At 35.6% G+C, this 40,589-nt stretch carries 45 protein-coding genes and 9 pseudogenes; 17 read left to right on the forward strand and 37 right to left on the reverse strand.

All coding sequences use genetic code 11. The features are described from left to right. Positions 1 to 97 precede the first annotated feature (97 nt). The 4 genes from JCM21714_RS14395 to JCM21714_RS20215 all read left to right on the forward strand — a co-directional run bounded on the left by JCM21714_RS14395 (position 98) and on the right by JCM21714_RS20215 (position 2,554). Positions 98 to 439, forward strand: coding sequence for a winged helix-turn-helix transcriptional regulator (locus JCM21714_RS14395; RefSeq protein ID WP_035725446.1), 342 nt, complete (start codon positions 98 to 100; stop codon positions 437 to 439). A gap of 145 nt (positions 440 to 584) precedes the next feature. Continuing rightward, positions 585 to 1,472: an ImmA/IrrE family metallo-endopeptidase gene (locus tag JCM21714_RS14400; RefSeq protein WP_035725402.1), complete on the forward strand. Its 888-nt coding sequence runs from the start codon at positions 585 to 587 to the stop codon at positions 1,470 to 1,472. Then, positions 1,462 to 1,983 (forward strand): hypothetical protein, encoded by a 522-nt coding sequence (locus tag JCM21714_RS14405; RefSeq protein ID WP_035725404.1) that lies wholly within the window; start codon positions 1,462 to 1,464, stop codon positions 1,981 to 1,983. The genes JCM21714_RS14400 and JCM21714_RS14405 overlap by 11 nt, the downstream gene beginning before the upstream one ends. 367 nt (positions 1,984 to 2,350) lie before the next feature. Then, a complete protein-coding gene (locus JCM21714_RS20215) occupies positions 2,351 to 2,554 on the forward strand; it encodes a hypothetical protein (protein WP_235182906.1) in 204 nt (67 codons plus the stop codon). An 894-nt stretch (positions 2,555 to 3,448) separates the two neighbouring features. On the opposite strand, the pseudogene JCM21714_RS14415 reads toward JCM21714_RS20215, so the two are convergent. From JCM21714_RS14415 to JCM21714_RS14450, 11 genes and pseudogenes are all read right to left on the reverse strand, one after another. Continuing rightward, a pseudogene (locus tag JCM21714_RS14415) lies at positions 3,449 to 4,769 on the reverse strand (IS1380 family transposase). A 165-nt stretch (positions 4,770 to 4,934) separates the two neighbouring features. Further along, on the reverse strand, positions 4,935 to 5,993 hold the full coding sequence (locus tag JCM21714_RS14420) for an acyltransferase family protein (protein WP_035725409.1): 1,059 nt from the start codon (positions 5,991 to 5,993) through the stop codon (positions 4,935 to 4,937). Between the two features lie 22 nt (positions 5,994 to 6,015). Beyond that, positions 6,016 to 6,522, reverse strand: coding sequence for a hypothetical protein (locus tag JCM21714_RS24850; protein WP_439644479.1), 507 nt, complete (start codon positions 6,520 to 6,522; stop codon positions 6,016 to 6,018). Then, positions 6,519 to 7,643, reverse strand: coding sequence for a glycoside hydrolase family 2 protein (locus JCM21714_RS24855; RefSeq protein WP_439644480.1), 1,125 nt, complete (start codon positions 7,641 to 7,643; stop codon positions 6,519 to 6,521). Before JCM21714_RS24855 ends, JCM21714_RS24850 begins: the two co-directional genes overlap by 4 nt. 147 nt (positions 7,644 to 7,790) lie before the next feature. Next, positions 7,791 to 8,651: a carbohydrate ABC transporter permease gene (locus JCM21714_RS14430; RefSeq protein ID WP_235182907.1), complete on the reverse strand. Its 861-nt coding sequence runs from the start codon at positions 8,649 to 8,651 to the stop codon at positions 7,791 to 7,793. Further along, positions 8,651 to 8,965, reverse strand: a complete 315-nt coding sequence (locus JCM21714_RS22050; RefSeq protein ID WP_369403612.1) for a carbohydrate ABC transporter permease — start codon at positions 8,963 to 8,965, stop codon at positions 8,651 to 8,653. The genes JCM21714_RS14430 and JCM21714_RS22050 overlap by 1 nt, the downstream gene beginning before the upstream one ends. Further along, positions 8,847 to 9,527 (reverse strand): carbohydrate ABC transporter permease, encoded by a 681-nt coding sequence (locus JCM21714_RS14435; protein WP_235182909.1) that lies wholly within the window; start codon positions 9,525 to 9,527, stop codon positions 8,847 to 8,849. Before JCM21714_RS14435 ends, JCM21714_RS22050 begins: the two co-directional genes overlap by 119 nt. Before the next feature lie 86 nt (positions 9,528 to 9,613). Beyond that, positions 9,614 to 9,892, reverse strand: a complete 279-nt coding sequence (locus JCM21714_RS22055; protein WP_235182910.1) for a hypothetical protein — start codon at positions 9,890 to 9,892, stop codon at positions 9,614 to 9,616. A 39-nt stretch (positions 9,893 to 9,931) separates the two neighbouring features. Beyond that, entirely contained in the window at positions 9,932 to 10,936 is a 1,005-nt protein-coding gene (locus JCM21714_RS14440; RefSeq protein ID WP_235182911.1) for an ABC transporter substrate-binding protein, read from the reverse strand. A gap of 225 nt (positions 10,937 to 11,161) precedes the next feature. Next, positions 11,162 to 12,088, reverse strand: coding sequence for an ArsR/SmtB family transcription factor (locus tag JCM21714_RS14445; RefSeq protein WP_035725413.1), 927 nt, complete (start codon positions 12,086 to 12,088; stop codon positions 11,162 to 11,164). Between the two features lie 193 nt (positions 12,089 to 12,281). Continuing rightward, positions 12,282 to 13,461 (reverse strand): annotated as a pseudogene (locus JCM21714_RS14450) (IS256 family transposase). A 337-nt stretch (positions 13,462 to 13,798) separates the two neighbouring features. Here JCM21714_RS14450 and JCM21714_RS14455 point away from each other — a divergent pair. Both JCM21714_RS14455 and JCM21714_RS19495 read left to right on the forward strand, forming a co-directional pair. Then, complete coding sequence (locus JCM21714_RS14455; protein ID WP_084040849.1) at positions 13,799 to 14,098, forward strand: hypothetical protein; 300 nt, start codon at positions 13,799 to 13,801, stop codon at positions 14,096 to 14,098. 66 nt (positions 14,099 to 14,164) lie between these two features. Beyond that, positions 14,165 to 15,647, forward strand: a pseudogene (locus tag JCM21714_RS19495) (transposase). A 39-nt stretch (positions 15,648 to 15,686) separates the two neighbouring features. Here JCM21714_RS19495 and JCM21714_RS14470 read toward each other — a convergent pair. The 3 genes and pseudogenes from JCM21714_RS14470 to JCM21714_RS14480 form a co-directional block, all read right to left on the reverse strand. After that, positions 15,687 to 16,133 (reverse strand): annotated as a pseudogene (locus JCM21714_RS14470) (SMI1/KNR4 family protein). Continuing rightward, a pseudogene (locus JCM21714_RS14475) lies at positions 16,133 to 16,573 on the reverse strand (T7SS effector LXG polymorphic toxin); the annotation flags it as partial. The pseudogenes JCM21714_RS14470 and JCM21714_RS14475, both read right to left, overlap by 1 nt. A 7-nt stretch (positions 16,574 to 16,580) precedes the next feature. Further along, entirely contained in the window at positions 16,581 to 17,279 is a 699-nt protein-coding gene (locus JCM21714_RS14480; RefSeq protein ID WP_235182912.1) for a hypothetical protein, read from the reverse strand. Positions 17,280 to 17,391: 112 nt separating this feature from the next. Here JCM21714_RS14480 and JCM21714_RS22060 point away from each other — a divergent pair, with 112 nt between their 5' ends. Continuing rightward, positions 17,392 to 17,556 carry a hypothetical protein gene (locus tag JCM21714_RS22060; protein WP_235182913.1) on the forward strand — a complete coding sequence of 55 codons (165 nt, stop codon included), beginning with the start codon at positions 17,392 to 17,394 and terminating at the stop codon, positions 17,554 to 17,556. 14 nt (positions 17,557 to 17,570) lie between these two features. Here the strand turns inward: JCM21714_RS22060 and JCM21714_RS22065 are convergent, their stop codons facing one another. The 11 genes and pseudogenes from JCM21714_RS22065 to JCM21714_RS22080 all read right to left on the reverse strand — a co-directional run bounded on the left by JCM21714_RS22065 (position 17,571) and on the right by JCM21714_RS22080 (position 23,127). After that, positions 17,571 to 17,687 carry a T6SS immunity protein Tdi1 domain-containing protein gene (locus JCM21714_RS22065; protein WP_235182914.1) on the reverse strand — a complete coding sequence of 39 codons (117 nt, stop codon included), beginning with the start codon at positions 17,685 to 17,687 and terminating at the stop codon, positions 17,571 to 17,573. Between the two features lie 14 nt (positions 17,688 to 17,701). Next, complete coding sequence (locus JCM21714_RS22070; RefSeq protein ID WP_235182915.1) at positions 17,702 to 17,890, reverse strand: hypothetical protein; 189 nt, start codon at positions 17,888 to 17,890, stop codon at positions 17,702 to 17,704. 27 nt (positions 17,891 to 17,917) lie between these two features. Further along, positions 17,918 to 18,028, reverse strand: a pseudogene (locus tag JCM21714_RS22075) (T6SS immunity protein Tdi1 domain-containing protein); the annotation flags it as partial. Positions 18,029 to 18,471: 443 nt separating this feature from the next. After that, positions 18,472 to 18,957: a DUF6985 domain-containing protein gene (locus JCM21714_RS14490; protein ID WP_035725421.1), complete on the reverse strand. Its 486-nt coding sequence runs from the start codon at positions 18,955 to 18,957 to the stop codon at positions 18,472 to 18,474. A 5-nt stretch (positions 18,958 to 18,962) separates the two neighbouring features. Then, positions 18,963 to 19,760, reverse strand: a complete 798-nt coding sequence (locus JCM21714_RS18715; RefSeq protein WP_052000759.1) for an HNH endonuclease — start codon at positions 19,758 to 19,760, stop codon at positions 18,963 to 18,965. Between the two features lie 233 nt (positions 19,761 to 19,993). Continuing rightward, positions 19,994 to 20,449: a DUF4274 domain-containing protein gene (locus JCM21714_RS14500; protein ID WP_035725424.1), complete on the reverse strand. Its 456-nt coding sequence runs from the start codon at positions 20,447 to 20,449 to the stop codon at positions 19,994 to 19,996. Positions 20,450 to 20,484: 35 nt separating this feature from the next. Then, complete coding sequence (locus JCM21714_RS14505) at positions 20,485 to 20,799, reverse strand: AHH domain-containing protein (RefSeq protein ID WP_235182916.1); 315 nt, start codon at positions 20,797 to 20,799, stop codon at positions 20,485 to 20,487. Beyond that, a pseudogene (locus JCM21714_RS14510) lies at positions 20,763 to 21,032 on the reverse strand (hypothetical protein); the annotation flags it as partial. The pseudogene JCM21714_RS14510 and the gene JCM21714_RS14505, both read right to left, overlap by 37 nt. Positions 21,033 to 21,184: 152 nt before the next feature. Next, positions 21,185 to 21,538, reverse strand: coding sequence for an SMI1/KNR4 family protein (locus JCM21714_RS14515; RefSeq protein WP_268748363.1), 354 nt, complete (start codon positions 21,536 to 21,538; stop codon positions 21,185 to 21,187). Positions 21,539 to 21,570: 32 nt separating this feature from the next. After that, positions 21,571 to 21,717 (reverse strand): SMI1/KNR4 family protein, encoded by a 147-nt coding sequence (locus JCM21714_RS23190; RefSeq protein ID WP_268748364.1) that lies wholly within the window; start codon positions 21,715 to 21,717, stop codon positions 21,571 to 21,573. Positions 21,718 to 21,741: 24 nt separating this feature from the next. Continuing rightward, on the reverse strand, positions 21,742 to 23,127 hold the full coding sequence (locus JCM21714_RS22080) for an HNH endonuclease (RefSeq protein WP_084040855.1): 1,386 nt from the start codon (positions 23,125 to 23,127) through the stop codon (positions 21,742 to 21,744). 351 nt (positions 23,128 to 23,478) lie between these two features. Between JCM21714_RS22080 and JCM21714_RS18725 the strand changes: the two genes are divergently transcribed. The 9 genes and pseudogenes from JCM21714_RS18725 to JCM21714_RS18730 all read left to right on the forward strand — a co-directional run bounded on the left by JCM21714_RS18725 (position 23,479) and on the right by JCM21714_RS18730 (position 27,822). Then, entirely contained in the window at positions 23,479 to 23,799 is a 321-nt protein-coding gene (locus JCM21714_RS18725; RefSeq protein WP_052000762.1) for a YolD-like family protein, read from the forward strand. Positions 23,800 to 24,152: 353 nt separating this feature from the next. Further along, positions 24,153 to 24,482 (forward strand): hypothetical protein, encoded by a 330-nt coding sequence (locus tag JCM21714_RS22085; protein WP_235182917.1) that lies wholly within the window; start codon positions 24,153 to 24,155, stop codon positions 24,480 to 24,482. Between the two features lie 26 nt (positions 24,483 to 24,508). Continuing rightward, positions 24,509 to 24,718, forward strand: coding sequence for a VanZ family protein (locus JCM21714_RS22090; protein WP_235182918.1), 210 nt, complete (start codon positions 24,509 to 24,511; stop codon positions 24,716 to 24,718). 15 nt (positions 24,719 to 24,733) lie between these two features. Then, positions 24,734 to 25,414 (forward strand): annotated as a pseudogene (locus JCM21714_RS14535) (response regulator transcription factor). After that, entirely contained in the window at positions 25,404 to 26,093 is a 690-nt protein-coding gene (locus JCM21714_RS22095; RefSeq protein ID WP_235182919.1) for a histidine kinase dimerization/phospho-acceptor domain-containing protein, read from the forward strand. Before JCM21714_RS14535 ends, JCM21714_RS22095 begins: the two are co-directional and overlap by 11 nt. After that, positions 26,027 to 26,533 (forward strand): sensor histidine kinase, encoded by a 507-nt coding sequence (locus JCM21714_RS22100; RefSeq protein WP_235182920.1) that lies wholly within the window; start codon positions 26,027 to 26,029, stop codon positions 26,531 to 26,533. The genes JCM21714_RS22095 and JCM21714_RS22100 overlap by 67 nt, the downstream gene beginning before the upstream one ends. Before the next feature lie 221 nt (positions 26,534 to 26,754). Then, entirely contained in the window at positions 26,755 to 27,357 is a 603-nt protein-coding gene (locus JCM21714_RS14545) for a MerR family transcriptional regulator (protein WP_052000763.1), read from the forward strand. Beyond that, positions 27,342 to 27,506 (forward strand): hypothetical protein, encoded by a 165-nt coding sequence (locus JCM21714_RS20220; protein WP_158413532.1) that lies wholly within the window; start codon positions 27,342 to 27,344, stop codon positions 27,504 to 27,506. Before JCM21714_RS14545 ends, JCM21714_RS20220 begins: the two co-directional genes overlap by 16 nt. A 4-nt stretch (positions 27,507 to 27,510) precedes the next feature. Continuing rightward, positions 27,511 to 27,822: a hypothetical protein gene (locus tag JCM21714_RS18730; protein ID WP_052000764.1), complete on the forward strand. Its 312-nt coding sequence runs from the start codon at positions 27,511 to 27,513 to the stop codon at positions 27,820 to 27,822. A 753-nt stretch (positions 27,823 to 28,575) separates the two neighbouring features. Here JCM21714_RS18730 and JCM21714_RS14555 read toward each other — a convergent pair. Together JCM21714_RS14555 and JCM21714_RS14560 are read right to left on the reverse strand one after the other, a co-directional pair. Continuing rightward, positions 28,576 to 28,776, reverse strand: coding sequence for a hypothetical protein (locus JCM21714_RS14555; protein ID WP_148295052.1), 201 nt, complete (start codon positions 28,774 to 28,776; stop codon positions 28,576 to 28,578). Positions 28,777 to 28,807: 31 nt separating this feature from the next. Continuing rightward, positions 28,808 to 30,166, reverse strand: a complete 1,359-nt coding sequence (locus JCM21714_RS14560) for an SIR2 family protein (RefSeq protein ID WP_035725429.1) — start codon at positions 30,164 to 30,166, stop codon at positions 28,808 to 28,810. Between the two features lie 518 nt (positions 30,167 to 30,684). Here JCM21714_RS14560 and JCM21714_RS14565 point away from each other — a divergent pair. After that, positions 30,685 to 30,873, forward strand: coding sequence for a competence protein ComK (locus tag JCM21714_RS14565; protein WP_052000765.1), 189 nt, complete (start codon positions 30,685 to 30,687; stop codon positions 30,871 to 30,873). A 643-nt stretch (positions 30,874 to 31,516) separates the two neighbouring features. Here the strand turns inward: JCM21714_RS14565 and galU are convergent. The 10 genes and pseudogenes from galU to JCM21714_RS14610 all read right to left on the reverse strand — a co-directional run. Further along, positions 31,517 to 32,395, reverse strand: a complete 879-nt coding sequence (gene galU, locus JCM21714_RS14570) for a UTP--glucose-1-phosphate uridylyltransferase GalU (protein WP_035725431.1) — start codon at positions 32,393 to 32,395, stop codon at positions 31,517 to 31,519. A gap of 198 nt (positions 32,396 to 32,593) precedes the next feature. Then, a complete protein-coding gene (locus JCM21714_RS14575) occupies positions 32,594 to 34,393 on the reverse strand; it encodes an ABC transporter ATP-binding protein (protein ID WP_035725433.1) in 1,800 nt (599 codons plus the stop codon). Between the two features lie 32 nt (positions 34,394 to 34,425). Beyond that, on the reverse strand, positions 34,426 to 34,716 hold the full coding sequence (locus tag JCM21714_RS14580) for a lasso peptide biosynthesis PqqD family chaperone (protein ID WP_035725435.1): 291 nt from the start codon (positions 34,714 to 34,716) through the stop codon (positions 34,426 to 34,428). After that, entirely contained in the window at positions 34,688 to 35,506 is an 819-nt protein-coding gene (locus JCM21714_RS14585; RefSeq protein WP_235182921.1) for an HPr kinase/phosphorylase, read from the reverse strand. The genes JCM21714_RS14580 and JCM21714_RS14585 overlap by 29 nt, the downstream gene beginning before the upstream one ends. Beyond that, entirely contained in the window at positions 35,464 to 35,640 is a 177-nt protein-coding gene (locus tag JCM21714_RS22105) for a hypothetical protein (RefSeq protein ID WP_235182922.1), read from the reverse strand. The genes JCM21714_RS14585 and JCM21714_RS22105 overlap by 43 nt, the downstream gene beginning before the upstream one ends. Before the next feature lie 62 nt (positions 35,641 to 35,702). Continuing rightward, positions 35,703 to 36,107 (reverse strand): lasso peptide biosynthesis B2 protein, encoded by a 405-nt coding sequence (locus JCM21714_RS14590; protein ID WP_084040857.1) that lies wholly within the window; start codon positions 36,105 to 36,107, stop codon positions 35,703 to 35,705. A gap of 257 nt (positions 36,108 to 36,364) precedes the next feature. Beyond that, on the reverse strand, positions 36,365 to 36,496 hold the full coding sequence (locus JCM21714_RS19920) for a paeninodin family lasso peptide (protein WP_035725439.1): 132 nt from the start codon (positions 36,494 to 36,496) through the stop codon (positions 36,365 to 36,367). A 22-nt stretch (positions 36,497 to 36,518) separates the two neighbouring features. Then, positions 36,519 to 38,426 (reverse strand): annotated as a pseudogene (locus tag JCM21714_RS14600) (asparagine synthase-related protein); the annotation flags it as partial. A 40-nt stretch (positions 38,427 to 38,466) separates the two neighbouring features. Continuing rightward, positions 38,467 to 39,651, reverse strand: a complete 1,185-nt coding sequence (locus JCM21714_RS14605; protein WP_035725441.1) for a nucleotidyltransferase domain-containing protein — start codon at positions 39,649 to 39,651, stop codon at positions 38,467 to 38,469. 505 nt (positions 39,652 to 40,156) lie between these two features. Continuing rightward, a partial coding sequence (locus JCM21714_RS14610; protein WP_200868461.1) for a UPF0236 family transposase-like protein occupies positions 40,157 to 40,589 on the reverse strand: 433 nt, incomplete at its 5' end.

A 40,589-nucleotide genomic window follows, 5' to 3' on the forward strand; every position in this document is an offset into this window, starting at 1 on the left:
CTCCTTTATTTGAAAGTAAAGTAAGTATATAATGAGTGAAAGGAAAAAAATAGTACGCACTTTATTGATTGCTACTATCAGAAAGGATAGTGTTCATATGAGTATGGCTGATTATAAAGAAAAGGGTAATATCCAAGAGACACCTTTTGGCTATACATTGAAAGTAATAGGAGGTAAATGGAAAATGCTTATAATTTACCTTTTAGCGGAAAATCAACCCGTTCGTTTTAATGATATGAAAAGAAGAATAGGAACTATAACCTTTAAAATATTAAGTTCTCAACTTAAAGAATTGGAAGCAGATGGAATAGTTCGAAGGAAAGAATATCCTCAAATTCCACCAAAAGTGGAGTACAGCCTCACACAAAAAGCAGAATCTTTATTACCCATTTTAGAACAGTTATGTGAATGGGGAGAAAAAAACCGCAATAGTTTGTGAAAAGACAACTTAAACAGCTCTTCTTACCACATTGATCAAATCAGCTTTACTCAAATATGTACGTGCCTATTCAACACGATTGTTTAATACCGATTGTTTCCCAACACTCTTAGACAGCAAATACTATTAAGGAAAACATTCGAAAATGAATAATAAGATTGTACTTAACGAACTAAAAATTGAAAATATTCATAAACTAGCCAGGCATAAACGTCAAACCTTGGGCTTTGTAGGGGGGGAAACTCCAATTGCTAATAATATTTTTACAATAATTGAAAACTTAGACATTAAACTGCTGGAGTACCCAATCAAATCAGAGGACGGGAATCCAGCTTTTTCAGCTGCACTCATGTATTCCGAAGAAGGTGGCGAAGAACTTGTTTTTATTGGTTTGAATACTGCCGATTATTTTGATAAACAGGTTTTTGCTCTTGCTCATGAGCTATATCATTTTTATACGAAAACTGGATCTCACTTGAGTCGATTAGAAGATGAAGAACACAACTTAATTGAAGCACAGGCCAACCGATTTACAGCTGAATTCTTGTTACCAGAAAGCATCCTGGAAAGCATCGTTCTTAGAGAATTCAAAACATCTTCGCTTCAAAAAGTGCACACCAAGACCATACTTCGTTTCATTGCAAGGCTTCAATGTACATGGTGGCTACCCTTTCGTTCATTGGTTAAGAGATTAAAGAAGATCAATGCAATTTCAGAGGAACAGTATACTGAACTTTATGCTACTGACGAACGTAATCTTAATAGCGAATATGGTCGATTAGGCCAAGCCATTAACAAAGATATCTTTTCTAAGCTTAACACTACTACTTCAACAACTGATATCTCTCCAAAAGACATCGAGGTCATTATTCGTAACTTTGAAGATAATATTATAGAGGAAGATAAATTTACTGAGACATTAATCTTGTTTCATAAAAACCCTGATGACTTAGGATATGAGTTTACAATTTCGGATGAAGATATGGATGAATTTGAAGCCTTCTTTAAAGAGGAGAGAGACAATGATAGTTAACGTAACTTCCTCTAACCCTGGTTTAAAAAGTATCTTTAAGCATCCTGATCAAATGATAACAATGGATGCTAATTTTCTTATTCCTCCAGATAGAAGTAAACACGCAAAGTATAGTTTTCGTTTCCCTAAATTTAAAGAAGTGTGGCTAGACCCAATCTTTGAAGCATTCCCTAACTTAGCGATACACGAGGCCGTCTATGATGAGTTGGTTATACCGTCCGTTCAGTTTTATATTGATAGTCAAATTAATAGTACTCCACGTCGCTTAGTTGTTCATCAAGATGCGGCTTTAACTCCTGAAGAAAAAGTGTTAAGAGATTCCATTGAAGAGAAAATTTGTCCATTAACCAAGTATGAGCCACTACTAGATAATAAAGAGGATCGTGGTGAAGTAAAGTCCCTAGCTTTCATTGCTATAAAAGAATTACTGTACTTTGCTGCTAATGATTCGAATGCTATTCAATTGGTTGAAAAGGCTGAAGAGTGGACTACGGGACTAGATAATGTATAAGCTATCAAAATGTATGAGCTTATTTATTATTTACACAAAATGGATTTCGGTGATAGAAAATCCTTGAGAATACTTTACAAATATCAATATTATCTAACTCCTTATGAAAAAAAGAATAATCCAGAATGGGGACAATTTGTTGAGGGAATGAATATCCTCTATTCCTCTGTTTTGGATGAAGATTAACGAACCCACCAAGAAACCATCCAAAACCTAGATGCTAACTCGGTGGGTTGCTAGTTTTCCGCTATTTTCTTTTCTTCCTATTTCTCGGACGTTTTGATATAGGTGCCAGTCCTCCAAAAACATTATTGCACGACACAGTATATGCGATTAACATACAAATGATGTATCAACAAAAAAAGCTATGGAATCAAGAAGCGAAAGAACGCCTAAAGGAAGTTTGGAAGAATTTTTAGAATTCCAAATGAAATATAAAGCAGACACAGTAAAAGAAGCTTTCCCCCCCACAGTAGATGGTAATGAAAAGGATGCTTTGTCAGACTATTACGAGTGGGAAAGTTTAGAAGAAGAAATTCAAGACTTAAAAGAAAAAGTGTATGGAGATTGAAAGAAGGGAAAACACAAACAACACCTATCTGCATGGGGGGGAAACAACCCTCACGATTCAGCAAACACGCCACCTGAAATACGAATCAAATCCGAACCACATCATCATCACTACATTCTAGGCGATTGGAATAAAAGGGAAGCTAATTGTATGTATAACATTAGATGATGCATTTCAATTTGTTGCCTATTATATTCGAAGTGGGGGGGAAGAATATATACAAAAGAGAAGTAGAGTATTAGATTGCCAAGCGATTCGATGCTCTATTTTTAAATGCAAGCAAACACTCATTACAAAAGCAACATGATCTAGCAGGATTTTGTAAAACAATGATCACCAATACATTACATAATACATGATCATGTATTCATATATATAAATCGAAAACTTCCCCCCCGATTCTTGTTTTCATTTAACTAAAAACAGAAAGTGGAAGACAACAAGGGTCATCTACTCATCTGTCATCCCAGCGAAGACAATTGTATTTTCGGAGGGTCTTGCACCTATAACTGGCGCCTATAACTCATAAGTTTGATATATGCTCAAGTTCTCACATAAATACACCCAAAAAATAAAGCGCATGTATCATACTTCAATCAACAATACACACGCAATGCTTTCCTATACTTCTATCTGAATCCATCACCGTACTTAATACGTACATGATTGTATATTTTGACTTCAATGATATTAGAACCTGAATTATTCATACTTCAAATTTAAGTCGTAGATAAAACCAAAATCTAATGTTTTTCTATATCATCGAAAAAATTCATAGTAAATTAGAACACTTCGATGTGATTTTCAAGCAAGTGCTTGAGGAAAGTCAGTTTTTGGACAGACCGCTCCCTCGGTCTGACATTAACTTTTAAAAAAACAGGTATTAAGAGATGTCTACTCTAGCTTTAGGTTCTGAATTCGCTGAAGCACTTTCCAAAAGAGTTCTTGGTACACGAAACTTGAAGATAGTTTAAAGTAAAGGGATCTTCCTGACTTTACTAATTTACTAGCAACTTTAATAATCCGTGTCCGTATTGTTTCGATTTGCATAGTCTTTTTGTTCTTCAGGAAAACAAAGCGTACGCAGCCAATTCGTTAGGTTATAAGCTAGCAGACTCAACATCATCTTTCCTTCATTCACTTGGAAGGAATGACTATTCATTTTATCTAAATAGAAGCCATTCTTGGCTTCCTTGATGTAGTTCTCCATTGTCCCTCTTTTTTGGTAAGCAAGGACGATGTCCTTGGGAGAAAAGGCATCCACTAAATTAGTCACAATGAACGAATGGTTAAAAAATAATTCACCTGCAGGGCGTACCGATTTTATAATCACTTTTCTAGGTTTAGACCATGATTTCGCTTGATAAAGGGTTTCTTCATAATAACATTCCGTTTTCGTTACATCGGAAGTCATTAATGATGGATGAAGTTCATCCGCAATTCGTTGTAGATTCGCATTTGCTTTGAGTCGAATAACGTAATAAACGGATTCTCTTTCGCACAAATCGTACAGAGCTGGGACGGCAAAGCCACTATCCCCCCCACGAACAAATGGTGTCGTTTCTGGGAATTTATTATTGTAATGTTCAACCAACGGTTGAATAAAATCAACAACACCGTTAGAAGTATAGACATTCCCAGGACGAAGCTTAGCTTTGATAAAGTCACCGGTTACTCCATCGAATACAACTAATGGGTGGAAACCAACTGTTCCGTAATGGGCATTGTAAGCCGCGGATTCTTGATTTCCATAGGTATCTGAATGCGTAGAATCCAAATCAAATATGAGTGCCTTTGACTCTCTGAATTGATGTGCTTTGTCAATAAGTTCTTGGTTAGCTTGATTTAATTCCTCTATGGATTGGCTATCAAACCGTTTAAAAAAACGTGACAAACTAGGTTGGGAAGCTAACACATCCGTTCCAATGATTTGAGTAAATACAGGGTCTTTCGTTAGTTGATCAGCAGCGTCATCTTCGGAATAGCCAGCAATAATTTGATATATCTTCTGGCGAAGCAAGTTCTCATTTGAATGAAAATAGTAAAGTCTTTCATCTTTCAAATTTAAATGTTTAGCCAATATTTCTGAAAAGCTAATTTTCTCATCGAATTCTCTAAAGAAGAATTCACCTGTATCTGACGAAAGTTCTCCTCCATCATTTGATAGTTTAATTTTACGATTGAAATCAAGCGTTAGTTGCGGTAAAGTAGCCATTATAAGAATCCTTTCTGATGGTTATTTCGTAGATGCTTTAACCTTATCAGAAACGGGTTCTTTTTTCATTTTTTAAGTGAATTACTATTTAACCAGAAAGCTTATTAGATAGACGTTAGTAGCCAATTAAAGATTTTCTATGAATAATTCAGGTAGAATTATAGCTTAAGACTCAGGTCGAGGTGAATTTTTTGTAATATTAATAAGATAGAAAACTAACGAAATGATAAAGATCGTAATTAAAAAACCGTTACTAGGGCTTACTATCCAACTTGTTAACGAACTTACCAATGCAAATATCGACAAATTGCTTAAGATAAGAAATAAAAGAGCATTTTCCCCTATTTTTCTCAGCCAAGAAATATCGTTAAAATGAAATTCCAACCATTTCACAATTAAGAAATACATATAAATAAAGAATGTGGATCCCAATATCCAATAAATAGATGGAGGGAATCTTTCAGGTAATTGAAAATGATTAATGATTAAAAAAACAAGAAATATTAGTGTCCCAATCACAGATGAAATAAGTATTTTCCAATTAAAACGGATGGAATATCTAGCAAAGTAGATTCCTATTATGTAAAAAGGAAAATATTGAATAACAGGAAAAGTCGGAAACAAATCAGTACCAATAAGCAAGCCAAGTTGAGGAGTATCAATCAAGCCATAATCCATTTTCGTGCTTATCAACAATAATCCGGTAATTATTAAGAAAATTGATGGTTTTTCGATCATCCACTTTATAAATGGAAATAGCAAGATACCCATAAATAATATCATGGAGAAAGATAATAAAAACTCTGACCACCCTGGAATTACTTCTAGCAATAAAACAGGATAAATGGTTTTCCATGTTAAACTTTCATTAGCAACAAAAATTTGAAAAGCTATACCTGAAATATAAAATGCGAGTAAAGTCTTTATACTTGCTACAAGCATTCTTCTATACACATTCGCAAATGATTTACGATAATATACAAGCTGATTGACATATCCAAAACAGAAAATAAACCCTGAAAACGTAACCAAATTAAAGAATTGCGTTATTATTTCAACTGAGTCGAAAATGGCTGGATCACTAAAGAATTGCAGAACATGGGTATAGATCATTCCTATGACTAATAATCCCTTAAAATAGTCGATTGCATAATTCCTATTAATTGATATATCCTCCCCCATTGTTATGAATATTAACGCAGGATTGTTCAGGTAACTGAACAATCCTGCGAAACTTCCCTATGCATCATTTACTTCTTTTAATTTTTCCATGGACTTTAGGTTCTCTGTTTTCATATAATAATCCATTTACTTCCTGTTGTACATCCGTTATTTGTGTGTAACAATATCCGCAAATATAAGGAATTTCTTTTATCGCATTAGTAATTTCGCGATATCGTCTGATAAATTCATCCTCTGAATTTACTTGATTACCATAACCCCCCCAACCTCTGTTATCATTAAAAGCGATCCCGCCATATTCAGTTAGAATTACTGGCTGGCCTTTATACTCATATCCTTGTGCGAATGCATATTTAGATTTGTTATGTGGATGGAGATTATTTAGTATTCTATCTTTATCCTGATAACGTGCTATAAATGCATCAGCAAATTCTTCATAATCATGCAGCGAAATAATATCGGATACCGTATGCTCCCAACCATCATTTACAATAATCGGTCTTTGCGAATCTATTGCTTTTGATAAATGATAAATAGCTTCAGTAAATGCTTGCTGTTTATTGTCTGTCAAAATCCTCGGCACACCCCCCACGATTCATTAAATGGGACCCAAGTAATAAGTGATGGATGATTATAACGTTGTCTCATAATATCTAACCATTCTTTCGTGAAGTTTTCTATTGCTTCATCCGAAAACTCATAGGTTGCTGCCATTTCTGACCAAACGAGTAATCCCTTTTTATCACACCAATACATAAATCGATCATCTTCAATTTTTTGATGTTTACGAACACCGTTGAATCCCATTGCTAATGTTTTATCGATATCCGATAATATAGCTTCATCTGACGGCGGAGTTAACATCGTGTCTTGCCAATATCCTTGATCTAACAATAATTTTTGATAAATCGGTGAATTATTAAGCAACACTTGCCCATTTTTAATAGATATTTTACGCATACCAAAATACGACTTAACTTCGTCTTTTAAACGATCATTGACATACAGTTGAAAGGTAACATCGTATAGATTAGGATGTTTCGGTGACCATAATTTAAGTTTCCATTCATGAATTTCTGCTAATAAATCTATATTTAGCTTCAATAAATTACGATCCGGATAAATAGAAGTCTTCTTTACAGAACTACCATCAAACGTAATAATGGTATCAAGCCGCCAGTTTTTATCAACATCACCTGCTAAGCTATATTCAAACGAAACGGAATTTGTATCAACATCTGGATCTATCTTCACAGAATCTATAAACTCCGCAGGAAGAAATTCCAACCAAATTGTCTGCCAGATTCCAGTATTTTGTACATACCAGCAACCATAATTTTCTTCCCGCCACCTTTGTTTTCCACGAGGCTGATAACAACTATTACTATCCTCGATTTTTATAACAATTTCGTTTTGTTTATCTACATCCACAGCATTGGTAATTTCAAACGAAAAAGCAGCATTTCCTCCGCGATGTTCACCAATATAGGAACCATTAATCCATACCTGTGTTAGATAATCAGCTGCTTGAAATCTTAATATAACCTTTTTATTACGTGACCGTCTTGGAATCTCAAATGTTCTTTTATACCATATATGAGGATGAAATATTTCATCTCCAATCCCACTTGCCTTTGTTTCATAAGTAAAGGGAACTTGAATTTTTTGATCGAAGGAGGCTGATAAAACCATCCTTGAGTCTGTCCTATATTTTTATCATCAAAAGCAAATTCCCATATGCCGTTCAAATTAATCCAATCTTCCCTCTGATATTGAGGGCGTGGATATTCAGTGCGCTGATAGTTCGTCATGTTTTCTGTCATTTCAGTCCATCCTTTCCTATCCTTTTATTCCGGTAAAACTTATACCTCTTACAATTTGTTTTTCAAAAATAAAGAATGCAATAATAACTGGAATTGAAGCTACAGCATTTGCTGTCATTGGTAACACATATGCTTGAGTATATGCTGAATTAAAAACCGGAATTCCGACTGGTAGCGTATATAGTGTTTCTGATAAAGTAGATAAATATGGCCAAAGAAAGTTATTCCATGAACCGATAAATGTGAAAATACAAATTGCAGCCATTGCTGGTTTAGCTAACGGTAATACAATTTTGTAATATAATTTAAAATAGGAGCAACCATCCATTATTGCACTTTCAATAAGTTCCTTTGGAACACCATCATAAAAGCTCTTTAAGATAATTACTCCTAGTGGTGAAGCGATCATTGGCAATATTAAACCTGCATAAGTATCAATCATATCCATGCTTTTAACAATTTGATATAATGGAATTATGGTAGCCTCACCAGGAATCATTAATCCTATCAAAAAGAAAAGAAAAATGGACTTTCTAAAGCGGAATTTCATCTTCGAAATCGCAAAAGCTGCCAGAGAGGTAATGATCAATGTCAAAATTGTCGTAATTACTGCTACAATAAAACTATTAAACAACCATCTTATTATCAGACTTTCCGCTATTAAATTCCAATAATTAAACAACGTAAATGGCGGGATAAACCATTCCAATGGCTGATTAGTGGTAAAACCATTGGGCTTGACCGAAACAAATAACATCCAAATAATCGGGACAATAAAAACGATGGACATGAAAAATCCTATGAATACTTTGATTCCATGATAGGGATCTCGATTTCTTTCCAACAATTTTGTTTTATTTACCTTTTTGTTTGCCACTATTCTCCCCCCATTCTCTGATGCTTAAGCTGAATTATAGAAAGCGCTAACAATATGACGAATAATGCGTATGACATTGTTGCAGCGTATCCTAAATTATTTTGTGTAAAACCAACCTCATAAATATATTGAATTAATGGTCTAGTTGCCCCACTCGGACCACCGCCTGTAATCAGTAAAATCTGCGCAAACACTTTATATGATGCTAATATCTGCAGCAAAATAATCACTCGACCAATTGGTATCAGTTGTGGTAATGTAATAAAACGAAACTGATCCCAACGTGAAGCCCCCATCAATTTCACTTGCTTCATATAGTGAGTCAGGTATATCTTGTAAGCTGGCAAGAAATAAGATCATATTAAAACCAACCGTCCACCAAAGAGTAACCACAATAATCGTTACCCAAGCTAGAATATTATCTCTTAACCAAAATGGTTCAGCATCCACACCGAATGATTGAATAATTGTATTTACAAAACCGTTATACGGTTGCAACATAAATACTGCGATAAACGATATTACCGCTACTGACAGTATACTTGGAAGGAAAAATGCACTTCTAAAGAATCGCTGAAATCTTGTCTTAAGATTTGCCAAAAGTGCTAAGTATAACGCCAATAGTACCATTGATGGTGTGGTTAAAATAACAAACAATGTTGTATTCTTCAAAGTCTGCCAGAATTGTTTATCCGTAAACATTTTTTGATAATTTTCCATACCAACGAAATCTAATTTTCGAATTAACGTCCAATCAAATAAACTCATTTCTAATCCTTTGAATATTGGAAAAATAGTAAAGATAAAATAAGCAATAAAAAACGGTAGTAAAAACGGAATCGCTCTCAGCTCATTTACCCATGCATTCTTCTTCATCTCGATTCGTTAACTCCTTTCTGAAAAAGGGTAAAAAAGTGGATATCTTAATGATTAACTTAGTGACACCCACTTTTTTAGAACATCTATTCGCCAATCAAATCCTTCACTTCATTTTCTATTTCATCGAATACTTCTGCTGGCGTAACATCACCCGACCACACTGTATCTAAATGCCTATGGATAATGGATTGCACCCCTCGAGTATGAATATTTCGATCTAAGAAATTTACATAGCTAGCTACTTCTGCATATTGGCTACGATAATCCATACTTTGAAATTCATCTGATTCCACTACGGTATCCTTCGCTGGAATATGACCAGCTTGAGCCCACATAGCACCATTTTCCGCAACAAATTTCATAAATTCTGCAGAACCTTTTGTACTTCAGCATCCGCGTTATCATAGTAAGGCATAATCAAAGTATGAGAGCTTCCCCCATACACCTTTTTGTTCAAATATTCGTGGAATTGGCATAGGTGTGAAATCTAATCCATCTGTTTTCTCCCAAATACCAGTAGCCCAAACTCCGGTTGTAATAGTAGCTGCATTCCCTGATTGAAATTCTGAATAAAAATCCTCTATATTTAAAGGAATAATTTCCTCTTCATGATAGAGACTTTGTACAAATTCAGCTGCTTGAATAGCCTTTTCAGTATCCAAATCATAAGATGGATTCTCTAAATTATCCTCTGTAGTAATACCTCTTCCTCCAAGCTGACTATACAGTCCCCCCCACCAAAACCAGTAAGGATCATTTCCAGAATTTGAAAAGGCGAATGGCATGTTCCCCCCCTCTGGTAAGTTCTCTTTTAACGTATGAAAAAATTCGAGATATCCTTCCATAGAATTCTCCATTTTGATAGTTCCATCATCATTAAGCAAACCAGCATTTCCAACTAATTCATTATTGATATACATGATCTGAGCATGTGTATCAATCGGAACTGCATAGTGTTGATCATCAAAAATAGTTGCTTCTAATATATTAGAATTAAACTCATCCCATGCAATACCTACCTCAGATGCAATATCGCCTAGATCAACTGCTAAGCCTTGATTAACTAATTCTGGTAAAATATAATCATGAGATATTGCTACATCCGGTCCTTGACCTGCACCAATACTAGTAAGTAATTTCGTATAATATTCCGAGTGTTCTTGCATAATATTATTTACAAAAAATTCCGATTGATCTTCATTGAACTTATCAACCATATTTTGCATATACTCAGCATCTCCACCACTAAACAAGTTCCACATTACAATTTCTGTAGCCCCCCCCTTAGGAACTTCAACATCTGATCCCTCTTCAGATTCTGAATCTGAATTTTCAGAATTAGAACATGCTGTTACAAATAAGAATATTCCTCCAAATGCCAACAGTGTTAAAATCCATCTTTTCACTAGTAATCCCTCCTTTAATTAATACAAATAATCAGGATAATAACTGTTTATCTGTAATTTATTATATGTATGCGCTTTCGCTTTATGCTTGTCACTTAGTTTTTATAATTTATATTTGAATACATTTCTTTTGTAATTAATTGTCGTGTTAATTTTTAAAGTTTTTAAAAAAAGACTTCACCATTTAATGGCGAAAATCCTTATCAAAATAATCGATCTCATACTTTAATAAAATTCAAGCTCTAACTTAATATCCTGAGAATAATCTCCAAAATGTTTACCTAAAATATTCATTCCACCTTTGTGATTAGCGTCATCTTTGATCCCAATACGAAATGATACATATTCCTTTTCAAGTAAATTTAAATCATCAATCGTTACACTTGAAAGATAAAATTCATCAATCATAGTTTTTTCGTTTGTAACTTTCCAAGTCTTAAGTGTTCCATATTGCGTGCTCGTGGTTTCAGCCCAATATTTAGGGTTTAGTTTACCAGGACGATCTCCAAAATCCCCCCCAGGACTAGTCCAAGTACCGACATCGACACCATTGATCCAAACTGTAATGTCAGAAGGCCAATTATGATCATGATTAGGAGCCTCAGAGCAAATTTCTAATGAGAATTGAATATTGCTTATTTTTGCCTCGTTTTTAATGATAATTGGAAACTTATACTCCAAAAACCCTTTCCGTGTCCAAATAAGCTGAGCTGTACTCCGAGCTGGACTATAAAAATGAGCAGGTTCATCTTCAGGTACAATTAATTGTTGTTGATCGGCCATTCCACATGTTGGGGCAACTTCAAAATCAGTATACTGCCCAATGGGCATTTCAATTTTATAACTCTCTTTATCATGTTTAATCTTTATAACTTCATTAAGTTTGATATGAATATCATCAAAATTTCTAGTACATACTTTCATCGCACCTCTGCTAGCAGGACGCAATTCAGTATGAATGAGATTAGCTTCTTCTAAAACTTTAACATGAGATGCAGCTGTAGAAACGGGAAGACATAGTTTTTCAGAAAGCTGATGAATATTAAGATTATCTTTGTTTAAAAGAGCAATAATTTTTAATCGGTCTTGTGAAGACAACGCATGAGTAACTTTCCTTAATTTTTTTGGATGGTTTAGTGATAGTTCTAACAATGAACTTCCTCCTAGTTTCATAGTTATTTAATAAAGTTAATAATTATATTTTATGTATTCATCTATATATATTATTAATATATAGTTGTTTTATACAATATATTTGTATTATTTTAAGCACTGAAGAGTAATCTTTTGAGACCGTCAAGAATTATGTGTAAATAAGTAAATCCTTTTCTTGTATGTATGTTCATTAAGCCTGTTTGAACATCTCAGCCAGCTCTGCACGCGCTTGATCGAATCCGATATGGCATCGGGTGGAGAAGTTCTGGTTATAGATTTCGAACTGGGAAACCAGGAAGCGATCCAAGGAATCTTCGTTTGGAAATTGCTCCTTACGCTTGCTGTATTTCTTCACTTTCTTGTTGAACGACTCGATGAGATTCGTTGAATAGATGCTTCGCCAAATGGATTTTGGGAAGTCGTAGAAGGTAAAGATATAGGGATTTGCTTCCAATGATTTCGTCACTTTGGGATAGGCAGTTTTCCACTTGTCGACAAAGGCTTTCAACGCTTTTTCACCCAGTTCCCGGTTTTCTGCCCGGTAGACCGATTTGAAATCATCGAGAATCTCCTTGCGATCGGTGACGCGAACTTTGTGGCGGATACCACGCGACAGGTGGACGCAGCACGCCTGATATTTCGCATCGGGAAAGACCGCAAAGATGCGATCAGTGATGCCTTTCAAGCCGTCGGAGATAAACAGCAGCACCTCTTCGACACCACGCTCTTTCAAGTCCAATAGGACTTCTTCCCAAACGAATGCGGATTCCGTAGGTGCCACTGTATAGGCCAACACTTCTTTCGAACCGTCCTCTCGGATGCCAATAGTAATATAGACGGCTTCCTTAGAGACCGTGTCGCGCTTGAGGGAAATGTAAGTTGCATCCAGATAGACACAAGCGTAGCGCTGATCTAACGGACGAGATTTAAACGCTTCAACCTGTTCGCTCATGACTTTCGTCATATTGGAAATGGTTTGCGGCGTGTAGTGATGGCCGTACATTTTCTCGATCAGATCCGAAATCTCGGACATCGTGACGCCTTTCTGGAACATGTGAATAACGAAGGCTTCTAGCGTATCGTTTGAGCGCTTGTACGGAGCGACCGTCTGTTGGTTGAATTCGCCATTCCGGTCCCGTGGCATCGAAAGTTCTAAATCGCCATACTCCGTATGAAGAGTACGCGTGTAAGCACCGTTGCGGGAGTTACCCGAGTTGAAGCCGATGCGATCGTATTTTTCGTAATCCAGGAAAGCTGTCAGTTCGGTTTGGAGGAGCGTATTGACCGCTGTCTCCAGATGTTTACGGAACTTCGGAGATGTCTTCTTTTTTTACTAGAGCTTGCATAATATCTGTTGTAAACTGAGTCATAGGGAAGGCCTCTTTTCTGTGAATTGGTTGTGGTGACTTAATTCTACAAGAAAAGGTTTTCCTTTTTCTATTTATTCATTTACACAAGATATTTTACGCTCTCAATCTTTTTCTAACACTGTTAATTTATATGACTAAATAAATATGTTTATTTTTACTCTTGTAATGTGATTATTGCGGATGAATTGAGCCACTTATGCGGAGTTTTGAGCCAGTTAATGCGGAAAAATGAGCCACATTCTGCGGAATGGAGAGCCAGCACTATAAATAGAATAACCTCTTGTATAATTAAATGGCATGCAAACAAGCATGACACTATTATACAGGAGTTTTTTTTATGGTTAATTGTCGTAAGATTTTCGAGCTGTATTTTGATGGGGGGGTCAGTCAAAGAACCATCAGTTCTAGCACTGGTCACTCCAGGAATACAGTTTCTGAGGTCATTAAACGCGCCAAGAAACTTGGTTTAGAAAGTTTGAGCGACACCATGATCAATTCATGGCTATTGGCATTTCTCTTCCCGGAGAAACAGGCTATTGAGAAAGGTTACTTACCAGTTGATTGGGAAAAGGTGCATAAGGAACTGCAAAAGAAAAATGTTACGTTGGCCTTATTGCATCACCCCCCCCTGTGTTAGCATGGTTGTCATAAGGTTCCATAGATCGTATAGTGAGTGTAAGAAGAAATGGAAAGGAAACTTACTATGACTAAATATAGCAAAACATTTAAACAATCGATCATTACGAGAATGATGCCTCCGCATAGTGAATTGGTTAGCACTATCGCAAGGGAAACGGGTCTCTCCGAAGGAACGTTATATAATTGGAAAAAGAAAGCAAAGGCAAATGGCATTCCCTTACCTAGTGGAGAGCAGGATTCAGAACGTTGGAGCACTCAGGATAAGTTTTCTGTCGTAATGGAGACCTTTCCTTTGAGTGAAATTGAACTAGCTGACTATTGCCGTAAGAAAGGGCTTTATGTCGAGCAGGTAGAAGCTTGGCGTGATGCCTGTATGCAAGCGAATGGTGGCATCGCACAACAAGCAAGTGCCTTTCAAAAAAGTGTACGTGAAAAAGATCGTGAACTCAAAAAACTGAACCAAGAGCTTCGCAGAAAGGAAGCAGCGCTTGCAGAAACAGCAGCCTTACTTGTTTTAAGAAAAAAAGCCAACGCGATCTGGGGGGGACAACGAGGACGAATGATCAGTGCCTCCGATCGCGGTCAAGCAATAGAGCTGATTAAAGAAGCTGTTACGAATGGTGCGCGAGAAGAAAAGGCATGTGAGGAGCTGGGTATCAGCAGACTTACAATACAACGTTGGAGAAGCAATCGAACACCTGCAGATGATCAACGTCCCCCCCATGCGGAGCGTCCTACGCCTAAAAACAAGCTGAGTGAAGAAGAAAGAGAAACCATTGTGCAAACGGTCAATCAACCAGCCTACAAAAAAGTTTACCGCCTAGTCAAATCGTGCCGAGACTTGCGGATGAAGGCGTTTATTTAGCATCTGAATCGACCGTATATCGTGTGCTGAAAGAGAACGATATGCAGCATCACCGTGGAAGAAGTAAGAAGCCGAATGTGTAGCCTATATCAACGCATCGTGCAACCGGTCCAACCAATTGTGGATGTGGGATATTACCTGGCTACCTGGATCAGCAAAAGGAATATACTTTTACCTATATCTTATCCTAGATTTATATAACAGAAAGATCATCGCGCATCTTCAGCCGCTCGTGCTGCACTCCGATAATGGCAGTCCGATGAAAGGCGCATCGATATTAGAAACGCTGTACCAGCTAGGGATCACTCCATATAGAAGCAGACCTAGAGTGAGTAATGATAATCCCTATGCAGAATCGATTTTTCGAACATGTAAATATCGCCCAGACTACCCAGCAAAAGGGTTCTCCGAACTGACAGAGGCAAGAGAATGGGTATTGGCATTTGTGCATTGGTACAACAAGGATCACCGACACAGTGGCTAATTTCCTAACGCCGAACCAAAGGATGATGGATCCGCAAGCGAGATCCTCGCGCACAGGAAGCGCGTATACGAACAAGCAAAAGCACGGCATCCAGAAAGATGGTCAAGGGAAACAAGGGATTGGACTCTTGAAGAGGAAGTTTGGCTTAATCCAGAACGATCAGAAAAGAAATCCGAGGAGAATAAAAAAACTTCTTAACGCTATACAAAATTGGGATTAAAAATGACAACTAACTTGTCAAACACCGTCAGTTAGTAACTCCAAGTAATATTTTATCATTTTCTTCTATCTTTCTTAAAAATTCTTCAAGAGAAGTCGCAATTTGAATATCATAATAGTAAACTGCACTTCTATTATTTTCATTCAATTCTATTGACATTAAAGCTGATTCACTGCCTTCAAAAAATATTAGTTTGTTATTCTCAAATTCATCATAGATTTCTATGTCGGGATAAAACTCAAAATCATTAACTCTTAATCGAAAATCCCTTACTGAATATGGTCCATAATACGATTAATATTAAACTCTGAACCTTTAATAAATCCGTAGCCCACCTCTATATAAAAATTAACTAACTCCTTAGGAAATTTTAAATCGAGTTCCTTCTCAACCTCTTTTATTTCGTTTTCAGTCACTGGATAAAAACTATTTTCTTGGTTTGTCTTAATAAATTCATTGCTCATTATTTTTTATCTCCTTTAAATAGTGTATTTGCTGGTGAACCTGCTCCATGAATACCAGCTTGATGCTCATTTGGGAATTTTGCAGGGTGCATATTCCACCATTCATATTCTCCGCCAAAAGTATTTTCAATTATATGATGAGCATCATACTTATCTCCTTGTTTCCTAATTATTTTACCTGTTTTTTCTGAAATAACATTTTCATTATACGCAGGCCACTTTTGCCCAGTATTTTCTTCCCACTCTTTAATTACTTTATTTTTCACTTTATCAAATTCTGCCCTATGCTTAGCTGTTTCTATTAGTGACATTTTTTTATATTCTTTATTTCTTAAGGCTTCCTTCAACTTCTCTATTTGGTTTATAGGTAACTCTCTGCCAGTTCGCCCTTCTATTTCTCTAATATATTTTTTTATTGTATCAGAATCTATCTTGTAACCCGTACCCTTAGTATTTCCCCCCTTTTCCACCACTACCACGCCACGAAAACACATAATGATTACCACCAAGCGAATCATGCACAACATAGACCTTGGGAATGAAATCATTCAACCAATTTAGCGCAGCATTAACTGTCCATGGCTTCTGCACTTTCGGGATGATGGCAGGCGGTTTCGGACTGGAAAGAGTAGATTTCTTTACCAGGTGGCTTGAGGTTGAACCTAATCCCCCAGTAGCTAGGACACTTGCTGATCCTAGACTATTCAGCCAATGCTCTGGTGACCAAGCTTCCTCAGGAGCAACCGCATTGACAACCATTTCACTTGGACCCATCGTAGCATAATTCAAGAAACTAGCGGTAGTAGTATCATGCTTGAATGTTTGGTAACGTTGATCAAAGCTTTCCCCCCCTATACCAACCACTCCATCTGGTAAACCAAGGGTTAGATAATTTACAAAGTCATAGCCTGAGTCGAACTTCTTATCATTTCTGTCTTGAGAGGAATCGACAACAGAATCTACTGCAGACTCACCGATTACCTTGAAACTATCCCATGACTTTGTGGCAGGCTGTATGATCGCTCCATCTAAAAACTCGCTACCAGTCGTTTTTACATTGGCAATATGGTCTTGATAGGAGAGACCAGCCTTAATAGATAACATTTGGTTACGTCTACCTGATGGGTGTATGTCTGTTGCCATCATCGGTTAGCTTGAAAAAATTTATTTATAGCCTGACTACTATCATCTAGATCATTAGTAAATTCTTGAAGATGCCTAGCTATGTTAGTATCTAATTGTTCATATACAACTGTAAATGCTTGAAGCAATATCTGGTGTAATTCTTGAAAATACATTTTTGCCACATCTGCAGCTTCTACTTGAAATAGTTACATATGTATTATCTGCTCCACGTCATGAATTTCTCATAAAAAAAGCACCTATTGCCTATTCTATTAGACAATCAAGTGCTTATAGTTAACATAGTATTTAACATTACTGAACTGATACCATAAATTCAGTAATAATAAGAATATGTTCCTTCAATTTTACTTTCTTTAGATTCTCAACTTTTTCTGCGCCACCTAAACCTAATAGAGGGGGTGTATCCAAAACACTCCTCATAGTTAGGGGGCACTGTATTTTTTAATCGCGTCAGAATAAGGCTGCCACATTAATTCATCGTTCATAAAATCATTATCTTTTAAGTCATCAAAAAAGAATTCAAATCCGGATGAAACAACATTAACATATCTTTTCCTAAAGTTTAATAAATTTACATACTTATCTTTTTCCCATACTATAATATCACCCATTGCGGTTGTAAAAATAGGAATGGCCTGCTCATACCTTAGATAACTTCTCTCTAAAATATCTAAATAATCGTCTGGATTAATAACTTTTAAAAAGTCATTTACGAAAGTACCAAAACCATATTTTTTCCATGTTTCTATTAATTCTTCAGGAAGTTTATCCTTAGATGGTAGATTTCGTTACCAGGTGATTTGAGGTTGTACTTAATCTCTAGTAAACAGAACACTTACTGTTCCACGGCTATTCAGTCAATGATATGGTAAAAAGGCTAAGGGATAGGATAAACTTAATAAGTAAAAAACCTTTAAAGCTTAGACACGCCACGAGTTTTGTCATTCTTGTTAATTTATAAGCTATTCCATGTCATAACTACCACTGCCATGCAAAATGTCATCTCGCCTAATTAACGTATTATTTTTACAAAACAAGTATTAAAACATAATACCTTGATGGTACAACTATCATGAATTATAAATTTCATACAGTCTTTTTTATCTTCTTTCATCTATTAATTATGAGAAATAACCTTGAATGAACTTATATCCATTCAATGTCAATTTTAACATTAATAATATTTTGTAAGTTATAATACAATATCTTGATAACCTACTTCTTCTACCATTTCATCTTCAATTTTTATTCCCAATCCATTATCAATATCCCAGGAGACATCACAAAGTAAACCTAATCTTCTTTTCCCATTCTTTCTTACTCTTCTTACAATTAATTCAACCGGTTTCACTATTCTCTTTAAATCTGAAATAGAATCAATCTTTGGTGCAAACTTATCTGCTTCTGATTCATTACCTAACATCTCTCTATACTCTTCATAGTTCTCATTATAGTAATCGTAAACTTGCTTTTCAGCCTCATTTATTATGTTTTTCATATCTTGTATAAAGTTAATAAATGCTTCTCTCTGCACATTTGAAAAATCAGCTTTTTCATGTGCATCTACACTTAAAAGTATTTCTTCATCCAAATCAAACATCCTTATAGTTGTTTTTCCTCTCCAAAAATTGTTTTTATATTCAAGCTTTCCAAATAAATCATCATTAATCATTGCCATCCTAATTACTCTCCTAACTTAACCTTTATATTATATTCCCCCCCAACTCCACCCATATGTCTAAAAACACTATTGATTTTACTTGGCACCAATTGTATCGTTTCCAAGTCGTTAAGTTCATGCCAAGTATATTTATTATCTTCTCGCCAATCAGCTATATCTTCTGCTGTCCATTTTTGTTCTGGTGTACTCCACTTTTTAGCCATTTCTTCATCAGCAGTTGAAAAGTTTAATTTTCTATCATTAGTCATATTTTCTAATTTAATTTCATCTTTGGAAAATGGAGAAAAGTCTGGCATTCCGTTTTTATACTCAACTCCATCAACCCCCCCTGCTTCATCAAGATATTTTTTTGTTTCACCGGTCTTATCTGAGATAAATAACGATTCTGCTCGATCGTTCTTCCATTCACCTTTATTAACAGGTGTAGTTTTTACTCTTTGTTCATAAGAGCTATATTTAGGCTCTACGTCAAATCCTCTTGTAAAGTCTATCTGCCTATTATTACCCGTACCCTTAGTACTTCTCCCTTCTCCACCACCACGCTTCGAAAACACATAATGACTACCACCAAGGGAATCATTTACAACGTAGACGTTTGGAAGGGGATCCTTCAACCAATCTAACGCAGCATTAGCTGTCCATGGATCTTGCACTTTCGGGACAGTGACAGACGGTTTCGGACTGGATATGGTAGATTTCGTTACCATATGGCTTGAGGTTGCACTTACTCCTCTGGTAAAAAGGACACTTGCTATCCCCCCCAGGCTATTCAGCCAATGTTCTGGTGAATAGGCTTCCACCGAGTTTACCGCATTTACGCCATTTCACTTGTTCCCATCGTAGCATAGTTCTAGTACCATTACCTATACCCTATGTTGTAATCTTAAAAGCTCTAAATAAAAAACAACTAATACCACTTACAAAGAATATCTATTTTCTATTAATAACTAGCGGTTCATTCGGCACTAAGTAGCCCCCTCAAAAAATAAACCTTGAAAGGCAATTTACCAATCAAGGTTTCAAATACAACACATTATATCTTAGGTATATCAATCTCTTTGCCTGGTGACTTATTAATTAGAACGTCAGGAACTTCTGGATTATTCTTTTTTAACTTATACTTTTGAATTTTTGTTAATTCAGGGTCAAAGGAGATATCTTGTGATTTAAAGTCTAGGCTAAGTAGTTTACTATAAATCTTTCTTAAAAAATTTTTCCATTCCTCTAATGAAGAACTTGAAAATTCCTCTGAATTCTCTAACAAACGATAACCATCTGCATAATGAAACATTAATAAACCTGTTCCTAAATCACAAGCTTCATTTTCTAAAATAACTGTTGGTACATCAAATCCGCTATTCCAATTATAATTGGCAGCAAAGTAATGAAGTAATAAAGGGTTGTCTATATTCTTTAACTGGGTTACTACATAGCCTTTATCTGTATTATAAAGTAGCTGTTCAATGAAAATAATATCTTTTTCATCCATAAATACTTACCTCCTTACCTTATTTCAACATATAATTATTTACCAAACTGTTTAAGTTTCCTTTCCCAAAGTTCAACTGTTGCACCTTGACTTGGGTACAAAGGTAAACCTTTCTCTTGTAATTTCCTTAGTTTACTTTGTAAATCGTATACTTGCCTTTGCAAATTACCAACGCTTTGATTAATATCCATTTTGTTCAATGCTCTTTCAACTACTTCATTATAAACAGAATGGTACCCCCTGTGCCTAGACATAGGACTTATATCATTATCAGGCACTCTTAGAAAAACTCTATTCGTTGAGTCATCAAAATTCATTCCAACCTTTTGAATAACAGGATTATTTGCCATTTCAGATGGAATAATATGTTGTGCTTGATATCCACTCCACTTTCATTCAATTTTATTGATATTAAAGCAGATTCACTGCCTTCAAAAAAAATTAATTTGTTATCCTCAAATTCATCATAGATTTCTATATCGGGATAAAACTCAAACTCATTAACTCTCAATCGAAAATCTTTTACTGCATAGGGATCCATAAAACGATTAATATTAAACTCTGAACCTTTAATAAATTCGTATATGGCAAAACTATCATGAGTGATGAATTGCATAAGTAATATTACTCACATTGTCCCCATTATTTATCACTAAATTACCATATGTAAAATTAGATAACATCTAAAAAGAACGATTATCTCGAAAGATAACCGTTTATTAAGTATTTTTCACTTTATTTATCTGAGTTATTTTCTAACTCTTTTAAAAAATCTGGGTCAACCCATACTTTTTTCACATTGTATCCTTCTTTTGATGCCTTTAGGTCATCTCTCTCAATAGAACTTAAAAATCCATTAAATGTTTCTGCAATCAAATATAAATCATCAATAGTTATTTTCCCTTCTTCATAGTTAAGTTCTTCTTCATGATCCCAAAAGTAAACAAATCCATATCTATCTTTTGATAAATTTAAACATACCAAATTCCCCCCTGCATCTCTTCCAATTGGAATGCAAGTATTAGGAATTCTCTTTTTATATATGTCAAATTGGCTTAATAAATCATCACCTGCTCCTAATCCAAACATATATGTTAAAATAAACTTTTGTATTCCATTCTTTAAATAACTACTAATGTTATTTTTACATAGCCACCATTATGGTGTCGTAAAAATTCAATGTAATCGTTTGGTAACTCATAACCAATTTTCTCAGAGAATTTAATTAAGTCCTCTTTATTGAATCCTTCATTTGAAGCTATATTCATTATAAAACACCTCCACAATTTCTTTTAAGGTCTAATACCTTTATTTATCAGAGAAGCACCACCAGTATGCCTTACGGCTCCATGAATATCACTTGGAACCAACATCATTGTTTTTCCATCTTCAACGTGATGCCACGTGTATCCTGATGGAATATTTTTGAGACCAATTGCCTCATTTGCTTTTTTAAAATCAAAATAGTGATCACCGATTAATCCCTCTATTTCTATATTTGCTTTTGAATATGGACTAAAGTCAGGAAAGCCTTCTTTTGAAAATTTGACACCTTTAGGATATTTTTTACCTAAATCATCACTAAGTTTATAAACTTCTCTTGCATATTTCTTATTTATTATTCTAACTCCATCCAAAACATTGTCCGTACTCTTACTACTTCCCCCTTCTCCACCACCAAGACGCTTCGAAAACACATAATGATTACCACCAAGGGAATCATGTACAACGTAGACGTTTGGAAGGGGGGGATCCTTCAACCATTCTAGCGCAGCATTAGCTGTCCATGGCTCTTGCACTTTCGGGACAGTGACAGACGGTTTCGGACTGGAAAGAGTAGATTTCGTTACCATATGGCTTGAGGTTGCACTTATTCCTCCGGTAAAAAGGACACTTGCTGTTCCCAGGCTATTCAGCCAATGTTCTGGTGAATAGGCTTCCTCCGGGTTTACTGCATTTACGGCCATTTCACTTGTCCCCCCCATCGTAGCATAGTTCAGAAAATGAGGGTGAGATGGATCATTTTTCAATGTTTGATAACGCTCATCTAACCCTTTTCCCACACCTACCACTGCATCTGGAATCCCTACTGTGAGATAATTCGCAAAATCATAGAAGGAATCAAGCTTCTTTTCATTTCGTTCTTGAAAGGAATCTGCGACCGAATCACCGATGACCGTAAAACTGTCCCATGACTTGGTGGCAGGCTTTACGAAAGCTCCATTTAAAAATTCGCTAGCCGATGTTTTTACATTGGCAATATGGTCTTGGTAGGATAAACCAGCCTTATAGAGATAACGTTTGGTTACGTCTACCTGATGGGTAAACGTCTGCTGCCACCATCGGTTAGCCTGAAAAAGATGTTGATGAAGGCGAGCTTTGAAAAAGTGCTGGATACGTGCATCTAATAGCCTTCCTGCAACCGATGTCCTTTCAAATTGCCGCAATCCAACGGTCTGTCTGCTTTCTCGAGTATTCCTTAACGCTAAAAGAGATTGTCTTTCTCTTGCTTCTTTCGTCAGCAGCATTCGGTTAAAAGAAGACTGTTCTTTTGCTTTCGCTACCAAAGACATAATAAAAGGTAATTGCGCTTGAAAGCTATGGGCCACCTCTTTTTTGACGGAATGCTTGGTCACTTTCTCCATTAATACTTTAATTTCGTGTAAGGAGTTTTCCATCTGTTCCTTATCCCTACTGAAACCATGGGAATAGGCATTCAATTTACTTGAAGTGCTGCTGTTACAGAAGCTGTATCACGACTCATTTCTTGATAAAAAGCACTTACTTCCTCCATATCCACTCTCTGATTCGACATCTCACACCCCCCCACTTTTTTAAAGGAAATATCATCCATTACATATTTTAACATATAAAAGGTTTTCGCTTGTATAGGATAATAATCTCATTTTATGGGAGAGAGTCAGAATCAGTTATTTCACCAACTATAAAATTCAATTTATTTTATCGAACGAATGTTCTTGATTAAACTGATTAACTCTTGTATACTCCTTAATAAAGAGGTGATCCGTTTGGTTAACGATAGAGGGAATAAGAAATGGACTGCCCTAATGCTTCCCGAACACGTAGAGATATTGAGAAGCCTTGATGAAATGGAAAAGGATATGGAAAAGCCCATTTTATCCGTTGATCAATTAGAGGAAATGGAAACAACATTAAATGAAGCATTGGAGAACTCTCTGCCTGTAACTATAAAGTACCATAAAAATAAACGTATACATCAAGTAACAGGTAGTATTAAGACTCCGAAGAATGGTAAAATAACAATAGTTACAAGTGATGATATACTGTTCATTAACATTGGGGAAATAATAGGTGTAAATACTCTATAGGAGGCTTTTCATATGAGTTTAAAAGCAAATATCTATAAAATATTAAGAATTTGGAATGATGTTAATTCTGTCAGAAAAGGAAGAGTTGGAAAGAGGATTGGAAGACGTGCTTCGGGGGAAAATTGCAGGTAAAGCTATAAGGAAATTGTTCAAGTAGTCCTTGGTCCAAGGGGCTACTTTTTTTATGATATTTTTTGAATCCGCACACCGTCCTCTATACGTAAACAATTGTATTTTTGAGGGGGGGTATGACCCATATTATAGGAACCTTTTAGTAATTCTTTATAAAAACTTTAGAATTAACGCCTATACTGAATCTTGTCTAAATAAAATGTTATTCAGGAGGGATTTTGTTGGAAGAGTCCATTATTTTTACAATAGAGTCATGGTATGTGTTAGTTCCGGTTTTACTATTAGGAATGGTTTGGTTGATCATTTGGGCAAAGAGGCAAAACGGCAACATAAGCTTAGCTCAATTTGTTATTCTTATCTCGTTTGGGATATACTTACTTTGTGTTATTCACCTCGTATTTTTTCCAATTGATGTGAATATTGGCCAGTTTGCCAATCAAACACCGTGGTATAATACGATCAACTTCATTCCTATTTTAACCATTGATGTTGAGTCGTTTTTATTAAATATCATTATGTTTATCCCTTTGGGCTGTATATCCCATTTCTAAACAAAGCTGTAGCTTCTGTAAAACAGATGGCAACACTAGCGTTTTGTTTCAGTCTCTCCATTGAATTAGTGCAGCTAATTATTCGAGAGACGTTAGGAAGCGGGAGAAGTACTGATATTAATGACATATTAGCAAATACAGCTGGTGCTGTTTTTGGTTTCTTAATTGTAAAGAAATTGTTTAAGCTAAGCCTATTAAGAAATCTTCTTCAGAGATTTCAGCTCCAGCTAAAATAAGGGGGTCAAATACAGATGACTAAAGTCTTAATCGTAGATGACGATCAACAAATTGCTGATTTAATAGAGTTTTATTTGAAAAATGAAGGTTATATAACTGATAAAGCCATAGATGGGATGGCGGCTTACCAACTCTTGCAGCACACCACTCCAGATCTCATTATTTTAGATATAATGATGCCAAATATGGATGGGCTTGAGTTTTGCAAAAGAGTACGTGAAGATAGTCAGTTGCCTATTTTAATGGTTAGTGCAAAGGTTGCGGATATGGAAATCATTGGCTTAATGACAGGTGCAGATGATTATATGATTAAACCATTTAATCCTTTGGAGTAAACCGCAAGAGTAAAAGCATTGCTTCGTAGGTCTAATTATAAGCAAAATGAAAAAAGTGAGAATGTAATTCATGTTGGATTATTAGACATAGATCGGCAGAGTCATACCGTTACTGCAGATGGACATGTGATTAAGCTTACGGCACGAGAATTTGAGATTTTATATCTACTCGCTAAGCATCGAGGACGTGTGTACTCATCGGAGGAGATTTTTGAGAGGGTGTGGAATGAGCCTGGAGAAGGATCAAATCAAACCGTGATGGTCCATATTAGCAGCCTTAGGGATAAACTTGAAATGGCAATGCCAGGTGAGAAGGTCATTCAAACCGTCTGGGGAGTTGGGTATAAAATTGAAAAATAATGTGATGAATTTATTGAGCTTTCTGCCAAAATGGAAGATTTCTATGTATGTTCTCTGTTCTTTTATTTTAGCAGGTCTGACAGGAATTGTTCTCATGCCAGGTTTATGGTATTTAGAGGAAAACTCAAGGTTTTTTGAGAGTTTATTATTTATATTATCCTATTTTAGAGTATTAATTTTAGTCACTTTTTATATCATTACTTCCATTTTATACCTGTTACTCTTTTATCAATACGAGCGAAAACGATATCTTACTTTTATGATAACTAAAATAACAGAAGATATTCAACGGTTAGATAGTGAAGAACAACTGTCTACTGATTTGTTCATTCAATCTGAATTCAAAGAACTTGCTGAAGGGATTAAAAGAATCATTACTAATTCCCAGATAGCAATCGATGAGGTGAAACAGGCAGAGCAATTAAAAAATGATCTTGTTACAAATGTAGCTCATGATCTACGCTCACCACTTACCTCTATCATTGGTTACCTGGAATTAATTAACGATGATCAGTATCGAGATGAAGTGGAGCTTCGTAATTTTGTTCAAGTCATTCACGATAAGGCCTCAAGCTTGAATACGTTAATCAATGATATTTTGAATATACGTATATGCAAAATCAGCAGATTAAACTTCAAGAGGAATCGATTCATATTGAAGAAATGCTTAATCAATTAGCTGTTCAATCAAGAGTCCAGTTAGAAGAAGCAGACATGGAATTCCGCTTGTTTTCTTTTGTAGCAAACCCCCCCATTGTTGTTGGAGAGGGTGGAAAGCTGGCGAGGGTATTCGAAAACCTCATTCAAAATGCGATTCGCTATGGCAATGATGGTAAATATCTAGATGTAAAGCTACACGAAACAGAAAAAACAATCGAGATTGAAATCATCAACTACGGTCGACAAGCTATTCCTCCTTTAGAGCTTCCACATATATTTGAACGATTTTACCGTGTGGAAAAGTCACGTTCCCATTTCACAGGCGGTTCAGGCTTAGGATTAACCATCTCCAAAAGCATCATTGAACTTCATGGTGGTAAAATTGATGCTATGAGTATACCAGGGAGAACGGTTTTTATGATAACTCTTTTAAAACCAGTTCATCGACATAATTCATAATTAGGGATCTGACTCCTATACAAATACATATCTATAGTTCTTCTTGCATACAAATAACAGTAAGAAATTCATAGACTATGATCGGTTCGGGGCAGTAATTTGTAGTTTAAAACAAAGAAAAATGGACAGAATAATTAGCGAACCATTAATTTCATTAACTTAATAAAATTGACGTATTGCTAATGAACAAGCTATAATGGAGGTGTGGAGGTGTGTTTATTATGAGTTTAGCTGTTTATGAAGAGACTGGAAAAGACATTGCTCAGGCCTATAAAGAGCAGAACAAGCCAAAGATAGAAAAAGAAACCAGCTATATTCTTAGTCAGCTTGTTATGATGTTCATGAGTGTGTTTAGTGACCGAATTAAAAGCGTATATGTGAACATGCAGCAGCTTCATTTTAATGAAATATTTATTACATCGGAAGAAAACCGGACAGCCTTACTAAAATGGTTGGAGCAATTGGTTAAGATCGACCACCCCTACACCGATAATTATGAATTTGGCAAGTTAAAGGTTGATTTTGAACAATGGTATTATCAGATTGGTGGACGAGAGATTACTTTTGACTATCATCAATCCTATCTATTGAAACCATCAGAGGCGGCAGAGCAGCTTGAAGTTTCAACTGTAACATTAAATAAATATGTAAAACAGGGATTTGAATATATTAACAATAGTTCTCACCACCGAATTCCAAAACATATGATTCCGTTATGGCACGACACGTATATGCCATTAAAATACAAAAGATGTATCAACAAAAGAAGTTATGGAATCAAGAACCGAAAGAGCGCTTGCAGGAAGTTGTGGAAGAACTATTAGAATTTCAAATGAAATATAAAGCAGACACAGTCAAAGAAGCCTTCCCCACAGTAGATGGTAATGAAAAGGATGCTTTGTCAGACTATTACGAATGGGAAAGCTTAGAAGAAGAAGTTCGGGATTTAAAAGAAAAAGTATATGGAGATTGAAAGAATGAAGAGTAGAACATATACTGACGTTCACAAACTACTTCTTCCTGCTAACATCCCTGTTATATTAGAAGAATACAAGGATATTTTCGCAACCTATTCTTACGTACCTGGTAGAGAAAAGGTATACCCTAAAATAAAATTAACATCAAATGTATTATCGGTGTTATTTCCATTAATCGAACACCCGGTTTATGGAAAGACAGGATTACATGCCATTGAGAAGTATAAAGATGGCAGAGTAACAAAGTATATGTATCATTGGAAAATTATTATTCCAAGAAGAGGAAAACATAAACAGCACCTATCTGCATAGGGAAACGACCCACATGATTCAGAAAACACGCCACCTGAATTACGATTCAAATCCGAACCACATCATCATCACTACATTCCAGGTGATTGGAATAAAAGGCAAGATAATTGGAATGTATGGACATTAGATGATGCATTTCAGTTTGTTGCCTATTATATTCGAAGTGGGGAAGAATATATACCATAGAGAAGTAGAGTATTAGATTGCCAAGCGATTTCATGCTCTTTTTTTGAAATCCAATCAAACACTACTTACAAAAGCAACACGATTTAGCAGGATGTTGTAAAACAATGTTCACTAATACACTAAATACATGAACATGTATTCACATATGAATCAAAAACTCCCCCCCCGATTTTTGTTTTCATTTAACAAAAAACAGGAAGTGGAAGACAACTAGGGTCATCTATTCAACTGTACTCCCAGCGAAGACAATGGTATTTTCGGAGGGTCTGGCACCTATAACTTGATATCATGTAACATGACTGTTTTTATTATATCCATCCATACTTTTCACCTCGTAGTTTAACTATGGACATGAAAAGATAAGGCTAAAAGCGAATACCGTCTAAAGACGGCGGAGTTAGACCACGCATTTGGAAATTAAAAGAACAATAATTTCTAACCAAAAAAATTTATAATTAATTGACGAATTGGTCATAATTGAATATAATAAAAGCATAATAATTATTGAAGAACAATAATCGCATGGAATTCATATTTTAAAAATATGAACACTTCATGCGATTATTTTTATTTATACATAAATAAATCATATAATGATACTAACCTTCTATAACTACTCTGTTGATTATTGTCAAATTGGGCATAATGTTCAAATTCATTTTGCAAGAAGTCTCTAATTTCTTCAAGTGGCAACAATTCAAAGTTTTTTATAATCCACAAATAGGTTCTATATGAGTTCCCTTTATTACCAGCTGGCATATCTGCCATACTATGGCCGACTAATATATTTTTCAGTGATCTAATAATGCCAGAATTTAAATAATCCATTTTCTTCGAATGTGAAGAAACATAACTTGCAACATTGGGGGCTTTCTTCAATCTCTTCGCGAGATAACTTATTAAGATATTTATAAATCGGGATGATACGCTTTATCTTAAGATAAGATTCTTCATATGTTTCTTTAATTAACTTTTTTGAATTAAAATCTTTATTATCATACAATACATCCTCCAGAACTTCCTCAAGTGGCCTAAGATTATACCCGTAATTACTGTTAATGTCTTTTATATTCCCAATTGCAATAGCAAATTTTTGATCAGTTTGTTTCAACTTACTTATATCATCCATAAATATCGTCATCACATCTGTTTTCGCCTTAGATTCTACAGATTCAATCACAATATCTTTCACAATACGTTTTACTTGCTTGACTGTATTTAAATTCATTGCTGGAGTTAATTCATTAAGCTTTTGATATATCTCCAGATAATTATCCGTGCTAATAACAGTTAATGGAAAGGTAGTGGTTTCACCTTGATAAGATTTTGCATGAAACAGTAATTCTTTTTCCTGTATTTCTTGAACGCCTTTATTATATTCAAGAACATAAAAATGATTTTTCAGATTATCAATTTGATCTTTGGATAAACAACGAATTAAATCACTCAACGTTTGTTGCATATTAGGATCATTTATTGAATACCCTATAAAGATTACTGGATTTTCAGATATTAATGTAAGCAATTTTGCACTAAATAATTTTGCGTTTTCTCTAAAATTACTATAATCACTTTTTGTAATTACAATGTTATCCGGTTCAGTCACACAACCATGTATTTTATATAGTTCACCAAGTTCCATTGAATTAGGACTGAAAAGCTGTGGTTGACCAATAAATGTGCTATCTTTTGATAAATCAAATAAGTTTTCTATAAGATTATCATAATTGGTAGTGATGACAGACATTATCTTATTTTTCAACTCTTTAAATGCTTGTATTTCTTCTTCCTTTTCTTGAAGCAATTTCAACTCACTTAAAATCGTTGCTATACATTGTCTAAACGGATTTACTTCTTCTTCAATCCATCTGGGATATTGCTGTGCTAGTTCACTTTCATAATAATAATCATTGAATTCCATTTCCATCTCTTCAGCTATAATTGCGTTTATTTCTCCGTCACCTAATTTTCTGTGTTCCCTCTTATTTTTAATTTTTAATTTTAAAGTTTTATAATCTATTTCACGCTTACCCATGAATTGATAAACATTTATTAACAATGACTCCCAATCCGGTGAGTTTAAATAGCGTCGACTAAAACCTGAACCTATAAACAATACCGGCAGTTTGTTACCATTTACTAAATCATCAAAAGACAAATCTACTCAACCCCCCCTTTTAGCCCGTAATCTATAAGAATAGAACCAATCAAAGAACAGAATAATCCAAATCTAACATATCCAAGAACTAGTTTTTACTTCTAGTAAAATTTTAAGATTTTTCCCATACTTGTGCTAAAATATCGGATCATATAAGAAAGAAGAATTAGCATAAAAATGATCGTAACTTTCTATTTGAAAATTCCACCTCCTCAAAAATTTATATTTTAACTACACATTATAATAATAGTATTATTTTACCATATTTTCGAATTGAAGGTAGGATTTCCCAAATAAAAAGGCATCATACTTCTGGTCCTCACAATATTTTCACATAAATCTATTACCAAGTTTCATACCCTAATCACTTTTTAATGAAAGTTCCCTGTACAATTCTAACTAAAAAAAGATTGCACAAGTGCAACAAACTTTTCTTCATAGCAGTTAAACTCAATTTCAGCATATATAGGAATGAATAATTAGGGGGGGACAGAGAGCCTGCCTATCCTCTCGTCCCATTGCCCGCATCAGTTCATTGTATCTGGCTGTTTTTTCACGCCATTCAATCGATACATTCTACGAGCAGTGGAACACAAGTCATTCTCGCTAATAATAAAACACTTCTAATAGATCAATCCATTCACACCATTAAAAAACAATACAATCGTAAAGGCATGTGTAAGGTAGTGTTTGATCAAATGAAGTGAGTGAACCAAAAACATACCTCAGTGTAGATAAAAGCAAATAAAAATGCCTACCAACTTCCAAAAGAAATGAGCTGTAATTAACTTATATATTTATGCCCAATGATCCCAAATAATTCATACGCAATGCATTCGACTTAAAATCACATAAAAGTAACAATCCTGTCAAACAGGTTCGAATCCGCACACTGTCCTCCATATGTGAACAATTGTATTTTTGAGGGGGTCTGCACCTTTGAAATAATCTCCGCTTCACGGGATATCGTTTGCTCTTGACGGGAAATATCTTCTTCTTCACTGGAAAAGTAGCTCGCTTCACTGGAATTAATGTTATTTCCAGTGAAGCGAGCTACTTTTCCCGTCTACAGCACTACATTTCCAGTGAAGAGAATGTAATATTATACTAAATTAGATATGAGATGTTTATTTTCCAACATTTGGGGGGGCCAATGATAAATGCATGGATGGAACCCTTACCTGAAGTAGCATCAGAATGCATTAAGTCGACTTATATCAGATATTAAGGCAAGAGATTTTCAAAATAATACACGCTGCTTATAAAAATTTAAAAAACGGGACAGATAACCTATCCCAGCGGCTCAAAATGAAACACCGAGATACGTCCCCCCCTATGTTTCACCGCGGCTCACTTATTAGCTTTTTCTTGCAGGAGTTCTTGGATTATTTCTTTTACTTGGTCGCCGATTTCTTCATTTTCCAGGGCGAATTCTATGGTGGTTTTGATAAAGCCTAGTTTCTCTCCGACGTCATATCGTCTTCCTTCAAAATCGTAGGCAAAAACACGTTGATTTTTATTCAATTGCTGAATGGCGTCTGTTAGCTGGATCTCACCACCAGCGCCGATTTTTTGCAGATCTAAATAGTCAAAAATTTCAGGTGATAGTATATATCGTCCCATAATGGCTAGATTGGATGGCGCGGTGCCCTGTTTTGGTTTTTCGACTAAGTTCCTAATGGAGTACAGATCACCATTTTTTTCGGAGGCATCGACAATACCATAGCGATGCGTTTCATTTTCTGGCACTTGCTGTACACCAAGAATCGATCCACCTGAGCTTTCATATTGTTCGATTAATTGTTTCAAACATGGCTTTTCAGCTTTGACAATATCATCACCTAATAAAACAGCAAATGGTTCGTCACCGATAAATTTACGGGCACACCAGACAGCATGGCCTAATCCCAATGGCTCCTTCTGTCGAATATAATGTAAATCAACCTCGGAGGGTTGTTTTGTTTTTTCAAGTAATTCGAACTTTCCTTTTTTTATAAGATTATCTTCCAACTCAAAATTGTGATCGAAATGGTCTTCGATGGCACGCTTCCCTTTACCCGTTACGATGATGATATCTTCAATTCCAGATGCCACTGCTTCTTCCACAATATATTGAATAGTAGGTTTATCTACAATCGGCAGCATCTCTTTAGGCATCGCTTTTGTGGCTGGTAAAAAGCGCGTTCCTAGACCGGCAGCAGGAATAATCGCTTTTGTGATCTTTTTCATTGGAATACCTCCACTACCAAATTTTCGCACGGCTTATCTCCACTCCATTTTAGCATGATCATTATCCTTATTCCATGTTTAAGAATCCACTAACTCAACATGCCAGTCGTTCCTGTTCATTCATCGACAGGACAACCATTGGATATATCCGATCTCTCCTGATTATCTAAAGGATCTGGGTTGATCTCTTCCTTGTCTTCAACTTCCTACCAGTTGCCGATGAAGCATTTTTTGAAATACTCCTTTTGTGGTAGATAGTTGATGGTATTTTCCTTGTTGAATAATTTCACCATTTTCCAGCACAACGACCTGGTCTGCATCACGAATCGTTGATAACCGATGAGCGATGACAATAATCGTCAGCTTTCCTTTTATGCGTTCGATTGCTTCTAGAATATTGGTTTCGTTCTCCGTATCCAAGGAACTTGTTGCTTCATCTAATACCAATACAGAAGGTTTACGTAATATGGCTCGTGCTAACACAATTCTTTGGCGCTCACCACCTGATAGTTTTATACCCCCCCTATCCCCCCCAATAATCGTATCAAGACCGTCTGGAAGCTTGTTAACAAATTCGGCTGCAGAGGCAAATTCTAATGCCTCCATTAATGCTTCATCTCTAGCATTTGGTGCCACGATTAATAGATTCTCCCGAATCGTAGTATTAAATAAGAAAGGATCCTGCGAAACATAACTTAGCGAGCTTCGCAAAGCTATGATTCGGGTAGATGATAGTGATTGACCATCAACTTTGATTTCTCCGTCTTCAGGAAGATTAAGCCCCCCCATCAGCAAATCAATCAGTGTACTTTTCCCAGCTCCAGATTTACCGACAATCGCAGTGATTTTGTTAGCGGGAATAAACAAATTAATGTTCTTTAATGCAAACTCCGGCTTTTCTCTATCATAACGAAACGAAGCATTTTCACACGTGATACCTTCGACAATTTCTAAAGGTGCAACAGATGGATTAAAGTCTTCTTGGAACTCCTTTGTTTCACTTGTTTGCTTTTGTAATCCTTGGACTATTTGTAAAGAGGGAAGCGACATAGCGATTTGTTCCATTGAATTTTGCATACCAGCAACTCTTGGCCACAAACGTGAAAAAATAAGCAGAATTAACATTAATTGTGCTGCCTGTGCTGCAAACAGTTGGATAGCCACATACACAAACACCGCAATAAATACTGCTGAGGCAATTTTATAGTAGGCTTGTGACGTCGTCTTCACCCTGGTGAAATCGACATGTCGGTCTTGCATCTGTTTGGTAATGGAACGATACCATTCCATTCTTGGCTCTTCTAACGAATTACTCTTAATATCCTTCATTCCGTTAATTTGGTCTGTTATACCTGCTAAGTAACTTTTCCCTAACTCGACATTCTTCTTACCTAAGTGAAGAGATCGTCTTAAGAATTTAAAATTAATTAACATAAGGAATAACCCACATATTAAAACAAATGAGGTGATGGCAGGTGATAACCAAAAAGCCAATCCAATTTGCATCAATGTTATAATAAAGGAAGCAATTAAATTCAGAAACGATTGCGTACCGGCATTCGTTTTCGATATTTCCATCGTTAATATATGTATCAGATCAGATTTTCGGTTTTTCAAAAAAAAGCCCCAGTTTGATTTCAATAAAGACTGATACGTATTGATTTGCAAATAGCGCAAAAAGCCTTGCTGAATCTCCGAATTACGAATCGTGATATGGCGCTGTAGCAGATTCTGGCCGATCACAATTGCCACAAAAATGCTTAAAATGATGACTAATCCCATCGAAACGGAGAAGGAATCCAGGAATTGAAATACTTCCATGAAAGGTATTTCTTTCGCATTGATCTCAATAATTCCGCTCATACTAATCATCGGGATAAGAAGTAATATACCAATTCCGTTCAGCAGTCCTATGCCCATCATTGCTAATATATTAAAATATAACACGGCACCTGAGTATTCATGAATTTGTTTCAGAAAATAGACAACATGCTGCACCACGTTCACCCCCCACGTTCTATAATAACTACTTACTCTGCTTCCACTAAACCTTCATCCATCAACTGGCGAAGAAAAGCAATTGTTTGTTCCTCACATTGCTGTTGTTCTACTTCATATTTGGTCCGTAGAGTTGTAATGAGGTCTTCGATAGTGATGGGTTCCTTGATTTGATCCCAGATTTCTCCACCGAGCGCTCCTAAATTATAGTATTTGCCATTTTGAACACTCAGCATCACTTTTTCGCCATTCATATCACTGACAATGTTTCCTTCCATTTGTTTGACTGTCTGCTTAATTGAGAATTTCTCTACTTTGTTCATCGATCCATTCCTCCTTGTTAATCGTCGTTAATAGTACGTCCGTTAATTCTTCTGCGGTAAATCGGTTACTTGGTCGTTCCAATTGATAGAAATCAATACTGTTAGAAATTTTGGTTACGGTCTGAAAATGCCATTCCATAAGTCCAGCTCGTTTAATAAGGAAATTTCGGTAGGTATGTTTATAAAGAAGATAAAATTGCTGTAATTTTTCGACTGGATTTATTTGAATGTGATCATCTAACGTCTTTGTAACTTCAAAAACTCCTGCAAGTGGTAATTTTTCAAAACAAAACTGATTAGTAACTGGTACCCCAAACTTAGTATCACGAAAAATAATTGGCTTCAACCCACTTGTATCTCTGCCGAAATGTTCAAGCGTTTGGGTCCATAGTTTCTGATGTGGATAAGATGGAGTAACGATTGGTTTATCTTCATCGGAAAAGGTAATTGGAATCACATCATCACTTAAAAGTCGATAGCCTCTTTCCATAAATGCCGAAGCAAGAGTGGACTTTCCTGCTCCTGAATGACCAACAATAGCATAAGCTCGTCCTTCAATTTCAATCGCACTCCCATGTAATGGAATAATTCTTCGTTGCATGAGCAGTACACCCATACATGTGCCAAGCAGATAAAGGCGTAAATTGTCAGCTTTGTTATCATCTATAGGTGACACCGTAATCTTTGAGCCATGTTCCATCATAAATATGGCGGTATCTGGTACATGAAACAATACTCTTTGTTCTTTCACAACAAAATGACTGGTAGTTTCTTCGAATTCATCCCACACATCGAGTTCTCTTCTTTCAATAATGACATCGATTTATCTCCGGTATCTCTGATTACCGTTAACTCAGGTAAGATAAAATCACTCTTAATGTTGAAGCCAAATGCATGATAAAAATTTGTTTCATCCTTATACATTGTGAAAGTCACTCCTTTGGAAGTAGTATACTTGCATTTGAAAGTCGAGATTTATCAGGTAATTAATGGTGCACTTCCTTATCCAAAAAATTTGCAAACACTCCAACTACAGTAAAACTTTTCATCCCTGTAACCCCCCCTGTAACATAATATGGCCCACTTCTCACCCATGCGTGTGCAACCATTTTTTGCTTATTATCCTTTGCAGTACCGAGATAAATAGTACTTTCTATTCCCCTTCGCTCAAGCATTTTCATGGCAGCAATTGCTTGCACGAGGCATGCACTTTGCCATATCGTATATTTACTCATAATCTGAATGGCTGTGGATACATCTTTTAGATCAGACAGGTTACAGTTGGTATCCCTATCAGTCTCTATCGCTTGTTTTCCTAACCCTTTCGCCACTTGACTAAAAGGTAGTGATTTTAATACTCTTGCTCTTCCTAAATGTATATAAGCTTCCATATATAAGAGCTTTCTATTTAGTGGTAAAGATAGAAATCGAACAAATCTTTTCACTATTATTTCACCCTTATCGAATATATTTATCTTTCATTATTTAACGTAATTTTTAACAATTTTATTCTTTATTAAGAACAATTAGTGTAAAAAATACAAAAGTATACCTTTTAGAAACTAAATAATGAAATATTTTTTAGATAAAGAAACCCTTCACACTTACCATTAGAAGGGTTTCTTATATAATTGCTTGGTATTACTTATTAACTAGCATGAATTTCTCCTACTTCATCAATATCACTGAAAGTAAAATCAACAAATTTATATCCTGGTCCCAACATTGTCTCCTTTACATCAAGTACTTCCAACTGTGGCGCATTCCATTCTTGTTTCATGTATATCACCTCCTTTAGCTTCAAATCTATTCAAAAATCTGTATACAATTAACGCCCGCATCATTATCCTGTATTCAGGATCAAATGCTTTATCTGCAGACGGTGTTGCTTCCATTTTTGCAAGTATCTTATTCAGCAAGTCCATATTAAAATAGGTAGCACAGATTGGGTCACGAACTAACCGTTTAAACTCTGCAACTAATTCTCCCATACTGGTTGCATTCGGTAGAGCCAATCTGCCGCTTGTATCCCACGGACTCGCTGATTTAGCCTGATCTTATCTGGTAAATATCCCTTCGTTGCATTCCTGATCAATGCACGGTCTAATCCATTATTAACAAATTGATCATCAGGTAAAGACAGACAAAATTGGATTACACGCAAGTCGTTTGTCGGATCTCGATCCCACATTCCATATTTAAGTGATTGCTTCGTAGCAGAAGTTCCTGTAACATTCCACATGCATGATTGTGTAAAATGCATCTGTCGAATCTCATCATTTTTTAAACCATCTGTGTTTATATCACTTATTCTCTCAAAAGCATCTGTCTCTGCAGCAAAGCTCTTATTGATTAATTCTGGAAATGTGAATAGATTCTTAGTTGGTTCTAGAAATGGAGCCACTCTTTTTCCAATTGAAAATAATACTCGCTTCTGACTAACCGAATTATTTCCACTATATAACTTTACTTCTTTAGAAAGTTTCATCCATTTAAACTGACGAATCAAATTACTATAATAGTCCAATGCTTTTCCCCACGATATGGTGAAGTTTCCTCTAGCTCCATTCAATAATACCTTCACGCCATGATCTTGCGCTTGCTCATGGATTCCCTTTAACCAGAAAGAGTTTTCAAAGAACTTATACGGCATCTCCATGATGTCAAGCCATTCATCAAGTTCTGATAAAGGACTTTTCTCATCAAATGAATAGTAATTCGAATTTATTCCTCCTAGATAATCAACGGTGTTTTTATATAGTCACTTTCATTTGCTAACATATAAGAGGGTGTCCAATCTTCGAATTTCTCGCCAGGAATATAACTATAGGTATTCAATGGCCTATTTTCTTTCTTTAGTGTTCTACTAGCAAAGCCTATAACCGAACCAGAGTCTAATCCGCCACTTAATTGAGCACCAACAGGACCTATCGAACGGAGACGGGCATCCACTGCTTCTTGATAGACTTCCTGGAATGCTTCTACATAATCCTCCGTTTTTTTAAATTTTATTTTTTTATCCAGTTGCAATGGGCTATAAGGGCTTACTGTGGTGCGGTCAGACGTGACAGTTATGGAATGGGAAGGTGGAAGTTGTTTAATATTCTTAATGACTGAAAGAGAGGAATCCACTGTATCAATCATTTCAGGGATAGCCAAATATTCAGCTAGCCATGTTTCATTCAGTTGGTTTTGAATATATGGTAATTGTAATAACGGTTTTATGGCAGTACAGAATGCAAAATGCTCTGCATCATTATAATAATAAAGTGTTCTCATTCCCGAAAAATCTCTGGCACCAAATAGTTTTTGTTGCCTTTCATCCCAGATAAGAAATGCAAAATCACCAATTAAGTATAGAGGAGTGTCCTCCCCCCCCACTTGAAGTAAGCTAATATTATTAACTGACTATCTGGCATGAGCAGTCTATTGCTTTTATCAATTTGTAAACGATCGAATAATTCCTTGCGATTGTCAATAATCGCATCAGCTGTAATTGCCAATCGCCGCTCGCTATCATAAAAAGGGATACGCTCATTGATCGATTCAGGAGTAATCGATTGTAATGCACAACCTAAGAAAATAGAGTCACCAGTCCATACATCGGTCTTATCTATGGAGTATTGACTTAACTTATGCATCATCCTATTACAATCTTCCATGTTTATAGACCTTTGTTTCACATTAAAGATACCTGCTATTGCACTCATTACAATCCCTCATTGAATAGTATATTTTATGACTATTAAGCTATTGAATCTTCTTCATTTTCCGATACGACCAGATAAAAGGACGCAAAGGAAAGTACAGGAAATGTAAAGGCTTTGGTAATGGTAAAGCAATTGCATCTTTGGAACTTGGATACATTCGATTCATTATCATTAACACATTTTGCCTTTTAGTTCTTAAGGTATTTAAATAATTTATATATTCATTAAAAAATGCCTTTGAGTTTTCTTGCGAATGAGGTATTAACCCTCGATTAATAAAATAAAGAGCTTGCTGTGATAGTTTTTTTTGGTCACTATTCTCACTTATTAGTTCTTGAAATTCTTTCTTAACTTTAGTATCAAATAAAGATGCACATAAAATCATTGCTTGTCCATATGATCTATTAGCTTCATATTTATTTAATAAATTTAACAAGATCGTATAATTAAATTCCTTCGTTACCATTTTATCAATATCTATAAGCCACCTTAATCTAAACCAGGCATGCTTTGCCCCCCCATGTGTAACGAGGTGAAAAAATAGATCCTCGTTTCCTAAAAAGTAAATGGGTATATCTGCAATATAACTTGTATTTTTACGCATCCATAAATCTTTAAACTTTGGTTCCGATCCCATATCAGGATTTAAATTCATGTGTATTTCTACTTGAATATGCTTAGTTGGATGAAAAAATGATAGATGATGTAATTTAACTTTCCAATCATTAAGAATTCTCGGACCGTGAAATTCCAATTGGTAGCCTAAACTATAAAGAAGTTCCTCAGATTGTTCTATTTTATAGTGTGGTACTAGTAGATCAATATCTTTTGATGTGCGTTTAGATACATCTCCATATAGATAGTCCGCAAGTACAGGTCCTTTTAATACGAGAGAAGGTATATTATTATTTTTAAGAGTCTGAGTCACAGTCGTTAATTCTGCTGTTAGGGTCAACATATTTACTGTATTTCTAGAATATAAGTGATTTAAAGTATCTATAACAACTTTAGGAATATTAATAATACCTTTTGTAGATACTTTTTCATAAATTATTGGGTAAACACGATGATGTTTTGCTAAATAAATAAACTCTTTCCAGTCTATATCATCTAGTAATTCACTATTTTCTTTTAAATAATCAGAGACATTATCGATCTTTATGATCGCTAGTATTAGTCTAAGTTCTTTGGACAATGAACTTAGCTCAAGTTTATTAATTTGCATGGTGATTTTCTCCCCCTAATGACTCCAACTTTCGGTTTAGAGTGATGCTTTCTAAAATAAATAATGGATTTCTCTAAACATTTAATAAAGAACCATCCTAGTGGAAACTCCTCTTTATGTTCTTAATAAAGAACATAAAGAGCTTTTTTTACCATGCCTATGTATTACAGCATGGATTAATTTCCTTTTATAAAGTTATTTAAATAATAAAATCTACTTGACTGCCTTCAAGTTTTTCATTAAAAATTTTACGATCTGTTCTCATAAAAAGTAAAGAGTTAAATTGTTTAGATAGATTTATAATAACAATAAATCTAAAAAATCACAACTAGTTTTTAAATAATGTATGTGTCAAGTTTTTCTCGGTAAGGTAGAAGCCCCAATAGATCACGCTTTTTCATTTCGTACACTTTAACTGGGAATTTACTTCGGTGCTACCGCGCTGTCGCTTGGTTTCCACTCGATAGAGGTAACCTTCTTTCAGAAGCTAACCTCCATCGAGCGGTTAACGGAAACTCTTCAATAATTGGCCTCTAGCACTCGAATGCGCTGTATATAAACTAATCGATCCTTGCTTCACTCCAATCGATGGATGCGTTTCTTGCTTCAAATAAGTGGACATACGAATGACTTGCTTTACTTTCCTTTGCTCTCTTACACTACGTTTCTGCCCTTTAAGATAAGCTTTTCGTAACGTGTGATTCAACATCCCTTGCTTTATCTTCACCATGACTTCTGCACCCTCATCACTCCAATGCATTCCTCGCTTCTTCATTCGGTACGTGACATGACGTTGATGCGATTCCATTCCTCCTAATCGACGTGCTCCTTTCGGTGGATGCTTTACCACTGTGCGCCAATCCTGTATGCGTGACCAGTTATGTAAAATATACTGTTTAAATTGTCTCACTTTCTCCATTTTCGTATCGTCTTCTAAC

Source organism: Gracilibacillus boraciitolerans JCM 21714, assembly GCF_000521485.1.
Taxonomy (GTDB): domain Bacteria; phylum Bacillota; class Bacilli; order Bacillales; family Amphibacillaceae; genus Gracilibacillus; species Gracilibacillus boraciitolerans.

What these genes read in the sequence shown, in the direction of transcription:
- JCM21714_RS14395 (WP_035725446.1), top strand. Translation starts at nt 98, where the DNA reads ATGAGTATGGCTGATTATAAAGAAAAGGGTAATATCCAAGAGACACCT.
- JCM21714_RS14400 (WP_035725402.1), top strand. Translation starts at nt 585, where the DNA reads ATGAATAATAAGATTGTACTTAACGAACTAAAAATTGAAAATATTCAT.
- JCM21714_RS14405 (WP_035725404.1), top strand. Translation starts at nt 1,462, where the DNA reads ATGATAGTTAACGTAACTTCCTCTAACCCTGGTTTAAAAAGTATCTTT.
- JCM21714_RS20215 (WP_235182906.1), top strand. Translation starts at nt 2,351, where the DNA reads ATGGAATCAAGAAGCGAAAGAACGCCTAAAGGAAGTTTGGAAGAATTT.
- JCM21714_RS24855 (WP_439644480.1), bottom strand. Translation starts at nt 7,643, where the DNA reads ATGGTTTTATCAGCCTCCTTCGATCAAAAAATTCAAGTTCCCTTTACT.
- JCM21714_RS22050 (WP_369403612.1), bottom strand. Translation starts at nt 8,965, where the DNA reads ATGAAGCAAGTGAAATTGATGGGGGCTTCACGTTGGGATCAGTTTCGT.
- JCM21714_RS14435 (WP_235182909.1), bottom strand. Translation starts at nt 9,527, where the DNA reads ATGAAGAAGAATGCATGGGTAAATGAGCTGAGAGCGATTCCGTTTTTA.
- JCM21714_RS22055 (WP_235182910.1), bottom strand. Translation starts at nt 9,892, where the DNA reads ATGAAATTTGTTGCGGAAAATGGTGCTATGTGGGCTCAAGCTGGTCAT.
- JCM21714_RS14455 (WP_084040849.1), top strand. Translation starts at nt 13,799, where the DNA reads ATGGTTAATTGTCGTAAGATTTTCGAGCTGTATTTTGATGGGGGGGTC.
- JCM21714_RS14480 (WP_235182912.1), bottom strand. Translation starts at nt 17,279, where the DNA reads ATGATGGCAACAGACATACACCCATCAGGTAGACGTAACCAAATGTTA.
- JCM21714_RS22060 (WP_235182913.1), top strand. Translation starts at nt 17,392, where the DNA reads ATGCTTGAAGCAATATCTGGTGTAATTCTTGAAAATACATTTTTGCCA.
- JCM21714_RS22070 (WP_235182915.1), bottom strand. Translation starts at nt 17,890, where the DNA reads ATGGGTGATATTATAGTATGGGAAAAAGATAAGTATGTAAATTTATTA.
- JCM21714_RS14490 (WP_035725421.1), bottom strand. Translation starts at nt 18,957, where the DNA reads ATGGCAATGATTAATGATGATTTATTTGGAAAGCTTGAATATAAAAAC.
- JCM21714_RS14500 (WP_035725424.1), bottom strand. Translation starts at nt 20,449, where the DNA reads ATGGATGAAAAAGATATTATTTTCATTGAACAGCTACTTTATAATACA.
- JCM21714_RS14505 (WP_235182916.1), bottom strand. Translation starts at nt 20,799, where the DNA reads ATGGCAAATAATCCTGTTATTCAAAAGGTTGGAATGAATTTTGATGAC.
- JCM21714_RS14515 (WP_268748363.1), bottom strand. Translation starts at nt 21,538, where the DNA reads ATGTTTGGATTAGGAGCAGGTGATGATTTATTAAGCCAATTTGACATA.
- JCM21714_RS23190 (WP_268748364.1), bottom strand. Translation starts at nt 21,717, where the DNA reads ATGAATATAGCTTCAAATGAAGGATTCAATAAAGAGGACTTAATTAAA.
- JCM21714_RS22080 (WP_084040855.1), bottom strand. Translation starts at nt 23,127, where the DNA reads ATGGAAAACTCCTTACACGAAATTAAAGTATTAATGGAGAAAGTGACC.
- JCM21714_RS22090 (WP_235182918.1), top strand. Translation starts at nt 24,509, where the DNA reads ATGGCAACACTAGCGTTTTGTTTCAGTCTCTCCATTGAATTAGTGCAG.
- JCM21714_RS22100 (WP_235182920.1), top strand. Translation starts at nt 26,027, where the DNA reads ATGCAAAATCAGCAGATTAAACTTCAAGAGGAATCGATTCATATTGAA.
- JCM21714_RS14545 (WP_052000763.1), top strand. Translation starts at nt 26,755, where the DNA reads ATGAGTTTAGCTGTTTATGAAGAGACTGGAAAAGACATTGCTCAGGCC.
- JCM21714_RS18730 (WP_052000764.1), top strand. Translation starts at nt 27,511, where the DNA reads ATGAAGAGTAGAACATATACTGACGTTCACAAACTACTTCTTCCTGCT.
- JCM21714_RS14555 (WP_148295052.1), bottom strand. Translation starts at nt 28,776, where the DNA reads ATGGCAGATATGCCAGCTGGTAATAAAGGGAACTCATATAGAACCTAT.
- galU (WP_035725431.1), bottom strand. Translation starts at nt 32,395, where the DNA reads ATGAAAAAGATCACAAAAGCGATTATTCCTGCTGCCGGTCTAGGAACG.
- JCM21714_RS14580 (WP_035725435.1), bottom strand. Translation starts at nt 34,716, where the DNA reads ATGAACAAAGTAGAGAAATTCTCAATTAAGCAGACAGTCAAACAAATG.
- JCM21714_RS22105 (WP_235182922.1), bottom strand. Translation starts at nt 35,640, where the DNA reads ATGTATAAGGATGAAACAAATTTTTATCATGCATTTGGCTTCAACATT.
- JCM21714_RS14590 (WP_084040857.1), bottom strand. Translation starts at nt 36,107, where the DNA reads ATGGAAGCTTATATACATTTAGGAAGAGCAAGAGTATTAAAATCACTA.
- JCM21714_RS19920 (WP_035725439.1), bottom strand. Translation starts at nt 36,496, where the DNA reads ATGAAACAAGAATGGAATGCGCCACAGTTGGAAGTACTTGATGTAAAG.
- JCM21714_RS14605 (WP_035725441.1), bottom strand. Translation starts at nt 39,651, where the DNA reads ATGCAAATTAATAAACTTGAGCTAAGTTCATTGTCCAAAGAACTTAGA.